Genomic DNA, 45,333 nt, shown 5'->3' on the forward strand with positions numbered 1-45,333 from the left:
AGAAAATCATCACGACCGCCACTACAATACAGGTAAATAAAATTTGTGAACGCATCGATTCAATAAAGAACATGGCGATCAGTAATGCTGTTGTAGCTACTATTGTGAAATACGTTAAATACGGGAATAACCACATTTTCACTTTTAATAGTTCAGGATTTTCCCTCTCAATTTTCCGTCGCATTTTTAATTGTGAAAAAGCAATGATTAAGTAAAGAATCAACGTGATTGCACTACATGAACTAAGTAAAAACATAAATACTTTATCTGGTGAAACATAGTTCATAATAACGGCGATATAAGAGAAAAATGTCGCTGTTAATATGGCATTAACAGGTGCTCCCTTTTTATTTAATTTCAAAAATGCTTTCGGGGCCTCCCCCTTCTCCGCTAAAGAAAATACCATTCGAGATGTAGCGTAAAGCGCAGAGTTTAAGCACGATAAAACCGCTGTTAAGACAACAAAATTCATGATTTGCGCAGCTGCAGGAATGCCGATGTAATCCAATACTGCTACATAGGGACTCGTTAAAATACTTAAGGAATGCCAAGGTAATAATGTGACAACTACCGTTATCGACCCAACGTAGAAAATCAAAATACGCCAAGTAATTGAATTTGTAGCTTTTGTCACCGCTGCTAACGGTTCGTCAGATTCCCCTGCTGCAATGGCAACAATTTCTGTGCCCATAAAGGAGAATATAACAATGACTACACCCATCAGGACAGCACCAAATCCATTCGGTAAAAAGCCACCCTCACCGATTAAATTGGCAGTACCTACCGCATCAAAATTAGGTGCGATACCAAAGATAATAAATGCACCAAGTGCTAGGAAAACTATAATACTTGAAACCTTAATAAGAGAGAACCAATATTCAAATTCACCAAAAGCTTTTACGGAAAGAACATTTGTTAAAGTAAGTGCTACCGTTAATAAAAGACTTAGTAGCCATAAAGGAATGCCATCATACCAATATTGAATAATCGCCGCTGCTGCCGTTGCCTCTAAAGCAATTGCAACAACCCAGAAAAACCAATATAACCACCCAATCATAAAACCAGCCCACGGACCAATTGCTTCATGTGCATAATGCGCAAAAGATCCACTTGTTGGATTAACAGCTGCCATTTCCCCAAGCATTCGCATGACAAGAATAACGATAATACCCGCAAAAATATAAGATAAAATTGCGCCTGGGCCAGCTAAGTTTATTACTGAGCCACTTCCCATAAATAGACCGGCTCCGATAACCCCCGCAATAGCGATCATCGTCATATGCCTTTTCTTTAACCCTCTCTGTAAATGCGTCTGTTGCTCCATATCTGTTCACCTCTTTTAATCAATTATGCCTCGGCATAATTGCCGCTGACGCTTCGCTTTCGCGCAGATAAACAATGCGTCCGGAATCGGCTTTGTGCATGTACAAAGCACTCCTTTCCGATTTCCGTGACAACCGCCGGAGGCTTTAGGCCAACACGAAGTTGGTCACTCAGTCGTTGCCACAGGACGTGGCGTTCTTAGACGGAGTTCCTCTATTTCAGCGGATGTTGGACACCTGCTGAAAAAAGTTAAATTGGATTACCGCTTACAAAAATTTTACATGTTACATAGAAACGAAGTAATAGACAGACTGTAAAATTCTATGCATTTGTTTTATACATAATGTAAAATAGACTAAACATTCTCAAAATATGATATTTCGGTTTATTTTAGCGAAAATAATACATCAATAAGAAAACTAGAAAGTGATCTATGTTAAAAGGAAGGAGGATAAAGATGAGTCAATTTAAGCTTCAAGTGAAGGATGTGTTAGAAAATACATACTTTCAAAGTGCGGAGGTCGTAGCTGGTGAGGATGGATTATTACGCATTGTTAAGTGGGCTCATGTCATCGAAATTATACAAGTAGATAATTTTCTAGCTGGTGATGAATTGATTTTAACAACAGGGATAAGCCTTCAGCATAGCATAGAGGATTTTATCTTTTTCGTAGAGTCAATAATCCAAAAAAATTGCGCTGCATTGTGCATTGAATATGGGAGTTACATACAAACCATCCCAGAAGTGATTGTAACTCTTGCTAACCGTCACAACTTCCCAATTATCGTTTTTCATGACACCGTTCCTTTTGTCCGTATTACACAGGATTTACATAGTCAAATTATGAACCAACAATATTTAATGATCTCTACTTTAGAATCCTACTCTCAAACATTAAATAAAAACGCTCTATTAGGGCAGACCGCAGAAGAAGTCTTACAAAATATGTATCATAAATTAAAGACACAAATTATCTTTTCTATTAAAGGTCGAGAGCCTATCTTTTTCCCAAACATCCCGCATCATAAGCGCCAACAACTTTTAACGATAAAAAAATCAGCGCCAGTATTTAAAAATGAACCCATCTTTATTTTTGATCAGCATTATGCAGATTTAACGCTCTATAGAGAGGATGGTCTATTCTCAGAATTCGAATTACTTATTTTAGACCGTACAGCTACTGCGTTAGCGCAGCTGTTAATGAGAGAATTTTATATTGAAGAGAAAAGGGACATTGAGGATGCCTCTATTTTAGCGGATTGGATCGATCAAAAACTATCGAAAGAGGAAATTTATAAATTTATCGTAACCCATCATTCTAACTATAAACTTACTAGCGGAGCCGTTTTTATTTTAGCAACTCCTAATGCAGTCTCTAAGGTGCAAGAGGATATTGTCTATAGTAAGCTCTACTATCGAAACCTTTTTGAGCAAAATGGATTTGTACCATTTTTATTTGAAAGAAAAAGCTATGTCATTTTTATTTTACTCCATACGAAGGATAGTAAATCGAGTCGCGAAGTATTAAATACGTTAGTTTCTTCCGTCCAGAAAACCGATTTTTATAAAAAACAAATGGCCCAAGGTTATCAAATCACCATTGGCAAAGTCGTTGCAGACGTAGAAGAAATACCAAAGAGCTATCAAACGGCACTCGAAACATTGTATATTTGCAGTAAAGTACAAACAACATCTTATTTTTACGATGATTTACATCTGTATCACCTCATCTATAAATTACAGATGCAAGTCAATTTACAGGAAGTAATTCAAGATTATTTACAGCCTGTTATTGAATATGACAAAAAATATAACAGTAAGCTATTAGAAACTCTGCAGGTTTACTTACAAACGAATGGCTCCAAACAACAAACAGCCAATCAACTATTCATCGTACGCCAAACACTCTACCATCGTTTAAAAAAGCTTGAAAGTCTCTTAGGGGAAAATTTCATGAAAGGCCATAATCGGATTACACTTGAATTTATGTTACTTGCTAATTCTTTAATTGAGGAGAAAAATTAATTTCTTAGTTGTTGATTGAGTTACCGGCGTTGTTGGAGGGGTTTACCGGCGTTGTTCTTAGGTTTATCGGCGATGTTTGCAAGTTTATCGGCGATGTTCACGGGTTTATCAGCGATGTTCGCGAGTTTATCGGCGTTGTTCACGGGTTTATCAGCGATGTTCGCGAGTTTATCGGCGTTGTTCGCGAGTTTATCAGCGATGTTCGCGAGTTTATCAGCGATGTTCGCGAGTTTATCGGCGATGTTCGCGAGTTTATCGGCGATGTTCGCGAGTTTATCGGCGATGTTCGCGAGTTTATCGGCGATGTTCGCGAGTTTATCGGCGATGTTCTCCTGGTTATCAGCGATGTTTGCAAGTTTATCGGCGATGTTCTCCTGGTTATCAGCGATGTTTGCAAGTTTATCGGCGATGTTCATCGGTTAAGCACGCTCAAGATGCTATGCTCCTTGAGCGTGCTATCTGATTTTAGTTTTCGGTAACTACTCCGTTGTATAATCCAGGTCTGCGGTCGTCATAAACAGGAATTCGGCCTCTTACTTCATCGACAATCGAAAAGTCCACGTCGATGACAGCTACTTCTTCGTCCTCTGCACCAATCCACAGCACTTCGCCCCATGGTTGAATAATCATTGATTGACCATTGAAGTTTTCTACCTTTCTAGAAATACGATTGACAGCAATCACAAAGCATTGATTTTCAATGGCGCGTGCTTGCAACAATGTTTTCCAATGATCAATACGTGGTGTTGGCCATTGTGCCGGTACGAACAAGACCTTTGCCCCTTCTAAGGCGTGAGCACGTAGCCATTCAGGGAAGCGAATATCGTAGCAAATCACGCCTGCAGCCTCGATCTCTCCAAGGGCAAAGCGATTCATTTCATCCCCCGCTTCTAAATATAAATGCTCGTCCATCAAACGGAACAGATGTGCCTTGTTATATTCACCTACTAACTCACCATTTTTATCAAACGTATACATCGTGTTGTAAAATTTATCGCCCTTCTTCGTTGAAACAGAGCCACCCACAATATGTACGCCAAGCTCTTTCGCTAGTTTTGATAAAAATGCTTTCGAACGCTCTCCATTCACATCTGCAAGCTCTGATAATTTTTCAAGAGCATAGCCTGAATTCCACATTTCTGGTAGTACAATAATTTCTGCACCTTGTTTTGCCGCTTCACGAATCTTGTCTTCAGCGCGAGCAAAATTTTCTTCTACTTTGCCAAAGCCTACGTTTAATTGGATACAACCAATTTTCATTGCTATTCCTCCTCTAGACAGTACTATTCTGTATTTATACTACAATAAATCAACCTTACTTCCATGGTTTAAGCTCAATATTTAGATTAATATTTCACCACTTAATACTTGAACTGCAGAACCTGCAATAGCAACATCTTTTATTTTTGGTGTAACGTACAATAATCCACCACGTTTTGAAAGCTGTTTGCTCACGATACTTTCTTTTGATAATTTTTCACACCAGTAAGGTCCTAGCGCACCATGAGTGGAACCATTTACATGATCCTCATCAATGCCTTGTGCTGGAGAAAAAAATCTTGAGACAATATCAATCCCCTCATCCATAGAACGGCTTGTAATACAAACACCACGTACAGGGAACTGTTTCATCGCAGAAAAATCAGCTTTGAAATCCGCAATATACTCTTCGTGACGTAGCTCCACGATATAATCCAATTCTGTTTTCCCTACATATGTTGGTTTCACACCAAGCCATTCTTCAAGCTCCACAGGACATTCAATCTCTTCTAATCGGTACTTTTGAATTGTTATTTCAACTAGTTCATTCAACCAATTTGCTTGCAAAGGGCCACTTACAGTCTGGAATGTAATTGAAGAATTGACGGGTACAATTCCTTGTTTCCAGAGTAAAAAAGCGCTAGCGATTGTTCCATGTCCACAAATCGGTATTTCCTTTGCTGGCGTAAACCATCTAAGAAAAAAATCATGATCCTTCTTTTGGACAAAAGCTGTTGTTGGCACGGGAATCTCCTGAGCAATTTTCTGCATAATTGACTCAGGTATGGTTGAATCAAGTAAACAGACTGCTGCGGGATTTCCCTTGTAAAGCTCTGTAGTAAAAGCATTGATGATAAAATACGAGACTTTGTTCAATTTTCCTCACCTCATATATTATTAGGCTCTAGACAATTAGTAAAAAAAGTAATACTATTTGCATCATATCTTTAATAATTATTATATTCTGAAAAAGGTGGACGTGCATGGAATTCTCAAAAAAACTACAGCAACTCCCAACTCAATTTTTTGCAGCACTTGTGCAAAAAGTAAACGCTGCTCTTGCTGAAGGGCGTGATGTTATCAATCTTGGTCAAGGTAATCCAGATCAACCCACTCCTTCACACATTATTAAAGCATTACAGGAGGCGGCAGAAAATCCTCAAAATCATAAATACCCTCCATTTCGTGGCATAGCAGAATTACGCCAAGCAGCCGCAAGCTTCTACAAACGTGAATACAATGTTGACATTGACCCTGAAACAGAGGTAGCTATTCTCGGTGGTACGAAAATTGGTCTTGTTGAGCTACCATTAGCCGTTTTAAACCCCGGTGATACAATGCTATTACCTGATCCTGGATATCCAGATTACTTATCAGGTGTCGTATTAGGTGATGTTAATTTTGAAGTTATGCCTCTTTTTGCAGAAAATCATTTCCTGCCTGATTATAATGCTTTATCCGATGAAGTAAAAGAAAAGGCGAAGATGCTTTACTTGAATTACCCGAATAACCCAACTGGTGGCACTGCAACACTTGAATTTTTCGAGGAAACAGTACGCTTTGCAAAAGAGCACAACATTATCGTAGCACATGATTTTGCCTACGGAGCGATTGGATTTGACGGCAATAAACCTATCAGCTTCCTGCAAGCTGATGGTGCAAAAGATATCGGTATCGAAATGTATACATTATCCAAAACGTATAATATGGCAGGCTGGCGCATTGGTTTTGCAGTTGGTAACCCCGATATTGTTGCAGCCATTAATCTTATTCAAGATCATCTATTTTGTAGTCAATTTCCTGCCGTGCAACAAGCCGCGGCAATTGCACTTACCGCTTCCCAGAGTTGCGCGGATACGCTAAGAGCGACTTATGAGCGTCGACGAAACGTCCTGATCGAGGAAGCGCAGCGAATTGGTTGGCAAGTAACAGCACCGAGAGGCTCTTTCTTTGCATGGCTCCCTGTTCCATTAGGTTTTACGAGTGAACAATTTGCCGATTTATTGCTCGACAAAGCTGATATTGCAGTAGCTGCAGGCAATGGCTTCGGTCAATATGGTGAAGGCTATGTGCGGGTTGGTTTACTTGTTAGCGAAGACCGCTTACGTGAAGCAATCAGCAGAATTGAAAAATTAAACTTATTTAGCTCCTGAACATTTCAATCCCCTACCTGAAAAACTGTTCCATTAGCTCAAACTTGCTACGGGGACAGTTTTTTCTCTCTCTTGCATACTCCACCCCTTATTCTAGCGGATTCTTTCGCAACTAAATATTATAACAAAATAAAAAATTTTAAAAATTCAATTGACTTACTATATCCTATAATTTATATTAGTTCTATCGGATTTACAAAAAAAATATTATAAATCTCTTATCAAGAGTAGCTGAGGGACTGGCCCTATGAAGCTCGGCAACCTCCTTTTTTAAGGAAGGTGCTAAATCCTGCAAACGATTATCGTTTGAAAGATAAGAGAGGACGTTTTTTCATGAGCCTCTCTTAATTTTTTAGGAGAGTTTTTTTTATTTTCAAAAACCGATAAAAAAACTTTGGAGGTATGTTTCATGAAAAAGAAAAATAAAATTTTATTAGGTTTAGCAAGTCTCACATTAGTAGCAGCATTAGTAGGCTGTGGTACTAAAGAAAATAGTAAGGATAGTCAAAGTAAGGCTATTAATGAAAATAAGATTGTAGTAGGTGTAACTTCGGGTCCACACGAACAAATTGCTGAGGTTGTAGCGAAAGTTGCCAAAGAAAAAGGCTTAGAGGTAGAAGTAAAATCTTTCTCTGATTATGTTTTACCAAATACATCGTTAGCAGAGGGCGATCTTGATGTAAACAGTTATCAACACAAGCCATTCCTCGAGACATTTAACAAAGATCACAATACAGATTTAGTGCCCGTTGGAAAAACTATTTTAAATCCTTTAGGTATTTACTCTGAGAAATATAAATCATTCGATGACGTTCCTGATGGTGCAACGTTCGGATTACCAAATGATCCAACAAACGGGGCTCGTGCCCTATTTGTCCTTCAAGAGGCAGGCTATATTAAATTAAAAGACGGTGCAGACTTAACAGCATCTATTCGCGATGTGGAAGAAAACAAAAAGAATTTGAAATTCATTGAATTAGAGGCTGCACAAATTCCAAAACAGCTTAGTGAAGTAGATGTAGCAGCTATTAATACAAACTTCGCTCTCGATGCTGGCATTAATCCTAAAAAAGACTCCATTCTTTTAGAATCTACGGACTCTCCATATGTGAATTACATTGTAGTACGTGCTGAAAACAAAGATGACCCAACGATCAAAAAATTTGTTGAAGCTTATCAATCCGATGAAGTACGCAAATTTATTGAAGAAAAATTCCAAGGCTCTGTAATTCCAAGCTGGTAAGTGACGATTAAGTATCTTTCATAAAATCAAGAATCTGCGAGGCTCCTACAGGAAAGCTAGCAGATTCTTGCTTTATAGAAGGACTTAGAAAGGAGATATCACAGTATGATTCAACTAGAAAATATAACAAAAGAATTTAAAACTAAAAATGGTATCGTTAAAGCAGTAGATGGTATTAACCTGCATGTCAAAAAAGGTGAAATTCATGGGGTTATTGGCTACAGTGGTGCAGGAAAAAGTACCCTTATTCGCTGCGTTAATTTATTAGAACGTCCAACAACAGGAAAGGTATTGATCGATCATGTGGATATTACTTCCCTTTCTCTAAACGACCTTCGCAAAACTCGTCAAAAAATCGGGATGATCTTCCAGCATTTTAACCTTTTAAAAACAGCGACCGTATACAATAATATCTCGGTACCATTAAAGCTTCTAGGCTATAACGACTCTGAAGTAAAAAAACGTGTTGCAAAATATGCAGAAATTGTTGGCCTAACAGAGAAATTAGATAGTTATCCTAGCCAGCTTTCAGGTGGTCAAAAACAACGTGTCGCTATTGCACGCGCCCTTGCCCAAGAACCTGAGATTTTGCTCAGTGATGAAGCGACAAGTGCACTCGACCCTGAAACAACTGACGCCATTCTTGAGCTTCTCTTGAAAATTAATCGCGAGATGGGCATCACTATTTTACTCATTACACATGAAATGAATGTTATTCAAAAAATTTGCGACGATGTATCCGTTCTTGAATCAGGAGCGGTTGTGGAATACGGCTCTGCTATAGACCTATTTTCAAAGCCTCAGCATCCAACGACACGAAAGTTTTTAAATACCATTTCTCAACGTAATTTATCCCCTTCCCTTATCGAGCAATTAAATGTTTCTGGAAGTGTTATTCGTTTAACTTTCCTTGGTGAAAGTACAGGAAAACCATTACTAGCAGAAGTGAGTAAAGTTTATGATGTTCAACCAAATATTTTATCAGCCAATATCATTGAATTAAAAAACGGCATTGTCGGTAATATTGTCGTGCATCTACACGGTGAAGCACATATCGTAGAAAAAGCACTTAAATATTTTACAGAAAACGGAGTAAGTGTCGAGGAATTAGGAGGTGGATTAAATGAATAGTATTCAAAGCTTCTTTGCAGATTGGTCAGATGTTATTGGGAAATCCATTATCGAAACCTTCCAAATGGTCGGAATTTCACTATTCTTTTCTATTTTAATTGGGATTCCGTTAGGGCTTTTAATCGTTTTAACTCGCCCGGGGCAATCGTTTGAAAATAAATTTCTCTACCAATTTTTCAATTTATTTATTAATATTATCCGCTCTGTACCGTTCATTATTTTACTATTCTTCATTTTACCGTTTACGAAGCTAATCGTCGGCACAACTATCGGTGTAAAAGGTGTTATTGTGCCGCTTGTTGTTTATACAGCGCCTTATATTGCGCGCCTTATGGAAACGGCACTTTTAGAAGTTGATCCAGGTGTTGTAGAAGCTTATACAGCAATGGGCATTAAACGTCGTCATATTATTTGGAATGTCTTATTACGTGAGGCGCGCCCATCCATTATTTTAGGTTTAACGATTGCTACAATCGGTCTTATCGGAGCAACAGCAATGGCCGGAATGGTTGGTGCTGGTGGTTTAGGTGATCTCGCATACCGTTACGGTCATTTACGCTATGAGGTCGATGTGATGTATACGACTGTGTTTATCTTAATTATCCTTGTTCAGAGTATTCAATCAATAGGTAACCGCTTTGCCGTGAAGTTAAAGAAAGATTAGTAGGAGGAATATGATGACAAAGACAACACATAGCGATCTACTATTAAAAAATATTAATGCACAAGCCCCCTTCCCTATTTGCTTTGCAGATTTAGAAAAGGCAGTTGCAGAAAAATTGGAAGCTGGTCCGTTTGGTTACATCCGTTCAGGCGCTGGCGGTGAGCAAACATTACGGAATAACCGTACAGCCTTTGAAAAATACTCTATTATTCCACGTTTTTTACAGGATGTTTCAAGTATTGATACATCAATTGAGCTGTTCGGAAAAGTACATCCAACCCCGTTCATATTTGCTCCTGTTGGCATGAACAGAATGGCGCATGACGAAGGAGAGCTAGCCGTTGCACGTGCAGCTGATCAATTAAAAATCCCTTATATCCAAAGTACCGTTTCAAGCTATGCACTTGAGGATGTGGCACAAACAGCTCCCACTGCTACTAAATGGTTTCAATTATATTGGTCAACAAATGAGGAAATTGCCTATAGCATGGCAGCTCGAGCCGAGGCTGCTGGTTTTGAGGCTATCGTTTTAACTGTAGATACAGTCATGCTCGGCTGGCGCGAAGAAGATGTTCGCAATCAATTTTCACCATTAAAGCTTGGATATGCACGAGGAAACTATATGAATGACCCTGTTTTTACCGCTTCCTTACCAGATGATTCATTTGAGTCATATGTACAAGGCGTGTTACAAAATATATTCCATCCAACATTAAATTGGGACAATGTACGTGAATTAAAGCGCCGTTCGAATCTCCCTATTTTGTTAAAGGGGATCTTACATCCTGAAGACGCAAAACTAGCTATAGAAAACGGCATTGACGGAATTATCGTATCCAACCATGGTGGCCGCCAATTAGATGGCGTAATTAGTTCACTTGATGCACTTCCTGGCATTGTAAAAGCTGTAAATGGACAAATTCCCGTTATTTTAGATAGCGGTGTGTATCGTGGAATGGACGCTCTTAAAGCACTCGCTTTAGGAGCAGATGCTGTTGCCATCGGTCGCCCCTTCGTCTACGGACTTGCATTAGCAGGACAGCAAGGAGTCGAAAAAGTAATGACGAATTTATATGATGAATTAAAAGTTTCTATCGCATTAGCAGGGGCAACATCTATAAAGGGACTACGTGATATCACATTGGTGAAAAAAGATGGAGCCGATAGTAAATGAGTTAATACTGATGAACGCTAAAAGCAGCGTAAGTCTTCACTCAAAATAAAGCAGTCCTGTATTTCGAGGTGGCGATCCGTCACTTCGACTGTTTTATCCGGCATTTCGGGGGGGCTTTCCTTCGCTTTGGGGGGGCTTTCCTTCGCTTCGCTGGTTCTTTCCGTCACTTTGACATTTCTATCCGTCGCTTTGCTGGTTCTTTCCGTCGCTCGGTCTTCTTTCCATCGCTTTGACGTTTCTTTTCATAACTCTGTCGGGGCTATCCATGATTTTGACTGTTCTATCCACGACTTTGACGGGGCTATCCGTCACTTGGACGTTTCTTTCCGTCACTTTGGCCCTTCTATCCGTCGCTTCGCTGGTTCTTTCCGTCGCTCAGTTTTGTTACCGTCACTTCGGAGCTTCTTTCCGTCGCTATGACATTTCTATCCGTCACCTCGGCTCTTCTTTCCGTCGCTTTGCTGGTTCTTTCCGTCGCTCTGACTTCTATCCGTCACTTTGGCTCTTCTCTCCGTCGCTTGGACGTTTCTTTCCGTCACTTTGGCCCTTCTTTCCGTCGCTCTGTCTTCTATCCGTCACCTTGGCTCTTCTTTCCGTCACTTCGCTGGTTCTTTCCGTCGCTTTGACATTTCTATCCGCCACCTTGGCTCTTCTTTCCGTCGCTCTGTCTTCTATCCGTCACCTCGGCTCTTCTTTCCGTCGCTTTGACGTTTCTTTCCGTCACTTTGGCTCTTCTTTCCGTCACTCATCTTGGCCCTTCTTTCCGTCACTCACCTTGGCCCTTCTTTCCGTCACTCACCTTGGCCCTTCTTTCCGTCACTCACCTTGGCCCTTCTTTCCGTCGCTTTGCTGGTTCTTTCCGTCGCTCTATCTTCTATCCATCACTTCAACCTATCTATCCGTCTGAATCTAAAAAGGGGCTACCTCGCTATTGAGGCAGCCCCATTTTTTATTGAATAACGCCTAGCTCACGGCCGACTTTTTCATAGATTGCTAGAGCGTCGTCCAGCATTTCTTTTGTATGTGCCGCTGTAGGCATGTTACGAACACGTCCTGTGCCTTTTGGAACCGTTGGGAAAACGATTGATTTAGCGTAGACGCCCTCTTCAAATAGGCGGCGTGAAAATTCCTGCGTAAGCTTTTCATCACCAATAATACATGGTGTAATTGGCGTTTCAGATGCACCGATATTAAAGCCTAGCTTAGCAAAACCCGCTTTTAGATAATCGCCATTTTCCCAAAGCTTATCGTGAAGCTCTGTTGAGTCAATCAGCATTTGTACTGCTGCTGTTATCGCTGCTACATCACCTGGTGGTAATGCTGTTGAGAATAAAAATGGGCGAGAACGTACTTTTAGCCAGTCAATTAAATTTTTCTTACCTGCTACATATCCGCCAACAACACCAATTGCTTTAGAAAGTGTACCAATTTGGAAGTCAATTTCTTTTTCTAAACCGAAATGCTTCACAGTACCCTTTCCTTTACCTGTTACGCCTGATCCGTGTGCATCATCGACGTATGTGATTAAATCAAACTCTTTCGCAATTTCAACGATTTCTGGTAATTTTGCAATATCACCGTCCATTGAGAATACACCATCAGTAATGACCATGACTTTATTGTATAAGCCTGATTCTTTTGCTTCCTTTGCCTTTGCACGTAAATCATCCATATCAGAGTGATTAAAGGCAATGATTTTTGCACGTGATAAACGACAGCCATCAATAATCGACGCATGGTTTAATTGGTCTGAAAGGATCGCATCATTTTTATCCATAACAGCTGAAATAGCTGCCATATTACAGTTAAAACCTGATTGATAAGAGATTGCTGCTTCTGTACCTTTAAATTCAGCAAGCTTTTCCTCTAATTTAACGTGTAAATCAAGTGTACCGTTAATCGTACGAACTGCTCCAGCCCCTACACCGTATGTCTCAATTGTTTCTTTGGCAATACGCTTTAAATCTTCATTTGTTGCTAAGCCAAGATAGTTGTTTGATGATAGATTAATTAGATTTTTGCTACGTACCTGAATAATTGGTCCGTTTGCTCCCTCTACTGGATCAATTTCATTGTATAAGCCTTGATCGTGTAAGGCTTTTAGGTTTTCATCTAAAAATGCATTCAATACTTTTGACAAGCGTATCATCCTTTCCTAGGAACACTATTCTAGTTCCTAGTGTAGCACAAGCATACTATTAGAAAAATTACTTTGTTAATCTTTCGAATAGTGGGGCAGTTTTTTCTCGCCAAAGAGATGATGATACACAATTATCTAATAATCGACGGACAGTATACTCCGCTTCCGCGTAACGCTTCGAATAACCCATTGCATCCTGCATCGCCTCTTTATACTTTGCCCGAATATCTTCAATTTGAACTTCTGCTTCCTGTGAAATTGCGCAATGTTTCCCTATATCGAAAATTTCATCCCCTAGTCTTCCGTCCTGTGGGTCAAAGATATGAGGCTCTGTACTATCAAAAATACAGAAATTCAATTCCGGGATCATAACCATGTCAACAGAGTTTGAATCCAAGCCGCACCAAATAATTTGTGCATCGAGCCCTCTTGCATTTGCTTCGTCTGCTAAACCTTTCATTAAAGAAGATTTACCAGTACCTGGCTTCCCTTTGATCATCAATCTTCTAGATACATTTTTTGTTATGCTATCTACTGTATTTTCGGCGCCCCTCGGTGTTAATGTTCCGAGTAAGCGATGGGTGCGCACTCCTGTTTTATTTAAGACGATTGATTGGAAAACATCTGTCTTTAAATTTTCAACCTGGTCATTCAATGCCTGCCAGTTCATACAACTCTGAGTGACTACTTCCCAATCATCATGGATCTTTATAGCATTATTAAGTTTCGAAATACACTTCTCACGCCATGACTCTCGTTCTGTCATCGCATTAGCGAGCTGTTCGCCAACCCTTTCAAGCTGGATTTCTTCTAAGCAATCATAAAATGACATCACTCGATGTTTTGTTCCAAGGAAAACCGGTTCAATCCCCCAACCCGATGACCATACAAATAGTCGATTACATCCTTGAACATACACTGCCTCAACAATATCCTCCAGCAAAGCATGCTTAAACCACTCCACCGCAAAGCCTTGCTTCACATAAAAATAACCTAGCTCTTTAAGAAGCTCTGATCCTTTAAACGTCGGTGCACCCTGCAAAATATAAACTAATTCAGCTTCATCCATCATTTCTTTATATAAATGTTTAATTCCTTGCCCAGTCAGTGCGTGTCCATAATAGTAGGTCACATTTCCGTTCAATTCCGATCCCCCTTTATCTTATGCCTTGCATTATATGAAGGAACCTTAAAAAAAATGAAGAGCTACTTTTATTTTTTACAAATAAAAGTAGCTTCCTATTTAAAAGAATGGGGGCATGCCCTCTATATTGCCAATACACCTCATTAATACTTTTCGACAATAAGGTAACGAATATTGCACAATATAGCCTGATGTTAAAGCAATGACCACAGTACCAACGCCAACAGGACCTCCGAGTAACCAGCCAAGAATTGTTACAAGGACCTCGATACCCATTCGTGCTGTTTTAATCGTTCCCCCAAACTTTTCAACAAGAATCATCATTAATGTATCCCGTGGCCCTGCCCCCATATTCGGAGCAATATACATACCACAGCCAAAGCTTAAAACAAATAAACCTACCACAAAATAAGTTATCTGTAAGCCATAAATACTTGTTGACGGTAATAGCCAATTAAAAACATCTATAAATGATCCGATAAGTAGCATATTGAGCCATGTCCCGATTTTTGGCCATTCTCGTAAAACAATTGAAGTTGAAATAACAATTAAAAGCCCTGTTAAAATAGACCAAGTACCAATTGATAAACCAAAATTCTGAAATAAACCCACATGCAACACATCCCAAGGGCTCGTTCCTACGATTTTCCCTTTAATGGACATTGTAATTCCAAGCGACATCACCATTAAGCCACCAATAAAAAACGTCCAACGCCACCCCGTAATTTTCCTCATTTCATATCCTTCTCTCTATGTATGATATTGCTCTAACAGCACCCTATTTTCTACAAAATCTTACTCTTACTTCCTGACAACTTAAATAAAAAAACTACCCAGCATATCATTCTTGGGTAGTGGTGATTGGAGCGAGCTTTGCTTTTGTCACAGCGACTAAATCATCTAGTTGTATGTGGATTTGCATACCGATTTTTCCGGCACTGACAATAATACTTCCTTGCTCTTGAGCTGAAGCGTCGATGACAGTTGGATAAAGCTTCTTCATGCCGACCGGAGAGCATCCTCCTCGTACATAGCCTGTATAGCCGAGTAACTCCTTAACCGGAAGCATGTCGATTTTCTTCTCGCCTACAACCTTTGCAGCAGCTTTTAAATCAAGCTCATCTGCTACAGGGATAACAAATACAAAAAGCTTTTGTGCACTTGCCTTTGCTACTAATGTTTTGAAAACACGAGAAACTGGGTGACCAATTTTTTCAGCAACCGAAATTCCGTCCACTTGGCCGTCACCAGTTTCATATTCAATTACTTCGAACTGTATTTTTTGTTGCTCCAATAATCTTATAGCATTCGTTTTCGCATGCTTTGCCTTAGCCATGTTAAAAAACTCCCATCTGCAGCATTAGGCTATCATGGAGAACATAGGGTCATTTCCTGGTTGATAGCCGTCTTTCGCCATTTGTATATGAGTGGCATATTTTTCAGAAGCATATTTAAATGTTCTCGCCTTATATGCCTCTGCATAATTCTTACCGAAAATTGTATCTGCAAATGGATCCAATTTCAATTCCTTTGAAAAACGTTCAGGTACTTTAACTTCAATTACTTCACGTACAAAAGCAGGTCCATCTAGTTCACTTTCATCTAGCTCTTGGCCATTTAATTGCGCTTGCATTTGTATTTGAGCATTTGCACTTGCCGCTACACGTAAATCTTGTGGTGGCTGCGCGGGTGCTAGCGCTGTATTCCTCACCTGATCTAAAATTTGTAACGTCTCCTCATCTACATGCTCTAGCTGTGAATTTTCAAGAGTTTCAGGCTTTTTCGTTTGCTCATGAGCGAGCACATTCTTTTTCGTTTGTTGCAAATCTTGAATGATTGCTTGCTGTTGAGGCGTGATTTCGTTGGATTCCTCTTTTTGTTGCTCATAGAGTTCTTGATCTGTGTGCCCTAAAAGTAAATTTTCTAGCTCAAGCAATAACGGATTTTTCTTTGGCTGAAAATACAGTGAGTTTTTTCGATATGCATCACCCGCTTGTTTTCGCTGTAAAATCTTTTTACGATTATACTGTGATGAAATTCTTTCTTGTTCTATTAAACTTGATAGTTTCATATAAATTCACCTCGGCTTTCTTATTTAATATGCAAGTTAAAAAATAGATATGATAATTCCTTCTCTAATAGTTTCTGTACCCTAATTATCGGAATTTTCTTTACCAAATTCAAGAACAAATTAATACTAAGCTCCTAAAGGAATAACCCACTTTCGACAAAACAAGCATAAAGACCTATCATTAAATTCATTTTTTCCGTTCATTTATTACTGCGATATTTAATTTCAATAAAAATTATTACTGTTACTACTTTATAAATGGTGTTAATTCACCACTAAAAAAACAGCCCCTTAGCAAGGACTGTTTCTATCTATCTTTTTTAGGTTTAATAAGTATACTTTTATAGGCTAAGTATCCAAGCCATGCTCCGAGTGTATTTAAAATTAAATCATCAATATCTGCCGACCCAACTGTAAAAATAAACTGGATAGTTTCTACCGCTAGACTAGAGAAAAAGCCTGCCCAAATAACTGTCCGAGCTTTACGAAACTTTTTTGATAATAACGGAAGTAAAAAGCCCATTGGGGTAAATATTAATAAATTGCCGAGTAAATTAATAATAATGATATCCAAATTAAAATACTGGGAGTAATTTATATAGCGAAGAATTGTATCAAAGGGAATAAAATTTGTAGTTAAACGCCAATCACTATAATCAAACAACCCTAATTCATCTAGAGAATATTCGCCATTAAATAAAATAATAATTACATTCACTAGACGATCAATGACCAGTTTATAAAAAGCTATAACGGAATAAATACAAAAAAATATCCAACCTGTTATTTTGATTGGTAAATAATATGTATCTATCAACGAACGATAAGGTAATGGTAGCTTGGCACTACCCTGTATATTATTTTTTGTCATGCCTGTACCACCTACTTCCCTTTATCTCACAATTTTAATATGCTTCACTTCCCCATGCAAGTGGTAATAATAAGATGGGTAAAGAGTTTCAGAGGCGCATTAGGAGTACTTAATCACCCTATACTATACGTTTGTCCAGGTTCAATTAGAAAGACAAATAAACAAATTTTAACAATATACCATCCTCTGCTTTTGGTGATGAACAAAAAAAGCTGCCTCAATTAAACTGAGACAGCATTATTTCAGACTTTATACTGGATTTACTCCGTGCTTACGTTCTGAGAATAATAAGTACTTTGACATATAGAGCTCTAAACGTGATTCAAGTGCTTTTCTTAAATCATTTGGCTCAATAACATCGTCAATGATCAGCTCTGAAGCTAGACGATAGACATCGATTTCCTCTTGATATTCCTTGCGTTTCTCTGCAATAAAGCTCGCTTGCTCCTCTTTTGGGAGTTCAGCAATTTTATTTGCATATACTGCGTTGACCGCAGCTTCAGGACCCATTACAGCAATTTGTGCGTTGGAAAGCGCAATACAGCAGTCTGGCTCAAAAGCAGGACCTGCCATTGCATACAGCCCTGCACCATATGCCTTACGAACAATGACCGTTAATTTTGGGACTGTTGCCTCACTCATTGCGAAAATCATTTTCGCACCATGGCGTATAATCCCAGCCTTTTCAACTTGCGTACCAATCATAAATCCTGGTACATCTGCAAGGAAAAGAAGCGGAATATTGAACGCATCACAAAGTGAAATGAATTTTGCTGCTTTATCAGCTGAATCGTGGAACAAAACGCCACCCTTTACACGCGGTTGATTGGCGATAATTCCAACGGATTGCCCATTAATGCGCCCAAGTCCTGTAATTAATTCTGGAGCGAATAATTTTTTCACTTCACAAAACGTATCTTCATCAATAATACGTTCAATTAGTTTATACATATCAAAAGGAACGTTTTGATTTTTTGGTATTAGCTCATCAATCGATTTATCAAATGAAGCTGGTGGCTTTGGAGCCTCTAGCTTACTGCGCTCTGCATAATTGTTCGGGAAGTAGCTCAAATATTTACGAGCATAGGCAATTGCTTCTTGCTCGTTTTTAGCAAGCACATCTCCGCAACCGGAAACAGAACAGTGCATTTTCGCTCCACCCATCGTTTCCAAATCTACCTTCTCACCAATAACCATTTCCGCCATACGTGGGGATCCTAAATACATCGATGCATTACCCTCTACCATGACTACAATATCGCAGAATGCAGGGATATAGGCACCTCCTGCCGCAGAAGGTCCAAACAGTAAGCATATTTGAGGGATTTTACCTGAAAGTTTTACCTGATTATAGAAAATGCGTCCTGCTCCTCTTCGACCAGGGAACATTTCTAATTGGTCGGTAATACGTGCACCTGCCGAATCGACTAGATACAGTAATGGGCAATTTAGCTTTTCGGCTGTTTCTTGAATACGAATCATTTTTTCTACTGTACGTTTACCCCAAGAGCCAGCTTTAATCGTCGAATCGTTTGCTAGTACACAAACAGTACGGCCATGGATTTTACCGATTCCTGTTACAACGCCATCTGCCGGTAAGTCACCAGCTAAGCAGTTTGCGTACAAGCCCTCCTCTGATTGTAGCCCATCATCTAATAATAATTCGAGTCGTTCACGTACAAATAGTTTTCCTTGCTGCGCATTTTTATCGTGATATTTTGGCAGACCACCTGCTAAAATTTGTTCCTTCATTGTTTTAGTCGTATTTTCTGTCGGTACATTGCTCATATTTAATTCCTCCTTTTGCCCATTCGATTACGCCTTAGCATGAATAATTAATAAATATACCTAGATCTCGGTTCATTATCATAATGTGGGGTTGATTTCCGTTACGGCTGTGCGCTTTGTTGCTGTCGCTACGCTTTCGCACAGATAAAACATTTGTAGCTGCCGCTTTGCTTTCGCTTCAGAAAACATTTGTAGCTGTCGCTTTGCTTTCGCTTCAGAAAACATTTGTAGCTGTCGCTTTGCTTTCGCTTCAGAAAACATTTGCTGCCGCTACGTTAGCACTACGCTTTCGCACAGAAAACATCCGCTACACTGCAGGGTCTCGGGCCAACACGATGTTGGTCACGAAGGCGTTATCACAGGATGTGATGCTCTTAGCCTTCGTTCCTCTAACGCTGATCCCCGAGGAGTCGCCCAGCCTTCACGCCAATCAACTTATATGCATTGCATATGTTTTAACAAAATGTCGTTCCAAACTTCTGATAATGGACCAAAATCTACTAGAAATTCAACTTGTATGGCTCATCACCATAGCGTGGAGTTGATTTCCGTTACACTTGGTGCTTCCCTGAGGGCACCCTAAGAAGTCATCTAGCCTCCACTTTTTGATGATGTGCCTATTTTTTTAAAATCCTACTTTAAAACCTTTCAAAATCTTTCAGTAGAGTCTTTACTTCCCTAAGTATTGCGGTGTTCGCTTTTCTTGGAAAGCGAGTAAGCCCTCTAATCGATCTTCTGTAGGAATCAGAGCATTATATGCAAGTGATTCGATTTTTAAGCCAGTAGCTAAATCTACTTCAACACCTTGATTCATGGCGATTTTCGCCTGTACTAAAGAAAGCGGGGCATTTTTTGCCATTTCAAGCGCAAGCTGCTGAGCCTTTTCAAGTACTTCATGTCCTTCATGAATATACTCCACAATACCGTAGCTTCTTGCTTCCTCTGCATTTAATCGACGTGCTGTATAAATTAATTCCTTCGCCTTTCCAATGCCAATTAGTCGCGGAAGTCGTTGCGTGCCTCCTGCCCCTGGGATGATGCCGAGAGATGTCTCCGTAAGACCTAACTTTGCATGTGTTGCTGCAAGGCGTAAATCACAGGCTAACGCTAGTTCGAGTCCTCCACCAAAAGCAACACCATTTAGTACGGCGATAACTGGTTGAGCGAGTGCTTCTACTTTTGCCACTGTTGCACCGATTAATTGCACAATCTGCTTTACTTGTCGGTCTGGCATCCCTTTACGTTCTTTTAAATCTGCTCCTGCGCAAAAAGCTTTTTCCCCTGCTCCCGTTAGTAGGGCGACTCGCACTGCCGGATCACCGTTTATGTTGTCGAGTGTCGCGCTAAGTTCTTGGAGTAGTTGTACAGACATTGCATTTGCAGCTTCAGGTCTTGAAAGTGTAATAAGCCCAATGCAACCATCTAATAATTCAAAACGAACGAGTTGCGTCATAATTGACTCGCACTCCTTTCATTACGGGCAATTGCCATTTGTTTAGAGGCAACGGCCTTCCCTAGTTTCTGTTCAATAAATAGCGCAGCCTCTAACACTTTATTCAGCTCTACACCCGTTTTAATACCCATTTCATCTAATAAATAAAGTAAATCTTCCGTGGCTACATTACCGGATGCTCCTTTGGCATACGGACAGCCACCAAGTCCACCAAGCGCACTATCAAACTTTGTAATTCCCATTTTTAAAGATTGAACTATATTCGCTAGTGCTGTGCCACGTGTATCATGGAAATGCATCGCAAAATTTTCCGCAGGATATCTTTTTAGCAATTCTTCTAAAAGATTTTCCACCTGTGTCGGTACACCAACACCAATCGTGTCACCTAGCGAAATTTCATCGACGCCCATTTCTAATAATTTTTCTGTTACTCGCAAAACCTTTTCTGGTTGTATGTAGCCTTCATACGGGCACCCAATTACTGTTGAGATATAGCCTCGTATATTTTTATGAGCTGCCTTTGCCCCTACCACAACTTCCTGTAATATCGGAAATGTGTCATTAATAGATTTATTAATATTACTTTGATTATGGCTTTCACTTGCCGACATAAAAACGCTCACTTCATCTACTTCAGCCTGCAATGCACGTTCTAAGCCACGCATGTTCGGTACGAGTGCCGCATACGTGATATCTTTTTGGCGTTTAATGGCTTGAAGCACCTCCACTGCATCAGCCAGCTGTGGAATCCACTTCGGATGCACAAAAGAAGTTACCTCGATATAATTCAATCCAGTTTGACTAAGTAAATTCACTAACTGTACTTTATCGGCAGTTGCAAGATGCGTTTTCTCATTTTGCAAACCGTCACGAGGACCTACTTCCTTTAACGTGACATACTTTGGTAGCTGCATAAAGAAGCCTCCTTATTCGATTTCTAAAATATCGTCATCAACGTTAATGAAATCCCCTTCGTTCGCAATGATTTTTGTGACTACGCCATCTTCTTCTGCTGCAATAGGAATCTCCATTTTCATCGACTCTAAAATTGCCACATCTTGTCCTGCTGTCACTTTCTCACCCTCTGCTACAACGATTTTCCATACTGTTCCTGCCATGCTCGCTTTAACTGTCGCCATTGTAAATCCCCCCCAAATGTATGAATGTACGCTTAACGCATTCGCACTAAGTAAGTGCGAATGCCTTTATTTATTTCGTCTCTGCTAATTGCGGTAGATAGTATTCATCTACAAATTTAGTTGTTGTATAGCCCTTTAAAAATTGTTCATGTGTGACTGTTTTCAACAGCATCGGAATATTTGTTTGAATTCCTTCTACTTTATACGCTTTTAGTGCCTCAATAAGTCGCTCACACGCAATTGCTCGTGTTTCTCCCCACACGACTAATTTGCTAATCATTGGATCGTAAAAAGGTGTTACCGTAGTGCCAGCCTCTACGCCGCTTTCATGGCGAATACCTTCACCTGTTGGTAATTCAAAAGCCGTGATTGTGCCAGGAGAAGGGAAAAAGGTCGAAGGATTTTCGGCGTAAATACGTACTTCAATCGCATGCCCTTTTCTTTCTATACTATCGCGCGTAAATGCTAATGGTTGTTTTGCCGCAATCTTTAATTGCTCCTCTACAAGATCCAGCTTTGTAATTTCCTCAGTCACCGGATGTTCCACCTGTAGGCGCGTATTCATCTCTAAGAAATAAAAGTTTTGCTCTGCATCTACTAAATACTCAATCGTTCCAGCATTCACATAGCCAATATGCTGAACTGCCTTGACCGAAGCATCTAGCATACTTTTTCTTGTTTCTTCAGAAATGAAAGGAGATGGTGCTTCCTCAACTACCTTTTGATTTCTACGTTGAATCGAGCACTCACGTTCAAATAGTGGTACGACATTGCCATCGTGATCCGCAATAATTTGTACCTCGACGTGATGAGGATTAGCAATAAATCGTTCCATATACATCGTGCCATCACCAAAGAATGACTGTGCACGCTTTTGATTTCCCTCAAAGGCTTTTGCCAATTCCTCTGCATTTTCTACGAGCTGCATTCCGATACCCCCACCGCCAGCAGAGGCTTTTAACATAATCGGATAGCCTAGACGGGAAGCAATTTCAATAGCTTCTGTTACATCTTTCACAGGTGTCTCAACGCCTTCAACAATTGGTACACCTGCCACCTTCATTGTTTTCCGGGCTTCTAATTTACTACCCATCGAAGCAATAACGTCTGCGCTAGGCCCAATAAAAACTAAGCCTGCCTCTGTACAACGTTTAGCAAACTCAGCGTTTTCTGATAATAAGCCATAGCCTGGATGAACAGCTTCAGCACCGCTTTCCTTTGCCACTTCAAGAATTCGATCCATATTTAAATAACTTTGTGCAACAGGTGGTTTTCCGATACAGAACGCCTCATCGGCTTCCTTAACATGTAAGCTTTCAGCGTCTGCCTCGGAATACACCGCAACTGTTAGGACATTTAGTCGTTTGCATGTTCTAATAACACGCCTTGCTATTTCTCCACGATTTGCAATTAATACCTTTTTGAACATAACACCGGCCCCCTTCTTACTTCACTGCTGGAACAAAACTCTCTCGTAATCTATACTTTTGAACTTTTCCTGATGCTGTCATTGGATAGTCGTCGATAAAGAAAATATGTCGTGGTATTTTATGTCTAGAGATTTTATCCCGACAATAATCCCGAATTTCTTCCTCGGTTGCCTGCTCTTCTTCACGCAAAATGATCCAAGCTGCCGCTTCCTCTCCATAAACAGGATCAGGAACGCCTGCAACCTGTACATCTGCAATTTTCGGGTGTGTGTAAAGGAATTCTTCAATTTCACGAGGAGATATATTTTCACCACCGCGAATAATCATATCTTTTAAACGCCCTGTTACACGTACATAGCCCGCCTCATCCATCGTTGCCAAATCCCCGGTATGCAGCCAACCAGCCCCATCAATTGCAAGAAGCGTTTCTTCTTGGTTTTTATAGTAACCTTTCATGACGTGATAGCCTCTCGTACATAGCTCCCCTTGCTCATGCGGCGCAGCTTCTTCGTCTGTACCAGGAACGACGATTTTAACTTCCAGATTCGGCAATGCACGGCCAACGGTTTCTACCTTTAACAATAGCGGGTCATCTGCTCTCGTTTGTGTAATAACAGGTGAGGCTTCTGTTTGTCCGTAACAGATCGTAACATCCTTCATCCCCATTTTGTCGATCACGGCTTTCATCACCTCAATAGGACAATTAGAGCCTGCCATTACTCCAGTACGTAATGTGGATAGATCGAAAGACGAAAAATTCGGTAAATTAAGTTCGCTAATGAACATCGTTGGTACACCATGTAACGCTGTACACTTCTCTTTTTCAACTGTTTGTAGCACTTCAGTAGCTGAAAATTCCTGCACTGGTACCATCGTCCCGCCACTAGTCGTAATTGCTAATGTGCCAATTACACAGCCAAAGCAATGGAAGAATGGGACAGGGATGCATAAGCGATCTTCGAAAGTTAAACCCATACATTCTGCAATATTAATCGCATTATTGACCAAGTTATAATGCGTTAACATAACGCCTTTCGGAAAACCTGTTGTTCCCGAAGTATATTGAACATTAATAACATCGTCATAATGAAGCTCTTGCTGTCTTTGATCTAATTGCTCCTCTGTTATTTGCTCTGCAGCAGATAACACATCAGACCAGTTTAGCACTCCGGGGTATTTTGTCTCGCCAATTAAAATAACATTTTTCAATAAAGGCAGTCGCTCTGATTGCAAATTACCCGGTTCACAATGTTCAAGCTCTGGACACAACTCTTGCAGTGTATTCATAAAAGAATGGTCTCGATAATTTTCAATCAAAATAATCGTTTTTGCATCGGATTGCTTCAATAAATATTCCAACTCGCTTGAGCGATAATTAGTGTTGACAGTGACGATTGGGGCACCCATTTTACCTGTACCAAATTGCAGCTGTACCCATTCCGGGACATTAGTCGTCCATACTGCAATATGCTCGCCCTTCTCTATTTCAAGAGCCATCAACCCTCTAGCAACTAAACGACTTTGTCGATTGAGCTCCTCGTAGGTCATACGTAAATCCCTATCTGCATATACTAATGCTTCGCGTTGTGGATACTTTTCAGATTGTTCATCTAGCAATTGACCAATAGTTTGATACACAAGTTCTGCCATGAAAATCCTCCTTTTAGCTACTTAAGATGATTAACAGCCAATTAAACGAGAAATAACGAGACGTTGAATTTCAGAAGTTCCTTCACCGATTTCCATTAACTTAATGTCACGCAGATGACGCTCTACATCGTATTCTTTCATATAGCCTGAACCGCCGTGAATTTGAATGGCTTGATTACAAGTGCGGAAGCCCATTTCAGAAGCAAATAATTTTGCCATTGCCGCTTCCTTCCCGAACGGTTTCTTTTGATCTTTAAGCCATGCCGCCTTATGTACTAACGTACGCGCAAGCTCTATCTCCATTGCCATATCGGCTAATTTAAACTGTATTGCCTGAAGTTTTGAAATTGGTGCACCAAATTGTTCACGTTCTTTTGCGTATTTTAATGATTTCTCATAAGCTGCCTGTGCAATTCCTACAGATAATGCAGCGATGGAAATACGCCCTCCGTCTAAAGTATTTAAAAATTGGCTAAATCCGCGTTTTTCATCCCCTAAAAGATTAGCCCTTGGTACACGAACATTTTGCAAAATAATCTCACATGTATTGGAGCCACGTACGCCCATTTTGTCGTAATTGCAGTTGATCGTTACGCCAGGAGTATTAGTTGGTACAATGATAGCTGAGATGATTTTTTTACCATCTTCACGTTTACCTGTCACTGCAGTCACAATAATTTGACGTGCATGGCCAGCATTTGTGATCCAGCATTTTTCACCATTAATGATGTAATCATCACCATCAATTACGGCTGTTGTACGTGTCCCACCAGCATCTGAACCTGCATTGGGCTCTGTTAGACCAAACGAACCTAATGTTTCTCCCTTCGCTAACGGAACAAGCCATTCCTGCTTTTGCTCCTCTGTACCGAAATTATAAATAGGCGAAGCACCTAAGCTAACTGCTGCTGCATAGCTTAATCCTGTGCCACCACACGCACGACCGATTTCTTCAACAGCAAGTGCGTAGGAAACAGTATCTCCGCCTGAACCGCCGTACTCTTCAGGAAATGGAATACCTAATAAGCCTAGCTCTGCCATCTTTTCAAAGCTCTCTATTCTCATCGTCGATGTCTCGTCAACCTCACGAGCATACGGTTTAATTTCATTTTCAGCAAAATCACGTACCATGTCTCGAATCATTGCTTGCTCTTTCGTTAGTTCAAAGTTCATCCCCAGTCCCCCTAATGTTTAATGTGCCATAGCGGATTTCGTTCAGATGTCAGTTGCAATGCATCAATTATGCCTCGACATAATTGCGTCCGGAATCGACTTTGTGCCAACAAATGTTTTTTGCGCGAAAGCGTAGTGCTAACGAAGCGACAGCAACAGCACGCCGTTGATCACTCAGTCGTTGCCACAGGACGTGGCGTTCTTAGGCTGAGTTCTTCTATTTCAACAGGTGTTTGGACACCCGTTGAAAGAAGTTAATACCGACTAGTCGGTTTGTTTTAAATATTAATAAAACCAGTCTCTTCCTTCGCTGCTGGCTTCTCCTTGACCATAAATTGAACTGCTTCTTCCATTGCTTGTTCAGTGACAATCGCACGCAATACCATATCCGTAAAGACTTCTGTAATTTCCTCCATTGTTAGTGGACCTGATTGCTTAAACCATTTGTATGTCCAGTTAATCATCCCAACAATAGCCATCGTTACAATAGTACAAGGTAGTTCTGTACGAAAATCCTTTGTTTGCTGGCCTTCCTCTATGACTTTTTGTAAAATATCCCGATATTGATCTCGTTTTTTATGAATAATTTCACTATATTCCTCTGGCAATGAACGGCTTTCCTCATAAAAAACAGTAATATGTGCTTGATACACATCAAATACTTGAGTCAGTGTTTGCAGCATCGCACATAAACGTGTAATCGGTGTATCGTATTTGTCATATGCCTCCTGTGACTGTTTAATAACATATGAAATAAATACATCATGAATTTCATACAACAATTCATCTTTCGATTTAAAATTATGATAAAATCCACCCTTTGATGCACCAATGTATTCAACAATGCGATCAACAGTGACATTGTGATAGCCATCTTGCTGAAATAGCACGACAGAAGCGTCAACAATGCGTTGTTTTAACGTTTTCTTTACCATAGGCATCTATCATCCTTCTTAATAACTCTTTACTCCATCACTCTTTATAATTAGAAAAAGTTTTGGGTCATCACCATAATGTGTGGTTGATTTCCGTTCCGGCTGGGGGCTTTCCTGGGGCGTTCGATGAGCCGCAGATCCCCGAGGAGTTGCCCAGCCTCCACTCCAATCAACTTACGCACATGGCATATGTTTTAGCAAAATGCCATCCCTTCTCCTTGTGAATAAACCTGATTTTTCTTAATTATAAAAAAACTATGACACCATTAATATAGCATTTACAAAAATTAGTGTCTAGCATCGATATAGATTTTATTTAAAATTACGAGAATTTATTTTACATAAAGCAGAATTTTTCAATTATCCACAAATCAATTTCGCCTTGGTGTAATTGGCCGCTGTCGCTTTGCTTTCGGTACAAGAGAGATTTGTAACTGTCGTTTTACTTACGTTACATAAAACACTTGCTGAATGAAGAAACACAAACATACATTTACTGTATGATTTCCAACTTGTTTTCATTACTAAAATCGAAAAAAATTCCCTAGCGCTGTATAAAAGCACTAGAGAATCTCAAAAACATAGTTATGAAGCTTTTGGTATTTTACGTAGCCACGAAATAATGATTGCAATGATTAATGCAAAGCCTAAATACCCCATCGCTGAATATACCTTTCCAACTAATGTCGTGAACCCTACTAAACTCGCGACAAAGCCTATTAAGCCTATCACCACAATACCTAATTTAAAATAATGATGGTCAGGCGCTATAAAACGTACTGTAAATGCATAAAGCATTCCTACAGCTGTATTGTACATCATGCCTAATAAAGCAATAGACATTAAAATACCTACTACTGGATGAATTTGTTTTGCTAGCTCTAATGTTGGCATTGCTGTCCCACCAACTACATCCATTTTAACGAACAAAGCAATATTAATAAGTATGATTAAAACACCGAGCATTATGCCGCCAAGAAGGCCACCTAAACCAGCAATCTTGCGATCTTTTACCGTTCCCCCCATAACAATTAACATCGCAGTACCAGCAGCTATGTTATAAGATACATAGAGAAGTGCGCCCAATATCCAATTTGAAGCCGCAGATGTTTGCTCTTGCGCCAACACATTCTGTTCTGCCATCGTTAAGTCCATCGTGAAAATAGAATAAATTAATATAATAAAAACGATTCCCATTAAATATGGCGTCACTAAAGCTATTATATTAATAATATTTTTTACATTTAATAGCAATGTTAAAATCGTAATAATTACCATAAAAATACTGCCAATCATCGGATTTACACCAAACATTTGCTCAAATGTTGATCCCGATCCAGCAAACATAACAACGGCTACACCAAATAAGAAGAATGTAATGACAATATCTAATATCACCCCAACATAACGTCCACCAATTTGATAGATAACCTCTTTATGAGAGGTCGTTTGTGAATCCGCTCCTAATTGCGCTAAACTCATCCCTAAAAAGGCAAATGCGATTGTTGCGACAATTCCCCCCGCTATGCCGTATAGACCAAAGCTCGTAAAGTATTGCATAATTTCTTGTCCTGATGCAAAGCCAGCACCAACGATTAATCCTACAAATGCGCCACCTATCTGCCAACTTTTTTTCATAGAACACCTGCTTATCTAATCAATTATATTCATAGGCTTCTTAACGAAATATCCTTCTTGTACTACTCAAGCCACGTTATTTATATGTTTTCTGTGCTACTGTGAATAAATCGATTGTCTCCCTATTCACTTCATAGCCGATCCCCGCTTTTTGTGGAACTTCAATATAACCGTCCTTCACTACAACTTCCGGATCTATGATATCTTTTTCCCAATAACGACTTGAGCCTGCTGTATCTCCAGGTAAAATAAAATTCGATAATGTAGTTAATGCCACATTATGTGCACGACCAATACCAGACTCCAGCATGCCTCCACACCAGACTGGAATGTTGTTTGCCTCACAATAATCATGTATTTTCTTCGCTTCTGTTAAGCCACCAACACGTCCAATTTTAATGTTAATAATTTTAGTACTGCCTAACTGAACGGCTTTACGTGCATCTTCTAATGAATGGATACTTTCGTCCAAACAGATTGGCGTATCGATTAATTTTTGTAATGCTGCGTGGTCAATGATGTCATCTGACGCCAATGGCTGTTCAATCATCGTTAAATTAAAAGCATCTAGTTGCTTGAGCGTTTCAGCATCTTCGAGACGATAAGCTGAGTTCGCATCTGCCATAAACGCCACATCAGGGAACGTTTCACGCAATGTACGCATTACTGCCACATCCCAACCTGGCTTAATTTTGATTTTCATTCGTTTATAGCCCTCTTTAACAAAGCCATCTACTAACGCTACTAAATCCTTGATTGATTGTTGAATACCGATACTGATCCCTACTTCAATGTTGGCCTTTTTGCCACCTAGCGCAGCTGCCAGTGATTGATTCGTCTGTTGGGCATAAATATCCCAAATAGCACCTTCAATCGTTGATTTCGCCATATTATTTTTGCGAATTGGTTTAAATAGCTCGTTCACCTCATCTGGATGCTGAAGCTCTTTATTTAAAATAAGAGGAATTAAAAAATCCTCTAGCATATGCCAGTTCGTTTGCAATGTTTCCTCGTTGTACCATGGTGAATGGAACGCTACAGATTCTCCCCAACCGATTGTTCCTGCCCCATCCTTGGCCTCTAAAACTAAAAAATCTTTATCATCGAATGTACCAAAGCTAGTTGTAAATGGTTCTTTTAATTTCATTTTTAAATGTCTAATGGTAATTTCCGTGATTTTCATATTGGTTTGCCCCTTCCAGATCTAAAGTTTCTAATTTTACGAGAACATACTCGTTGTAACGTTCTTTCTGCTGCAATTGAACTGCCGCATAGCCTTGTGCAAATAGTCGTTGTAATAAATATCTCGTTTTGAAACGCCAGTCCAATGCTAATGCTGGATCTTGTAGCTTCAATGCTTGAAAATCCTTTGGTACAGGTAATGTATATAAGTCTTCGTTATATTTCGAATTTTCAGTTATATCCAAACGTAGAAATCCTTGTTCATTTGATACACAGCTTGCCACTGGTATGGCATCTGTCGCATCTATTGAAACATTTTTACTTACGTAATTAGAGGTTATATGCCAGCACACCTCAAAACGATCTGAAGGCAGTCCCTTATTTAAGCCATCCTGCATTTCACCGTAGCAGTTTTCTATATACGTATTACAAATACCATTTAATTTGGACAGATTGAGAAAACCATTTCGAGTTTCCAGTGGATCAAACGTCCACACCATTAAATCGTAGCCTCGCTCAATAGCAATAGCTTGCTGGGCATATTTTAATTGTTCACCTATTCCTTGGGAGCGGTAATTTTCGTCTATTCCTAACATATGAGAACATAAATAGCTTTTGCCCTCTCGAAACCCCGAAAAGCCATAGCTAAAGCCAACTAATTGATCACCATCATAGGCACCAACAACGATACCGCCATTTTTCACAGCTGTTAAAGTTTGATGAATGGGAATTGAAGGCATGCCCCAAACGTTATATTCCAATTGCTGAACTTGCTCCAGCTGTTCGATTGTCTTTATTTCCCTTATGCCAATCATCGCTATCACTTCTTTCTATTCTTTATCCCATATTCTATAAAGCTCTTAAAATAGCTCTCGTGATAATGTTCACTCCGGTAATAAGTCGCTCTCGATTAAAGGTCATTTTCGGATGATGTAATCCTGGTGTTACACCACAACCTAAGCCAAGCATTGTTGCTTTAAGGTTCGGACGTTCATACGTATAAAAATGAAAATCCTCTCCTCCAGGAGTGACGACTGGTGAAGCACATGCTTTTTCACCAACTACGTCAACAATCGCTGCTTTCATATGCTGTAATGCCTCATCATTCACTAACGCTGCAACAATATGCGCATCTACATGTAAGGAAATTTTCGCACCATACATCACTTCTACCGATGCTTTTACACGTTCAACACCCTCCGTGAGAACTTGCATGACTTCATTTGTTTGTGCTCGTGCATCGATGCTAAATGTTGCTTTCCCCGGAATAATATTCGTCGAGATTCCTCCTGCATTAAATTGTGTCATTTTGACGGACGCAGAGACATTGGGGTCTGTCCAGATTTTTTGTAAACCTTCGACAAATGCAGCCCCTACCTCAATTGCATTAATGCCGAGTTCAGGTCGTGCGCCATGTGCCTCTTCCCCAAGAATTGTCCCAGTAAAAAGCTTGGCAGCTCCGTGGTACAATGCTGGAGCATACGTCCCATCCTGTAATTCTTTTAGCGGACGAACGTGAACACCAAATAAGTATTCTAAATGATCGATAAGCCCCTTCTCAACGAATGCGTGAGCGCCCTGTGCCTTTTCTTCAGCAGGCTGAAAAAGAATACGTACTGCACCGGGGAGTAAATGCTCCATATCCTTTAACACTAGTGCCGTCCCAATAGCCATCGTCATGTGACCGTCATGGCCGCAAGAATGATTAGCTTGAAATTTGCCATCTACTTCCTGCCATAGTGCATCAATATCTGTACGAAATCCGACTCTCGGTATCCCTTCCCCAATATCTACATACAGTCCCGTCATATCCTCGAACAACTGAGGCTCCATCTGTGCCTCCTTCAATAAATTGGCGATGTATTGCGTTGTCTTCTTTTCCTGCCAGCTAATTTCCGGATGCTCATGTAGATGTGTAAAAATATCAGCCAATCTCGGCTGTAAGTTTTGTAAAACTTGATTCATTGTATTCAACTCCATCGATTTGCTAAAAAGCTATTTTGGAAATCATCATATTTTACGCGTTGATTTTCATAATAGTCGTGATCTTGTGCAGTCATACCTGCAATTAGTGTATTTAAAAATGAAATCAGTGCTGGCATTGCATCAATCGTAGACATTTCTTGTTGCTCATTCACAAAGGTAATCGTCGCATATTGCGTGATAGGTGCAATTTTAGAATCTGTAATACCAATAATCTCGCAATTTTTCTCTTGAATTTCGGCTGCAAATTGAATCGGTTCTTTAAAATAACGATGGAACGATAAAATAATGACCACACTATCCTCATCAATTTCTTGTAAAGCTCTAATGATTTCACTAGTTTCAAAATCCAAAAGCACTGCGTTAGGACGTAGTATATTTAACGTAAAACACAACCATTGTGCCGCTAAATGGGAGGACCCATTGCCAACAATATAGATTTTTTTCTTCGTATGCAGCAGCGTGGAAGCACGATTAAAATCTTCCTCGTTAATGCTCTTCGCCACATTTAAAATACTCGCTGCATCCTTTTCCATCGTCTTTTCATAAAAACGTGGGGTCTCAAAAAGTGCCTGCTTTGATTGCAAATAATTATGCAAGCTACTCGTATTGCCTTCATTGAATAACTGCATCGTAATCTCTCGCTGCAGCTCAGCATAACCCGATAATCCGATAGCGTAGCAAAAGCGGATAACCGTCGTTTCACTTACCCCTGCCTTCTCCCCCACATATGCAGCTGAATGAACACCAACAGTCTGCAAATTTTTGAGGATGAAGATCGCTACCTTTTGCTGACTCTTTGAAAGCTCCTGATATTTATGTTGAATGACTTGTTGAATTGTTTGATTATCCACCAAAGAAGTACATCCTTTTTATTTTAATTTTTGAAGCTTAAACTTCATTTTCATGTTACATACAGTAGCACAAATATTTTCGCAATTCAATATATTTTCTGAAATTTCTGTTTATACATAGAAAATAGAAGTTTTACAATTTAATGGCGCAATATCATAACGTGTGGTTGATTTCCGTTCCGACTGGCGCTTTCCTAGGGGCGTCCGATGAGCCGCTTCGCTTCGCTGCAGGGTCTCGGGCCAACACGAGGTTGGTCACGAAGGCGTTATCACAGGACGTGATGGTTTTAGCCTTCGTTCCTCTATTCGCTGATCCCCAAGGAGTCGCGCAGTCTCCACTCCAATCAACTTATTCACATACGTATAAATAAAATGTCATCCGCAACTTTTGAAGATTAGCTACCTTTGCCGTTCATTTCATGAATTGAATCGCTCGATGCCAAAGAATGATACTCATTTTTCTTGTACAACCTAAAAAATGCACAAATGTTATCAAATCAACATTTGTGCATTAAAAAAGTTTATTTATCTAAGTTAAATCCTTTTAGTAGATCTGCAAAAGCATTATTCAAAGGTTCTGCTTCTTTTTCTTGCTGTTTCATGTACTTCTGTACGCTACGCTTATCTACTTTGCCACCGCCTTCTTTTTTACGACGGGCTTCGAATGCAGATAACTTTTCACGATAACCACATTTACATACGAAGATTTGGCCATCGCCTTCACCACGTAGTTCTAACTTTTTCTTACATTGTGGGCATCGTGCGTTTGTGACGCGTGATACGTTTTTACGATGTCCACAATCACGGTCTTGGCAGACAAGCATTTTACCTTTTTTACCGTTGACTTCAAGCATTGGCTTGCCGCAATCTGGGCAAGATTTTGTTGAAATATTGTCATGCTTATATTTTTTATCACTTGCTTTAATTTCAGCGACTATTTCTTGCGTGTGCTTTTTCATTTCATTGATGAACACTTCTTTTTTCAACTTACCTTTTGAAATGAGCTCAAGCTTTTGCTCCCACTCGGCTGTTGTCGCAGGAGAACGTAATTCTTCAGGCACTAAGTCAAGTAATTGACGACCTTTGGATGTAATGTAAATTTCTTTGCCGCCGCGTTTTTCGATTAAGAATGAATTAAAGAGCTTCTCAATAATATCTGCTCGTGTTGCAACTGTCCCTAACCCACCTGTTGATTTCAACGTATCTACAAGCTTCTTATCGTTCGTTTCCATATACTTCGTAGGATTTTCCATAGCTGATAATAATGTCGCCTCTGTAAAACGAGCTGGTGGCTTTGTTTGGCCAGATGTTTGGGCGATTAGCTTTGTTTTTAATACTTGTCCTTGTTCTAAACGAGGAAGCAGCTGCTCTTTGACATCATCCGTAGATTCTTCATCATCAAAACGATTTTGATATACTTCTTTCCAACCTGCAACTGTTACGGTTTTCCCTTTAGCGATGAACTTCTCATTACCGATTTGAGCTTGTACTGTTAATTGCTCATATTCTTGTGCTGGGAATAATACAGCTAAAAATCGTTTGACAACTAAATCATATATTTTACGCTCTTTATCATTGAATGCAGAAAAGTTCACATAGCCTTCAGTTGGAATGATGGCATGGTGATCGGATACTTTACTGTCGTCTACAAATGATTTATTTGCTTTAATCGGCTTTGTTAAAATTTTATTCGCTAATGTACGATATTCGCCGATGCCACATGCTTTTAGACGCTCAGGTAATGTACCTACAATATCAGATGATAAATAGCGTGAATCTGTACGAGGATATGTCAGCACTTTATGAGATTCATATAGCTTTTGCATAATATTTAATGTTTCTTTTGCCGAATAGCCAAATAATTTATTGGCATCTCGCTGTAATTCTGTTAAATCATAAAGACCTGGGGCAAATGATTTTTTAGGCTTGCGGTCAATTGAAGCAATCTTTGCATCTTGATTGCCTAATGCTTTAACAATAACGTCGACTTTTTCTTTATTGAAGCTACGTGAATTACCATTTGCATCTTGCCATGTAAGCTTTAATGAATCTGTTTGTGCTTCAATACCGTAGTACGTTTGTGGTTTGAAGTTTTTAATTTCATCTTCGCGTGCAGCAATAATCGCAACAGTTGGTGTTTGAACACGGCCACAATTCAGCTGTGCATTAAATCTTGTCGTTAATGCTCGTGTCGCGTTTAACCCGATATACCAGTCAGCCTCAGAACGCGCAACCGCGGCAGCATATAAATTATCGTAGTTTTTCCCCGGTTTTAAATTAGCAAATCCTTCTTTAATCGCTTTATCTGTAACAGATGAAATCCATAAACGTTTAATTGGCTTTTTCACATTTGCTTTGTCAATAATCCATCGAGCAACTAATTCCCCTTCACGCCCAGCATCCGTAGCCACAATGATTTCGTTGACATCATTACGTGTTAATTGTGATTTGACTGCATTATATTGCTTGCCTGTTTGCTTCATCACTACTAGCTTCATTCGGTCTGGCAACATTGGAAGATCTTCTAAATTCCATGTTTTATATTTATTATCGTAGGCTTCTGGATCGGCCAATGTCACTAAGTGCCCTAATGCCCAAGTAACTATATATTTGTCACCTTCTAAAAATCCATTCCCCTTTTTATTACATTTCAAGACATTTGCTATATCACGTGCAACTGAAGGTTTTTCAGCAATAACTACACTTTTAACCATATATTCGTACTCCTTTACTAACTATGTACTGTCTAATATACCATAAGTTCGGGGTAGAAATTGATTAGAGCTACCTTCTTAGTCTCCATAATAGTCATTGCCGAAGAACTGATTAGGTAAGCAAGGCAAAATAAGCAGGTTCCCCACAGAGCTGGGTTTAAGGCTGTTTTCTAAAAGATTGTTGCTGTTAAAACATAAAAACAGAGTAAATCTACAAAATGTGTAGAATCAACTCTGTTTTTTGGTTTGGTATTTCTTGAATCGAATATTTAACTAAGCACCAGTTAGCCATCCATGCAGCGCAAAACCCGCGCTACACCACAGAAAATGAAAGATGATCACGTTCTTTCGGAGTTCAATAAGAGGTTAGATGAAAAGAGGCTGGGACATAACTAAATGGTTCCTTCATAAAGCCGAATAATCTATAAATTAACAAAACACGATAAATAGAAAAACCGAACTATTCCGAAACACTTCATGAGAGTTTCATTGGATAGTTCGGTATTTTTGTTGGCTGAAACACATTTGTCCCAGCCCCTTTGTGTATCTTATAAGAATATCTCGTCATAACTTAAGAATTTTATCATGTATATCGAGGGTTTACGTAGTACATCATTATCCCTGACCTTGACCTTCATCTAACTCAAATTCAGTTACTTTCTTAAGGTCTTTATTTACATTAACTAAACATGTTTTTCCTCCATCATATTCAAAATAAAAATGATAGTACCAATCCTCTTTTGCATCTTTACCTGTATTTACTTCTTTACTTTGTGCTTCTGAAAATTCATAGCTTTTACCATCTAATATGTTATTCTCTTTAACAAAGTTAGTTGCTAAATCTTTAGCTTCATCATAAGAAAAATCTTTATAATTTTGATTTTTAGGTTCTCCTGGATGATACTGTAGACTTATTATCTTATTAGTTTCAACGTCTATTACAGCATTATAGTAAATGGCTGTATTTCCATTTATAAATTCACTATTTTTATTAGACCATCCTGTCGAATAAAATTTGTGTCCGTCTATCTCAAAAAACTGATTGTTTCTTTCATAAAAGTTTTTAGTATCTATTGTTTCATTAAAATTCTTTTGAAAAGCATTAAGTGCTACTTCTTTAAGTTTATTTTCTTTGTAACTGTCTTGTTCAACAGCCTGTTCAGCCATATTTGGCACTATATTATTTGATGCATGTGCAATAGCTGTAACACCTCCAGTACTCAATATCCCAACTAATGCTAATCCCAATATTTTCGTTGATTTCATAATATTTTTCCTCCTGTAATCGCAAGTTTTAAATTTGTTTTACTTCCTTGCTATAACTGAAGTATAGTAGATGAATCTTAAGAATCTCTTATTATAGCTCTTAAGAAATTATAAATATTATTAGTATCAAAATGAGAAAGTGAATCATTAAGCTTATGTGCATTAACTATTCAACTTAACCCCTTGTTCAACTAAAATGCAACGTTAGCACAATAAGAAAAAGGAGCTGTTTAAGCAGCTCAATGATCTTCAAGTAAAGCACCCGTTAGCCACCCATGTAGCGCAAAAATTAGCTCTTCACCACAGAAAATGAAAGATGATTAAGTTCTTTCATGGGAATTGAACAAGAACCATTATTTATATGACACATCATTATCCTACTATTAAGACAAAAGTAATGCTGGCTTTTCCATTTATCTAAAAATTATTTCCTTTACATCATTTTTTTGAGGTATGGAATCTTTCGCCATACAAAATGACTTAGCAAAAAACTTAGAATGATTCCTAAAAATGCCGTTATAAGAAATTTAGCCATGACCGGTATTGGTAGGTCATTCAATGTATATTGAAGGAAGACAACTACTGGCACATGGATGAAATAAACAACAAATACATTGTTTGATAACATCTTTGACCAACGATTAGTGCCGTTAATTTTTTCTCTAAATAAAATTAGAAGACCGATTACAAGCGAAATACACAATAACGTCTCAATGAATGATCGAGTCAACGAACCAAGGTTTTGTCCACCCTTTAAAAGAAAAGGATCTACCGTATTCCCTCCAAAATACAAAATAGTTACTATTAATACTCCAATAAAAAGCCAGATGTATCCTACTCTCGCGCTCAAAGTTAAAAACCATTTACGATGATTGGCCATAATGCCTAAACAAAAGAAACTCACATACTGTGGTACATGTGCAAATTCTGTTTGAATAAATCCTACGAAAGCTGTCCAATGATCAATAGGAAACCAGATCCTTGTAATGAAAGTCACTAAACTAACGATCAACCACAGGGAGAGAATCTGATAAACCTTAATGTTTCCATCAAATTTTTTTGTGGATTTCTTGGATGTAAAGAAGGTCCAGACTGAAAACACAACCGCATACACAAGTAAATGCTCTAAAAACCATAAATGGCCAAATTGCATATCAGGCCATGATGGTCCAGACCAATTCGCGGGTTCACTACCAAGTCCAAAAAATATATTAACATAGTAAGAAAAAAATGAGATGGGTTCATAATCTCTAAAATTCATGTAATATAAATACATCAGAATAGGAATCATCACGAGAAATCCCAGTAGTAATGGAATACCAATTCTAATAAGCCGTTCTTTTAAAAACCGTTTCGGCCCTTTTCTCGCGATTGATTGAGGGAGAAAATAGGCTGATAAAAAGAAAAACATACTCATAAAAAATGCTGCATTTACAGAGAAAAACCTACCCAACCAGTTGATGGATTCACCATCCAAAAAATACCACCAACCACCTGGTCCATAGGCTTGTCCAGCATGGTGAGCTACTACAAGCATAATTAAAGCTATTTTTATATTATCGATGAAATATAAATGATCACTCTCTTTTTTCACCTTTAAAACTCCTTTCCCATTAAAAGTTATACTTTAAATAATAGTAACGTATATTTCACCTTTAATGGTAAAGGATTACATTATAGGTTAATAATCTCTTATTCTTGATCAATCATTTTTTTGCATTATCGTCATTCTGTGATATAGATAATAAGTTAATTCCCACTTCTACTAACCTGCCCCGTTAGCCATCCATGAAGCGCAAAAATTAGCACTTCACCACAGAAAATGAAAGACGATCACGTTCTTTCATGGGAGTTGAATAGCAACAATTTAGAAAATAGCCTAATTTTAAGAGCAAATTCACAATTAACATGAATTTGCTCTTTTTCTATGCTTCAAATAAAAATATCGAAGATGAACTGCATACTCAAACTCTCAAAACATATATTAAGTTAACAGAATGTTCACAAAATCGAAAGGGGATGAATGAATGGATGCTCGCACTTTCAGACCTCGGAATGTGATTTGTATGACAATTATTGTTTTTATATCGATGTTAATTGGTTACGGGATATATATAAATTTTATTGATGTTCCCTTTCCATGACGGCCTTATTTCTTTAACTGACTTAACAAGAACTTTCGGTTGTCTAGTATGCGCTGATCTTTTGGCTTAAATTTACGCGCTGTTTCATTATGCTGAAATGCATTTTCATAGAGACGCAAGCGATTGTATAACAAGCTTAGCTGTAAATGTGGAAGCCATGTGGAATAAGCGTGCTTGTGAATAGCCATTGTCTGTTCTATAGGTTGCTGTAATGCTTGTGAATACCAGTAAATAGCCTCTTTATTTTTCGATTGCTCCATAAAAAAATGACCGATTCGACAGCATGTTTCTGGTCTTGGTCGATCATATAATAATGATTGTAAAATAGCTTGTGTTGCTTGTTTTGAATCATGTAGCTGTTGGTAGCAATCCGCTAAATTTAAGCAAGCTTGAATTTGATCATCAGCAGAGCCTTTTGTGGAATCTAGGAAAATATTATAGTGATTGATAGCTTCTAAAAATCGCTGATGAATTTTGAGTTCATTTGCGTAATGAAAAGTTTCTCTAGCTGAAAATGGGTGCCCTTCTTTCATTAAACGCTCATAAATATTAATATTGCGATGAATATCACTTTTTCTTGGCAAATGTGTAACTGCTATATCGCTATGATAGAGCTGGCCTGTTACATCTAAATACTCATGGACGGCACCCTGCCACTGAAAATTACGTGCACGTTTTACGAGACGAAATCTCTTTTCACTTGATTCTACACAGCCTTCAGCATCCAGCGTTATATAATAATCCATGGAAACAGCATCGACATTAGAATAAAAAAGCGATTGTTTAAGTTGCAGAAACTTTTGCTGATGTTCTGTTGTGATCACGTCATCTGCATCGAGCCATAAAATAAAATCTTTCGTAGCTTGCTGAAAGGAATAGTTACGCGCTTTGGCAAAGTCATCGCACCAGGTAAAGTCGAAGATTCGAGAGGTGTAGTTTCGGACGATATTTTTTGTACGATCAGTTGAGCCCGTATCAATAATATTGATTTCATCCACTAAATGTTGAACGGAGTCTAGGCATCTTTCAATAGTACATTCTTCATTTTTGACAATCATACATAAACTAATCGTAAACATCGGTCCCCTCCTCTTTTTGTAATAATATATGCAAGCTAAAAAATTTAACGAGGCTATTTACCATTTTATCTCCTAACTTTTTTAATTTATCACCCAACTTTCCCGTTTTATCGACATACACCTCGAAAAGCACAAAAAAACGAACGCTGCACACGTTCGTTTTTTGTCTTATAAATATTTTTTACGCCACTCTAGTTGTTCTTTTTCTGTGAGCTGTTGTTCTAGGTGCGAATCCCATTGATTTAACAATGCATTCCATATACGAACGAACAAAATATCTTGTTCTTGATCGTGAAGGACAAATTCAAGGCATGGGATATCATTGATTTGTTTAGCGTCTGTTTCAACAATTTTTGAAATTATTTTTTGAGAGGCTTCGGCTCCAGCTCCAGCTTTTTCTTCATCCTCTTGCTGTAGCGCTTCTATTAACATCGCTTCTTCGAATTGCTCCTGCTTCTCAGCCTCTTCATCCACATAGCGATATAGCTCTGGTAAATCATCGAATTCTTCTATATTGTCCTCGTCGACAGCAAGAAATGCAAGATGGCATGGGCTATAGTAAAGGTTAGCCATTTCTACTTCTAGCTCCTCTTCGAAGATGCCACGTTCCAGTTGCTGCTGTCCTTTAGAGGTTAATCTATAGAAGCTTTCCGTTTGCTCAATAAGATTTACTCGAGACATTAACGATACTAAATCCTCAATAAATAACGGATCGACTAGTAATAGCTCACTTAATTCTTGTGCGTTAGCAAAATCCGCTTCCTGTATGCTCATTAACAGCATAGTCATCAAGACATCCATAGTAGAACGACGAACTGGTTCATAGGTCACTTCTACTGTTCGAATCGGGATGCACCATTCATCGGTTTTGACGATTTTAATATGTCGATTTTGCTGAATTTCACGCATTAAGCGCTGCTGTAATTTTGACAATCTACATCACCTGTCCTTCTTGATTACGCAAGCCGTTATAGGATTTCACGGTCTCTAACAGATTGCTGTACATCTCTCGTGTATCTGGATGCTTCGCACGTTTGGCAAACATCTCAGCACTTCCGACAAGTAATAATAGTTCTCGTGCACGAGATAAGGCAACGTTTAAACGGCGATAATCTCTTGCAAAGCCAACGTCTCCCCCTTTAGGCGTATTACGTACCATACTAACTAATATGACGTCCATCTCCATCCCTTGGAACTTATCGACTGTCCCGGTTCTAAATTGAAGATGTGGTAGCTGTAATTCCTGTTGTAGAAGGCGATTAATTTTCTTTACTTGCTCTCCGTAGAAGCTAATTACTCCAACACTTTTTTGTGCATCCTGAGGTATGCGTCCAGCTGCTTTAGCTTCAATAACAGCCTTGTTCATATCAATTAAAATACGACGAATTGTTTGTAATTCACCCTCATTGTAACGACTCGTTCCGCCCTTTACCTGCTCCTCTAGATAAGGTTTTTCAGTTGGAATATCGACCCATAGTAAATGATCATCACGGTTCACAAATTGTCCTTCTAGGCAATGATCTCGTGCTGCATCCGAATCTGGTAAACCACATTGCAAACCATTTTCCTCTTTCGCGTAAAACGGTGTAATACTGTGCATAATTTTTTCATGCATTCGATACTGCAATGCCAGCATTTGCTTATGTGTTTGCGGTAAATTATTAAATAAGCGTTCAAACAGTGATTCACGCAGTAAATTTTTCAACTCCTGTGCGCCGTCAAAGTTTGGATTTTCATCGAGCATCGCCTTTAACATTTCCTCCAACGTATCGTCTCCAAGTAGTGGAGGTAGCTGATGATGATCGCCTACTAAAATAACTTTCTTACCTTTAAGCATTGGCAACAATAGCTCAGGTGGTGTTGCCTTGGAAACTTCATCAATAATAACAACATCAAATGTCGGGTAGTTCTCCATAAACTCCTTACTTGCCGAAGCAACGCATGTTGTACCAATAACATTCGCATGACGAACATATAATTTACGAATTTCATCTAAATCATATTCAGTAGCATTTTGCAGCTTGTCTCGCCATTGCTCTTGTAATTTCTTTCGAAGAGGTAGTTGCTGTTCCTTGCGCTGTAATTCCACTATTGCTGTTTTCGAGGATGCAATTGCTTCCACTACTTCCTCGGAAGTGCGCTCTGGTGTTGATTGTAGAAGCTTTGTGCATGCTGTGAGCTGCTTCTCCTTCTTCAATCCAGCTATATTAATTTCTTTAATATTTTCTTCTAATTGTGTGAGCTGTTGTTCAATCTCTTGCAAGCTTGTCTGCGCTGTTTGAAGTGCCGCTTTCTTCGGTAGGAGCTGTGTATTAGCCTGCTCCACTGCCTCAAGCTGTTGACGTACTGTTTGAAGAGAAGATTTCGATTGTGACACAAGCATTTTTAAATGCTCTACAGACTCTTCTGGCTCCGCATCAATTTGGAATGCCTCCGCTAGCTGCTGAAGTCGTTCTGTATGCTGTAAAAATGGCTGCAATTGTCGCTGTAAGCTTTGAACGTCAAAGCTAGTTATCGCGCATTCTTGATGTACTAAGCCACCAATACCTTTACGCAAGGACTCAAACTCCCGATCTTTATGATCTTGTTGTTGTTTAAGAGCTACACCTTTTTGCCAGACAAAATCACGACGCATATATAATCCGAGCAAGAAACTCTCAATTTGCTCGGCAGGAGGTGTTTGATCATCTTGAAAGGCTGTATTGAGCTGCGCAAAAACACCTGTTAAATTTTGCAACGAAAACGATTGAACTTGCTGCACTCTACTTTTAGCAAGGGCACGTTCCTTTTCTTCACCAGATACTAACGATTCAAGCTTTGCGATCGCTTTTTGCAAACGTGAATTGATAGTTGCCCATGCCTCTAAATCTTTGGCATCCTCTAAATGCTGCAAGCGATTAATTTGCTGTGACAGCACATAGGATGGGCGAATATGATAGTGCTGTAAAAATCGATCAATTCGCTCATAGGACGTTAAATTACTAATATATTGTTCGGCTTCCTTCATTAATCGAAGACGATTATTTTCCTCTTCATATTTCGATTGGATATCTTTGAACTGCAGTGCTAAATGCTGCTTTTGCTCTTGCAGCTCCTTATATTGAGCAGCTGCTTCCAATCGCTCCATTTTTTGAGTAGTTTCTTCTATAGTAAGCTTCAGCTGCTCTATAGATGGGCTTTCAGCAATGGTTTGCTCAAGCGACTTTACAGCAGGCTCGATTTGCGCCAGCTGCTTTTCGTAATGCTCTTTATGTGCCTCATTCTCCTGCTGTTCAGCTTTTGCAGCCTTTAATTCTTTCTTTAAGGCTTGTATTTCCTGCTGTAAAATGGGCTCGTCAATTGCGGCCTGCTCTTTTGCAGCTATTTCCTTTGTTAACTCCTCAAGCCACGCCTCAAGTTTTTCTAGCTCTTCTTCAGCCTTGGTAATACTTGATTTTAGTTCTTGTTCACGTTCTGTAAAGGCTGTTATTTCCTCTTCAATCGCTACGAGAGTTTGCTCACGCCAATGAAGCGCAACATTTTCTTCAATAAATTTTTTACCCTCTTCTTCAATACTTTCCGTTCTACCATAACGTAAAATTCGAATTTCTTGATTGGAAAGAAGTCGCCCTAATGCATTATCCACAGCTAGATTTGATTGAGAAGCTACGAGTGTTTTTAAGCCCGCCTTAACATTTTGCTGACAAATTTCAGAAATAACAGTTGTCTTCCCTGTACCAGGAGGTCCTTGAATGACATACAAATCTTCAACAGACAATGCTCCTAAAACAGCCCGTCTTTGATATTCGTTTAAATTATTGTGAAAAACAATATCCTCCCGAAGCTTTGATGCTCGGACAGTTGGGCGTTTTTCAAATAGTATTGTCTCTAGATTAGGGTTAACTGCCTCGCCTTTTTCTAGCTTTGTAAAACCATTGCGTAATCGTCTAATTTGACTCAATGTCGCAAAATTACTAAAGCTCGCTTGCCTTGAACGAAGGTTAAGTTGATCTTTACGTGCTAAATCCTGCACAAAAGGCTTTAAGTCAATTTCTATTGTCTGCTTCCCTGCATGAGCCTTTAATACTTGTCCAATTTCACCGCGTACCCCTTGAATGCTCACACTTAACCCTTCAAGCTTCTTCCATTCCTTCGATTTTATATACGGACAGACAATTGTCAGCCTAGTAAAATCTTCGTTAAAATAGCTTTGCTTAAACTCTGTATGAATATCATCAATGGTCGCATCGCGTTCTTGAATTTTTAAATAGCCTTCCCAGCTTGAGATACGCTTTTTCACATATTCTGTGCGTTCCTCGGCTATCGGTAGCCCTCTTATTTTTGTATGAAGATCAAGCGGAATCCCTGCGCCATTATTAGGTCTTGTAACAAATTGTAATGCTACTGGTAAGCGTCGGTTTGTATTGATTGGGCCTCGCATATGTACAAAACGAATATTAGTAGCTAGCAATCCTTCAACCTTTAGCACACAATCCATAATGGCTGTTTTCTCAGCAATGACGTCGGTTAGCTTTTCATTTTGCTCCGCATTAAAATAAATCGATAAAAATGTTTCACCAACTGTTTTTGCTTTGCGCTTTTCGATATAGACGGTGAATGTTTTTTGTAAGGCAAAAAAGGCCTGCTCATTTGCTGAGCATTCCTCTACCGCTTCCTTCGCCTTATTAGTCAATATTAGACTACAGCGTTGTTTTTCTAGTATAGCGATGTCCTGCATGAGCAGCCCTCCCTTCCGTTTCACTAAAATTCTATTTTATCACATCGTAAAAGGATACTTGAAAAGAAAAATCCCCTGCACAGTGATTTCTTTCCACTGCACAGGGGATGAATTTTATTTTAATGTTGATCAATCGGTTCTTTCGGCAATGTTTTGCTCATTTCACAATACTGTACAAAAACACGAGCCAATTCACGTAAACGATTATGAACATCTTCGTCGACAATATTATTATCTGCATCAAAATGAGATGTATGTGTGTATACATAGTTCGGCGTTACAAGTGCACGGAAGTAATCTAAAATTGGTTTCAACTGATTTTCTACTACTAAATGGTGCTGATACGTACCACCATTTGCCACAATCGAAACTGGCTTATAGCGCATTGTTTTCGGATGCAAGAAGTCAAATGCATTTTTTAAAACGCCTGGAATTGATGCTTGGAAAATCGGTGTAGCGATAACATACGCATCCGCTTCCTCGAACTTTTGAATCATTTCTTTCATGTCATCATTTAACGGTGAACCGTCTACAATTTGATGCTTATATTGACTAAAATGCATAATTTCTAGGTCGAAACTTGCATCTAATTCTTTAATATATTGCTCCACTTGTTCTAAAATAGCACCAGTTTTACGACCAAACATTGTGCCATCAACGAGTAAAATTTTCATGTTCACTTTGCCTCCACATTCATTTCTACAATAATATTGTAACAAATGAAAAGAGGCACGGAAAGAATTGTAATGGTTAAAACCGTAATTTCAGTCTTTAGGCGGAACGGAGTCTACACAAGAAATATGCTTTCTAAAAGTTATCACTAACGTCGCACGAATTTTAATTGAATTTTCTGTTTTCTTATCCTTCCGTTTTTGAAGAAAATAAAAGATACTAAAGTAGAGATAGTAAACATCCATTTTTTTACTATAACCTTTGACTGAGGCAACTAATAACTCAAAATCCTTACGGTACCGTATTTCCTTTGATT

41 protein-coding genes and 1 riboswitch (1 of these 42 only partly in view) are annotated in these 45,333 nt (G+C 39.1%); of the genes, 9 read left to right on the forward strand and 32 right to left on the reverse strand.

Annotated elements, in window-relative coordinates; translation table 11 throughout:
* A protein-coding gene (locus tag ACYQ73_RS12995; RefSeq protein ID WP_460012869.1) for an amino acid permease crosses the window boundary here: on the reverse strand, window positions 1-1,324 show its 5' portion. 86 nt of this gene lie to the left of the window's left edge; the window shows 1,324 of its 1,410 coding nt (coding positions 1-1,324); it begins with the start codon at window positions 1,322-1,324; its stop codon lies beyond the left edge, outside the window.
* 456 nt (window positions 1,325-1,780) lie between these two features.
* On the opposite strand from ACYQ73_RS12995, the gene ACYQ73_RS13000 reads away from it, so the two are divergent.
* On the forward strand, window positions 1,781-3,349 hold the full coding sequence (locus tag ACYQ73_RS13000) for a PucR family transcriptional regulator (RefSeq protein ID WP_460012870.1): 1,569 nt from the start codon (window positions 1,781-1,783) through the stop codon (window positions 3,347-3,349).
* Between the two features lie 20 nt (window positions 3,350-3,369).
* Here ACYQ73_RS13000 and ACYQ73_RS13005 read toward each other — a convergent pair whose 3' ends face one another.
* The 3 genes from ACYQ73_RS13005 to ACYQ73_RS13015 form a co-directional block, all read right to left on the reverse strand.
* Entirely contained in the window at window positions 3,370-3,765 is a 396-nt protein-coding gene (locus ACYQ73_RS13005; protein WP_460012871.1) for a hypothetical protein, read from the reverse strand.
* A 49-nt stretch (window positions 3,766-3,814) separates the two neighbouring features.
* Entirely contained in the window at window positions 3,815-4,609 is a 795-nt protein-coding gene (locus ACYQ73_RS13010) for a carbon-nitrogen family hydrolase (protein WP_460012872.1), read from the reverse strand.
* An 81-nt stretch (window positions 4,610-4,690) separates the two neighbouring features.
* Entirely contained in the window at window positions 4,691-5,485 is a 795-nt protein-coding gene (locus ACYQ73_RS13015; RefSeq protein WP_460012873.1) for a PhzF family phenazine biosynthesis protein, read from the reverse strand.
* Between the two features lie 107 nt (window positions 5,486-5,592).
* Between ACYQ73_RS13015 and ACYQ73_RS13020 the strand changes: the two genes are divergently transcribed.
* The 7 genes from ACYQ73_RS13020 (at window position 5,593) to ACYQ73_RS13050 (ending at window position 11,881) form a co-directional block, all read left to right on the forward strand.
* Complete coding sequence (locus ACYQ73_RS13020; RefSeq protein WP_460012874.1) at window positions 5,593-6,762, forward strand: aminotransferase class I/II-fold pyridoxal phosphate-dependent enzyme; 1,170 nt, start codon at window positions 5,593-5,595, stop codon at window positions 6,760-6,762.
* A 215-nt stretch (window positions 6,763-6,977) separates the two neighbouring features.
* Window positions 6,978-7,082, forward strand: a riboswitch (SAM riboswitch).
* A gap of 89 nt (window positions 7,083-7,171) precedes the next feature.
* Window positions 7,172-8,005 carry a MetQ/NlpA family ABC transporter substrate-binding protein gene (locus tag ACYQ73_RS13025; protein WP_460012875.1) on the forward strand — a complete coding sequence of 278 codons (834 nt, stop codon included), beginning with the start codon at window positions 7,172-7,174 and terminating at the stop codon, window positions 8,003-8,005.
* Between the two features lie 105 nt (window positions 8,006-8,110).
* Window positions 8,111-9,136: a methionine ABC transporter ATP-binding protein gene (locus tag ACYQ73_RS13030; RefSeq protein ID WP_460012876.1), complete on the forward strand. Its 1,026-nt coding sequence runs from the start codon at window positions 8,111-8,113 to the stop codon at window positions 9,134-9,136.
* On the forward strand, window positions 9,129-9,800 hold the full coding sequence (locus ACYQ73_RS13035; protein ID WP_460012877.1) for a methionine ABC transporter permease: 672 nt from the start codon (window positions 9,129-9,131) through the stop codon (window positions 9,798-9,800). Before ACYQ73_RS13030 ends, ACYQ73_RS13035 begins: the two co-directional genes overlap by 8 nt.
* 13 nt (window positions 9,801-9,813) lie before the next feature.
* Window positions 9,814-10,974, forward strand: coding sequence for an alpha-hydroxy acid oxidase (locus ACYQ73_RS13040; RefSeq protein ID WP_460012878.1), 1,161 nt, complete (start codon window positions 9,814-9,816; stop codon window positions 10,972-10,974).
* 168 nt (window positions 10,975-11,142) lie between these two features.
* The gene (locus tag ACYQ73_RS13045; protein ID WP_460012879.1) at window positions 11,143-11,394 is read left to right on the forward strand and encodes a hypothetical protein; all 252 of its coding nucleotides are present in this window, start codon (window positions 11,143-11,145) and stop codon (window positions 11,392-11,394) included.
* Window positions 11,309-11,881 carry a hypothetical protein gene (locus ACYQ73_RS13050; RefSeq protein WP_460012880.1) on the forward strand — a complete coding sequence of 191 codons (573 nt, stop codon included), beginning with the start codon at window positions 11,309-11,311 and terminating at the stop codon, window positions 11,879-11,881. The genes ACYQ73_RS13045 and ACYQ73_RS13050 overlap by 86 nt, the downstream gene beginning before the upstream one ends.
* A gap of 42 nt (window positions 11,882-11,923) precedes the next feature.
* On the opposite strand, the gene ACYQ73_RS13055 is transcribed toward ACYQ73_RS13050, so the two are convergent.
* From ACYQ73_RS13055 to ACYQ73_RS13120, 14 genes are all read right to left on the reverse strand, one after another.
* Entirely contained in the window at window positions 11,924-13,123 is a 1,200-nt protein-coding gene (locus ACYQ73_RS13055) for a glycine C-acetyltransferase (RefSeq protein ID WP_460012881.1), read from the reverse strand.
* Between the two features lie 58 nt (window positions 13,124-13,181).
* On the reverse strand, window positions 13,182-14,258 hold the full coding sequence (locus ACYQ73_RS13060) for a nucleotide kinase (protein WP_460012882.1): 1,077 nt from the start codon (window positions 14,256-14,258) through the stop codon (window positions 13,182-13,184).
* Window positions 14,259-14,357: 99 nt separating this feature from the next.
* Window positions 14,358-14,993: a YczE/YyaS/YitT family protein gene (locus tag ACYQ73_RS13065; protein ID WP_460012883.1), complete on the reverse strand. Its 636-nt coding sequence runs from the start codon at window positions 14,991-14,993 to the stop codon at window positions 14,358-14,360.
* Window positions 14,994-15,099: 106 nt separating this feature from the next.
* Complete coding sequence (gene ybaK / locus ACYQ73_RS13070) at window positions 15,100-15,594, reverse strand: Cys-tRNA(Pro) deacylase (protein ID WP_460012884.1); 495 nt, start codon at window positions 15,592-15,594, stop codon at window positions 15,100-15,102.
* A 24-nt stretch (window positions 15,595-15,618) separates the two neighbouring features.
* Complete coding sequence (locus tag ACYQ73_RS13075) at window positions 15,619-16,329, reverse strand: hypothetical protein (RefSeq protein WP_460012885.1); 711 nt, start codon at window positions 16,327-16,329, stop codon at window positions 15,619-15,621.
* A gap of 307 nt (window positions 16,330-16,636) precedes the next feature.
* Window positions 16,637-17,200: a VanZ family protein gene (locus ACYQ73_RS13080; RefSeq protein ID WP_460012886.1), complete on the reverse strand. Its 564-nt coding sequence runs from the start codon at window positions 17,198-17,200 to the stop codon at window positions 16,637-16,639.
* Between the two features lie 249 nt (window positions 17,201-17,449).
* Window positions 17,450-18,988, reverse strand: coding sequence for an acyl-CoA carboxylase subunit beta (locus tag ACYQ73_RS13085; protein WP_460012887.1), 1,539 nt, complete (start codon window positions 18,986-18,988; stop codon window positions 17,450-17,452).
* Window positions 18,989-19,066: 78 nt separating this feature from the next.
* Window positions 19,067-19,249, reverse strand: a complete 183-nt coding sequence (locus tag ACYQ73_RS13090) for a hypothetical protein (RefSeq protein WP_460012888.1) — start codon at window positions 19,247-19,249, stop codon at window positions 19,067-19,069.
* 409 nt (window positions 19,250-19,658) lie between these two features.
* Window positions 19,659-20,441, reverse strand: coding sequence for an enoyl-CoA hydratase (locus ACYQ73_RS13095; protein WP_460012889.1), 783 nt, complete (start codon window positions 20,439-20,441; stop codon window positions 19,659-19,661).
* On the reverse strand, window positions 20,438-21,355 hold the full coding sequence (locus ACYQ73_RS13100; RefSeq protein ID WP_460012890.1) for a hydroxymethylglutaryl-CoA lyase: 918 nt from the start codon (window positions 21,353-21,355) through the stop codon (window positions 20,438-20,440). The genes ACYQ73_RS13095 and ACYQ73_RS13100 overlap by 4 nt, the downstream gene beginning before the upstream one ends.
* A 12-nt stretch (window positions 21,356-21,367) precedes the next feature.
* Complete coding sequence (locus tag ACYQ73_RS13105; protein ID WP_031418413.1) at window positions 21,368-21,580, reverse strand: acetyl-CoA carboxylase biotin carboxyl carrier protein subunit; 213 nt, start codon at window positions 21,578-21,580, stop codon at window positions 21,368-21,370.
* Between the two features lie 70 nt (window positions 21,581-21,650).
* Complete coding sequence (locus ACYQ73_RS13110) at window positions 21,651-23,009, reverse strand: acetyl-CoA carboxylase biotin carboxylase subunit (RefSeq protein WP_460012891.1); 1,359 nt, start codon at window positions 23,007-23,009, stop codon at window positions 21,651-21,653.
* A gap of 16 nt (window positions 23,010-23,025) precedes the next feature.
* Window positions 23,026-24,660: an AMP-binding protein gene (locus ACYQ73_RS13115; RefSeq protein ID WP_460012892.1), complete on the reverse strand. Its 1,635-nt coding sequence runs from the start codon at window positions 24,658-24,660 to the stop codon at window positions 23,026-23,028.
* Window positions 24,661-24,690: 30 nt separating this feature from the next.
* Window positions 24,691-25,833 carry an acyl-CoA dehydrogenase gene (locus tag ACYQ73_RS13120; RefSeq protein ID WP_370082471.1) on the reverse strand — a complete coding sequence of 381 codons (1,143 nt, stop codon included), beginning with the start codon at window positions 25,831-25,833 and terminating at the stop codon, window positions 24,691-24,693.
* 120 nt (window positions 25,834-25,953) lie between these two features.
* Here ACYQ73_RS13120 and ACYQ73_RS13125 point away from each other — a divergent pair, with 120 nt between their 5' ends.
* Entirely contained in the window at window positions 25,954-26,091 is a 138-nt protein-coding gene (locus ACYQ73_RS13125; RefSeq protein WP_460012893.1) for a hypothetical protein, read from the forward strand.
* Window positions 26,092-26,111: 20 nt separating this feature from the next.
* Here ACYQ73_RS13125 and ACYQ73_RS13130 read toward each other — a convergent pair whose 3' ends face one another.
* From ACYQ73_RS13130 to ACYQ73_RS13195, 14 genes are all read right to left on the reverse strand, one after another.
* Window positions 26,112-26,768 (reverse strand): TetR/AcrR family transcriptional regulator, encoded by a 657-nt coding sequence (locus ACYQ73_RS13130; protein WP_370082530.1) that lies wholly within the window; start codon window positions 26,766-26,768, stop codon window positions 26,112-26,114.
* Between the two features lie 585 nt (window positions 26,769-27,353).
* The gene (locus tag ACYQ73_RS13135; RefSeq protein ID WP_460012894.1) at window positions 27,354-28,406 is read right to left on the reverse strand and encodes a YkvI family membrane protein; all 1,053 of its coding nucleotides are present in this window, start codon (window positions 28,404-28,406) and stop codon (window positions 27,354-27,356) included.
* Window positions 28,407-28,482: 76 nt separating this feature from the next.
* Window positions 28,483-29,589 (reverse strand): o-succinylbenzoate synthase, encoded by a 1,107-nt coding sequence (menC, locus tag ACYQ73_RS13140; RefSeq protein ID WP_460012895.1) that lies wholly within the window; start codon window positions 29,587-29,589, stop codon window positions 28,483-28,485.
* Window positions 29,564-30,403, reverse strand: coding sequence for a GNAT family N-acetyltransferase (locus ACYQ73_RS13145; protein WP_460012896.1), 840 nt, complete (start codon window positions 30,401-30,403; stop codon window positions 29,564-29,566). Before ACYQ73_RS13145 ends, menC begins: the two co-directional genes overlap by 26 nt.
* Window positions 30,404-30,437: 34 nt before the next feature.
* The gene (locus ACYQ73_RS13150; RefSeq protein WP_460012897.1) at window positions 30,438-31,553 is read right to left on the reverse strand and encodes a M20 peptidase aminoacylase family protein; all 1,116 of its coding nucleotides are present in this window, start codon (window positions 31,551-31,553) and stop codon (window positions 30,438-30,440) included.
* A 5-nt stretch (window positions 31,554-31,558) separates the two neighbouring features.
* Complete coding sequence (locus tag ACYQ73_RS13155; protein ID WP_460012913.1) at window positions 31,559-32,425, reverse strand: MurR/RpiR family transcriptional regulator; 867 nt, start codon at window positions 32,423-32,425, stop codon at window positions 31,559-31,561.
* 521 nt (window positions 32,426-32,946) lie between these two features.
* Window positions 32,947-35,139 (reverse strand): DNA topoisomerase III, encoded by a 2,193-nt coding sequence (locus tag ACYQ73_RS13160; protein ID WP_460012898.1) that lies wholly within the window; start codon window positions 35,137-35,139, stop codon window positions 32,947-32,949.
* 615 nt (window positions 35,140-35,754) lie between these two features.
* Window positions 35,755-36,405 carry a hypothetical protein gene (locus tag ACYQ73_RS13165; protein WP_460012899.1) on the reverse strand — a complete coding sequence of 217 codons (651 nt, stop codon included), beginning with the start codon at window positions 36,403-36,405 and terminating at the stop codon, window positions 35,755-35,757.
* A 433-nt stretch (window positions 36,406-36,838) separates the two neighbouring features.
* Window positions 36,839-37,999 carry an acyltransferase family protein gene (locus tag ACYQ73_RS13170; RefSeq protein WP_460012900.1) on the reverse strand — a complete coding sequence of 387 codons (1,161 nt, stop codon included), beginning with the start codon at window positions 37,997-37,999 and terminating at the stop codon, window positions 36,839-36,841.
* A 555-nt stretch (window positions 38,000-38,554) separates the two neighbouring features.
* Window positions 38,555-39,628: a glycosyltransferase family 2 protein gene (locus ACYQ73_RS13175; protein WP_460012901.1), complete on the reverse strand. Its 1,074-nt coding sequence runs from the start codon at window positions 39,626-39,628 to the stop codon at window positions 38,555-38,557.
* 168 nt (window positions 39,629-39,796) lie between these two features.
* The gene (locus tag ACYQ73_RS13180; protein ID WP_460012902.1) at window positions 39,797-40,561 is read right to left on the reverse strand and encodes a hypothetical protein; all 765 of its coding nucleotides are present in this window, start codon (window positions 40,559-40,561) and stop codon (window positions 39,797-39,799) included.
* Between the two features lies 1 nt (window position 40,562).
* Window positions 40,563-44,345 (reverse strand): DEAD/DEAH box helicase, encoded by a 3,783-nt coding sequence (locus tag ACYQ73_RS13185; protein WP_460012903.1) that lies wholly within the window; start codon window positions 44,343-44,345, stop codon window positions 40,563-40,565.
* A gap of 119 nt (window positions 44,346-44,464) precedes the next feature.
* On the reverse strand, window positions 44,465-45,019 hold the full coding sequence (locus ACYQ73_RS13190; RefSeq protein WP_460012904.1) for an NADPH-dependent FMN reductase: 555 nt from the start codon (window positions 45,017-45,019) through the stop codon (window positions 44,465-44,467).
* 90 nt (window positions 45,020-45,109) lie between these two features.
* Window positions 45,110-45,333 (reverse strand): hypothetical protein (locus tag ACYQ73_RS13195; protein ID WP_460012905.1); only part of this gene is annotated, 224 nt, incomplete at its 5' end.

The organism is Lysinibacillus sp. CTST325 (genome assembly GCF_054665055.1).

What these genes read in the sequence shown, in the direction of transcription:
- ACYQ73_RS13185 (WP_460012903.1), bottom strand. Translation starts at nt 44,345, where the DNA reads ATGCAGGACATCGCTATACTAGAAAAACAACGCTGTAGTCTAATATTG.
- ACYQ73_RS13005 (WP_460012871.1), bottom strand. Translation starts at nt 3,765, where the DNA reads ATGAACATCGCCGATAAACTTGCAAACATCGCTGATAACCAGGAGAAC.
- ACYQ73_RS13035 (WP_460012877.1), top strand. Translation starts at nt 9,129, where the DNA reads ATGAATAGTATTCAAAGCTTCTTTGCAGATTGGTCAGATGTTATTGGG.
- ACYQ73_RS13025 (WP_460012875.1), top strand. Translation starts at nt 7,172, where the DNA reads ATGAAAAAGAAAAATAAAATTTTATTAGGTTTAGCAAGTCTCACATTA.
- ACYQ73_RS13175 (WP_460012901.1), bottom strand. Translation starts at nt 39,628, where the DNA reads ATGTTTACGATTAGTTTATGTATGATTGTCAAAAATGAAGAATGTACT.
- ACYQ73_RS13040 (WP_460012878.1), top strand. Translation starts at nt 9,814, where the DNA reads ATGACAAAGACAACACATAGCGATCTACTATTAAAAAATATTAATGCA.
- ACYQ73_RS13090 (WP_460012888.1), bottom strand. Translation starts at nt 19,249, where the DNA reads ATGTTTTCTGAAGCGAAAGCAAAGCGACAGCTACAAATGTTTTCTGAA.
- ACYQ73_RS13000 (WP_460012870.1), top strand. Translation starts at nt 1,781, where the DNA reads ATGAGTCAATTTAAGCTTCAAGTGAAGGATGTGTTAGAAAATACATAC.
- ybaK (WP_460012884.1), bottom strand. Translation starts at nt 15,594, where the DNA reads ATGGCTAAGGCAAAGCATGCGAAAACGAATGCTATAAGATTATTGGAG.
- ACYQ73_RS13190 (WP_460012904.1), bottom strand. Translation starts at nt 45,019, where the DNA reads ATGAAAATTTTACTCGTTGATGGCACAATGTTTGGTCGTAAAACTGGT.
- ACYQ73_RS13030 (WP_460012876.1), top strand. Translation starts at nt 8,111, where the DNA reads ATGATTCAACTAGAAAATATAACAAAAGAATTTAAAACTAAAAATGGT.
- ACYQ73_RS13130 (WP_370082530.1), bottom strand. Translation starts at nt 26,768, where the DNA reads ATGGTAAAGAAAACGTTAAAACAACGCATTGTTGACGCTTCTGTCGTG.
- ACYQ73_RS13065 (WP_460012883.1), bottom strand. Translation starts at nt 14,993, where the DNA reads ATGAGGAAAATTACGGGGTGGCGTTGGACGTTTTTTATTGGTGGCTTA.
- ACYQ73_RS13120 (WP_370082471.1), bottom strand. Translation starts at nt 25,833, where the DNA reads ATGAACTTTGAACTAACGAAAGAGCAAGCAATGATTCGAGACATGGTA.
- ACYQ73_RS13055 (WP_460012881.1), bottom strand. Translation starts at nt 13,123, where the DNA reads ATGATACGCTTGTCAAAAGTATTGAATGCATTTTTAGATGAAAACCTA.
- ACYQ73_RS13150 (WP_460012897.1), bottom strand. Translation starts at nt 31,553, where the DNA reads ATGAATCAAGTTTTACAAAACTTACAGCCGAGATTGGCTGATATTTTT.
- ACYQ73_RS13160 (WP_460012898.1), bottom strand. Translation starts at nt 35,139, where the DNA reads ATGGTTAAAAGTGTAGTTATTGCTGAAAAACCTTCAGTTGCACGTGAT.
- ACYQ73_RS13085 (WP_460012887.1), bottom strand. Translation starts at nt 18,988, where the DNA reads ATGAGCAATGTACCGACAGAAAATACGACTAAAACAATGAAGGAACAA.
- ACYQ73_RS13135 (WP_460012894.1), bottom strand. Translation starts at nt 28,406, where the DNA reads ATGAAAAAAAGTTGGCAGATAGGTGGCGCATTTGTAGGATTAATCGTT.
- ACYQ73_RS13105 (WP_031418413.1), bottom strand. Translation starts at nt 21,580, where the DNA reads ATGGCGACAGTTAAAGCGAGCATGGCAGGAACAGTATGGAAAATCGTT.
- ACYQ73_RS13115 (WP_460012892.1), bottom strand. Translation starts at nt 24,660, where the DNA reads ATGGCAGAACTTGTGTATCAAACTATTGGTCAATTGCTAGATGAACAA.
- ACYQ73_RS13165 (WP_460012899.1), bottom strand. Translation starts at nt 36,405, where the DNA reads ATGAAATCAACGAAAATATTGGGATTAGCATTAGTTGGGATATTGAGT.
- ACYQ73_RS13010 (WP_460012872.1), bottom strand. Translation starts at nt 4,609, where the DNA reads ATGAAAATTGGTTGTATCCAATTAAACGTAGGCTTTGGCAAAGTAGAA.
- ACYQ73_RS13075 (WP_460012885.1), bottom strand. Translation starts at nt 16,329, where the DNA reads ATGAAACTATCAAGTTTAATAGAACAAGAAAGAATTTCATCACAGTAT.
- ACYQ73_RS13100 (WP_460012890.1), bottom strand. Translation starts at nt 21,355, where the DNA reads ATGCAGCTACCAAAGTATGTCACGTTAAAGGAAGTAGGTCCTCGTGAC.
- ACYQ73_RS13080 (WP_460012886.1), bottom strand. Translation starts at nt 17,200, where the DNA reads ATGACAAAAAATAATATACAGGGTAGTGCCAAGCTACCATTACCTTAT.
- menC (WP_460012895.1), bottom strand. Translation starts at nt 29,589, where the DNA reads ATGAAAATCACGGAAATTACCATTAGACATTTAAAAATGAAATTAAAA.
- ACYQ73_RS13110 (WP_460012891.1), bottom strand. Translation starts at nt 23,009, where the DNA reads ATGTTCAAAAAGGTATTAATTGCAAATCGTGGAGAAATAGCAAGGCGT.
- ACYQ73_RS13020 (WP_460012874.1), top strand. Translation starts at nt 5,593, where the DNA reads ATGGAATTCTCAAAAAAACTACAGCAACTCCCAACTCAATTTTTTGCA.
- ACYQ73_RS13145 (WP_460012896.1), bottom strand. Translation starts at nt 30,403, where the DNA reads ATGATTGGCATAAGGGAAATAAAGACAATCGAACAGCTGGAGCAAGTT.
- ACYQ73_RS13095 (WP_460012889.1), bottom strand. Translation starts at nt 20,441, where the DNA reads ATGACGCAACTCGTTCGTTTTGAATTATTAGATGGTTGCATTGGGCTT.